Source organism: Chryseobacterium indologenes (assembly GCF_001295265.1).
Lineage (GTDB): Bacteria > Bacteroidota > Bacteroidia > Flavobacteriales > Weeksellaceae > Chryseobacterium > Chryseobacterium indologenes_A.
Genome location: NZ_LJOD01000013.1, coordinates 1 through 57,671, shown reverse-complemented (window position 1 = coordinate 57,671; position 57,671 = coordinate 1). Strand labels below are relative to the sequence as shown.

Annotated in this window: 51 protein-coding genes (2 of these 51 only partly in view); 29 read left to right on the top strand and 22 right to left on the bottom strand. The window is 37.9% G+C overall.

The window, feature by feature from the left end; genetic code table 11:
* On the top strand, positions 1 to 17 hold the 3' portion of the coding sequence (locus AOB46_RS17235) for a hypothetical protein (protein ID WP_062701660.1). It extends 634 nt beyond the left edge of the window; only the last 17 of its 651 coding nucleotides appear in the window; the start codon falls outside the window, past its left edge; it ends in the stop codon at positions 15 to 17.
* A protein-coding gene (locus tag AOB46_RS17230) for a sensor histidine kinase (protein WP_062701658.1) crosses the window boundary here: on the top strand, positions 1 to 778 show its 3' portion. It extends 8 nt beyond the left edge of the window; the window shows 778 of its 786 coding nt (coding positions 9-786); its start codon lies beyond the left edge, outside the window; it ends in the stop codon at positions 776 to 778. Before AOB46_RS17235 ends, AOB46_RS17230 begins: the two co-directional genes overlap by 25 nt.
* On the top strand, positions 775 to 1,416 hold the full coding sequence (locus AOB46_RS17225; protein WP_062701656.1) for a response regulator transcription factor: 642 nt from the start codon (positions 775 to 777) through the stop codon (positions 1,414 to 1,416). Before AOB46_RS17230 ends, AOB46_RS17225 begins: the two co-directional genes overlap by 4 nt.
* A gap of 257 nt (positions 1,417 to 1,673) precedes the next feature.
* Positions 1,674 to 2,672 carry a zinc metalloprotease gene (locus tag AOB46_RS17220; protein WP_062701654.1) on the top strand — a complete coding sequence of 333 codons (999 nt, stop codon included), beginning with the start codon at positions 1,674 to 1,676 and terminating at the stop codon, positions 2,670 to 2,672.
* A gap of 53 nt (positions 2,673 to 2,725) precedes the next feature.
* Here AOB46_RS17220 and AOB46_RS17215 read toward each other — a convergent pair whose 3' ends face one another.
* Positions 2,726 to 4,591, bottom strand: coding sequence for a M1 family metallopeptidase (locus tag AOB46_RS17215; protein ID WP_062701652.1), 1,866 nt, complete (start codon positions 4,589 to 4,591; stop codon positions 2,726 to 2,728).
* Positions 4,592 to 4,698: 107 nt separating this feature from the next.
* Positions 4,699 to 7,071 (bottom strand): outer membrane beta-barrel protein, encoded by a 2,373-nt coding sequence (locus tag AOB46_RS17210; RefSeq protein ID WP_062701650.1) that lies wholly within the window; start codon positions 7,069 to 7,071, stop codon positions 4,699 to 4,701.
* A 111-nt stretch (positions 7,072 to 7,182) separates the two neighbouring features.
* On the opposite strand from AOB46_RS17210, the gene AOB46_RS17205 reads away from it, so the two are divergent.
* Both AOB46_RS17205 and AOB46_RS17200 read left to right on the top strand, forming a co-directional pair.
* Entirely contained in the window at positions 7,183 to 8,499 is a 1,317-nt protein-coding gene (locus AOB46_RS17205; RefSeq protein ID WP_241489237.1) for a sensor histidine kinase, read from the top strand.
* The gene (locus tag AOB46_RS17200; protein ID WP_062701646.1) at positions 8,489 to 9,175 is read left to right on the top strand and encodes a response regulator transcription factor; all 687 of its coding nucleotides are present in this window, start codon (positions 8,489 to 8,491) and stop codon (positions 9,173 to 9,175) included. Before AOB46_RS17205 ends, AOB46_RS17200 begins: the two co-directional genes overlap by 11 nt.
* 6 nt (positions 9,176 to 9,181) lie before the next feature.
* Here AOB46_RS17200 and AOB46_RS17195 read toward each other — a convergent pair whose 3' ends face one another.
* The 8 genes from AOB46_RS17195 to AOB46_RS17155 all read right to left on the bottom strand — a co-directional run bounded on the left by AOB46_RS17195 (position 9,182) and on the right by AOB46_RS17155 (position 17,455).
* The gene (locus AOB46_RS17195) at positions 9,182 to 10,009 is read right to left on the bottom strand and encodes an endonuclease/exonuclease/phosphatase family protein (RefSeq protein ID WP_062701645.1); all 828 of its coding nucleotides are present in this window, start codon (positions 10,007 to 10,009) and stop codon (positions 9,182 to 9,184) included.
* 272 nt (positions 10,010 to 10,281) lie between these two features.
* Positions 10,282 to 11,538, bottom strand: a complete 1,257-nt coding sequence (locus AOB46_RS17185; protein ID WP_062701640.1) for a S8 family peptidase — start codon at positions 11,536 to 11,538, stop codon at positions 10,282 to 10,284.
* 10 nt (positions 11,539 to 11,548) lie between these two features.
* Positions 11,549 to 12,127 (bottom strand): hypothetical protein, encoded by a 579-nt coding sequence (locus tag AOB46_RS17180; RefSeq protein WP_062701637.1) that lies wholly within the window; start codon positions 12,125 to 12,127, stop codon positions 11,549 to 11,551.
* Positions 12,127 to 12,825, bottom strand: coding sequence for a hypothetical protein (locus AOB46_RS17175; RefSeq protein WP_062701636.1), 699 nt, complete (start codon positions 12,823 to 12,825; stop codon positions 12,127 to 12,129). Before AOB46_RS17175 ends, AOB46_RS17180 begins: the two co-directional genes overlap by 1 nt.
* 15 nt (positions 12,826 to 12,840) lie before the next feature.
* Positions 12,841 to 13,728 (bottom strand): DUF2589 domain-containing protein, encoded by an 888-nt coding sequence (locus AOB46_RS17170; RefSeq protein WP_062701634.1) that lies wholly within the window; start codon positions 13,726 to 13,728, stop codon positions 12,841 to 12,843.
* A 184-nt stretch (positions 13,729 to 13,912) separates the two neighbouring features.
* Positions 13,913 to 15,850: a M1 family metallopeptidase gene (locus AOB46_RS17165; RefSeq protein ID WP_062701631.1), complete on the bottom strand. Its 1,938-nt coding sequence runs from the start codon at positions 15,848 to 15,850 to the stop codon at positions 13,913 to 13,915.
* An 87-nt stretch (positions 15,851 to 15,937) separates the two neighbouring features.
* Positions 15,938 to 16,819: an SDR family oxidoreductase gene (locus AOB46_RS17160; protein WP_062701629.1), complete on the bottom strand. Its 882-nt coding sequence runs from the start codon at positions 16,817 to 16,819 to the stop codon at positions 15,938 to 15,940.
* 225 nt (positions 16,820 to 17,044) lie between these two features.
* Positions 17,045 to 17,455: a DUF1573 domain-containing protein gene (locus tag AOB46_RS17155; protein WP_062701627.1), complete on the bottom strand. Its 411-nt coding sequence runs from the start codon at positions 17,453 to 17,455 to the stop codon at positions 17,045 to 17,047.
* A 171-nt stretch (positions 17,456 to 17,626) separates the two neighbouring features.
* Between AOB46_RS17155 and AOB46_RS17150 the strand changes: the two genes are divergently transcribed.
* From AOB46_RS17150 to AOB46_RS17140, 3 genes are all read left to right on the top strand, one after another.
* On the top strand, positions 17,627 to 18,874 hold the full coding sequence (locus AOB46_RS17150) for a sensor histidine kinase (RefSeq protein ID WP_062701625.1): 1,248 nt from the start codon (positions 17,627 to 17,629) through the stop codon (positions 18,872 to 18,874).
* An 18-nt stretch (positions 18,875 to 18,892) separates the two neighbouring features.
* Complete coding sequence (locus AOB46_RS17145) at positions 18,893 to 19,576, top strand: response regulator transcription factor (RefSeq protein WP_062701623.1); 684 nt, start codon at positions 18,893 to 18,895, stop codon at positions 19,574 to 19,576.
* A 226-nt stretch (positions 19,577 to 19,802) separates the two neighbouring features.
* On the top strand, positions 19,803 to 22,106 hold the full coding sequence (locus tag AOB46_RS17140; RefSeq protein ID WP_082377208.1) for a GH92 family glycosyl hydrolase: 2,304 nt from the start codon (positions 19,803 to 19,805) through the stop codon (positions 22,104 to 22,106).
* Positions 22,107 to 22,178: 72 nt separating this feature from the next.
* Here the strand turns inward: AOB46_RS17140 and AOB46_RS17135 are convergent, their stop codons facing one another.
* On the bottom strand, positions 22,179 to 23,513 hold the full coding sequence (locus AOB46_RS17135; protein WP_062701621.1) for a dihydroorotase: 1,335 nt from the start codon (positions 23,511 to 23,513) through the stop codon (positions 22,179 to 22,181).
* A gap of 209 nt (positions 23,514 to 23,722) precedes the next feature.
* Between AOB46_RS17135 and AOB46_RS17130 the strand changes: the two genes are divergently transcribed.
* The 8 genes from AOB46_RS17130 to ribA all read left to right on the top strand — a co-directional run bounded on the left by AOB46_RS17130 (position 23,723) and on the right by ribA (position 30,761).
* Positions 23,723 to 25,183 (top strand): lipopolysaccharide biosynthesis protein, encoded by a 1,461-nt coding sequence (locus AOB46_RS17130; RefSeq protein WP_062701619.1) that lies wholly within the window; start codon positions 23,723 to 23,725, stop codon positions 25,181 to 25,183.
* 110 nt (positions 25,184 to 25,293) lie between these two features.
* Positions 25,294 to 26,310, top strand: coding sequence for a sugar phosphate nucleotidyltransferase (locus AOB46_RS17125; protein WP_062701617.1), 1,017 nt, complete (start codon positions 25,294 to 25,296; stop codon positions 26,308 to 26,310).
* Positions 26,311 to 26,414: 104 nt separating this feature from the next.
* Positions 26,415 to 27,260, top strand: a complete 846-nt coding sequence (locus AOB46_RS17120; RefSeq protein ID WP_062701614.1) for a DUF4292 domain-containing protein — start codon at positions 26,415 to 26,417, stop codon at positions 27,258 to 27,260.
* On the top strand, positions 27,257 to 28,822 hold the full coding sequence (locus AOB46_RS17115) for a murein hydrolase activator EnvC family protein (RefSeq protein WP_062701612.1): 1,566 nt from the start codon (positions 27,257 to 27,259) through the stop codon (positions 28,820 to 28,822). The genes AOB46_RS17120 and AOB46_RS17115 overlap by 4 nt, the downstream gene beginning before the upstream one ends.
* A 31-nt stretch (positions 28,823 to 28,853) precedes the next feature.
* Complete coding sequence (locus AOB46_RS17110) at positions 28,854 to 29,069, top strand: twin-arginine translocase TatA/TatE family subunit (protein ID WP_062701611.1); 216 nt, start codon at positions 28,854 to 28,856, stop codon at positions 29,067 to 29,069.
* 13 nt (positions 29,070 to 29,082) lie between these two features.
* On the top strand, positions 29,083 to 29,697 hold the full coding sequence (locus tag AOB46_RS17105; protein ID WP_062701609.1) for a DUF4254 domain-containing protein: 615 nt from the start codon (positions 29,083 to 29,085) through the stop codon (positions 29,695 to 29,697).
* Positions 29,694 to 30,146: a hypothetical protein gene (locus AOB46_RS17100; protein ID WP_062701606.1), complete on the top strand. Its 453-nt coding sequence runs from the start codon at positions 29,694 to 29,696 to the stop codon at positions 30,144 to 30,146. Before AOB46_RS17105 ends, AOB46_RS17100 begins: the two co-directional genes overlap by 4 nt.
* An 18-nt stretch (positions 30,147 to 30,164) precedes the next feature.
* On the top strand, positions 30,165 to 30,761 hold the full coding sequence (gene ribA / locus AOB46_RS17095; RefSeq protein ID WP_062701604.1) for a GTP cyclohydrolase II: 597 nt from the start codon (positions 30,165 to 30,167) through the stop codon (positions 30,759 to 30,761).
* Positions 30,762 to 31,364: 603 nt separating this feature from the next.
* Here ribA and AOB46_RS17090 read toward each other — a convergent pair.
* Positions 31,365 to 31,892: a hypothetical protein gene (locus tag AOB46_RS17090; RefSeq protein ID WP_131724408.1), complete on the bottom strand. Its 528-nt coding sequence runs from the start codon at positions 31,890 to 31,892 to the stop codon at positions 31,365 to 31,367.
* Between the two features lie 117 nt (positions 31,893 to 32,009).
* Between AOB46_RS17090 and AOB46_RS17085 the strand changes: the two genes are divergently transcribed.
* Both AOB46_RS17085 and bshA read left to right on the top strand, forming a co-directional pair.
* A complete protein-coding gene (locus AOB46_RS17085) occupies positions 32,010 to 33,731 on the top strand; it encodes a glycoside hydrolase family 3 protein (protein ID WP_062701600.1) in 1,722 nt (573 codons plus the stop codon).
* A gap of 4 nt (positions 33,732 to 33,735) precedes the next feature.
* On the top strand, positions 33,736 to 34,890 hold the full coding sequence (gene bshA / locus AOB46_RS17080) for an N-acetyl-alpha-D-glucosaminyl L-malate synthase BshA (RefSeq protein WP_062701598.1): 1,155 nt from the start codon (positions 33,736 to 33,738) through the stop codon (positions 34,888 to 34,890).
* Between the two features lie 285 nt (positions 34,891 to 35,175).
* Here the strand turns inward: bshA and AOB46_RS17075 are convergent, their stop codons facing one another.
* Positions 35,176 to 36,924, bottom strand: a complete 1,749-nt coding sequence (locus AOB46_RS17075; RefSeq protein WP_062701596.1) for a tetratricopeptide repeat protein — start codon at positions 36,922 to 36,924, stop codon at positions 35,176 to 35,178.
* A gap of 290 nt (positions 36,925 to 37,214) precedes the next feature.
* Between AOB46_RS17075 and AOB46_RS17070 the strand changes: the two genes are divergently transcribed.
* The 5 genes from AOB46_RS17070 (at position 37,215) to AOB46_RS17045 (ending at position 41,969) form a co-directional block, all read left to right on the top strand.
* Complete coding sequence (locus AOB46_RS17070) at positions 37,215 to 38,885, top strand: hypothetical protein (RefSeq protein WP_117590585.1); 1,671 nt, start codon at positions 37,215 to 37,217, stop codon at positions 38,883 to 38,885.
* A 75-nt stretch (positions 38,886 to 38,960) separates the two neighbouring features.
* Positions 38,961 to 39,497, top strand: a complete 537-nt coding sequence (locus AOB46_RS17065; RefSeq protein ID WP_062701593.1) for a hypothetical protein — start codon at positions 38,961 to 38,963, stop codon at positions 39,495 to 39,497.
* Positions 39,498 to 39,968: 471 nt separating this feature from the next.
* Positions 39,969 to 41,240, top strand: coding sequence for a DUF2851 family protein (locus tag AOB46_RS17055; protein WP_062701776.1), 1,272 nt, complete (start codon positions 39,969 to 39,971; stop codon positions 41,238 to 41,240).
* On the top strand, positions 41,233 to 41,454 hold the full coding sequence (locus AOB46_RS17050; protein ID WP_034725857.1) for a PspC family transcriptional regulator: 222 nt from the start codon (positions 41,233 to 41,235) through the stop codon (positions 41,452 to 41,454). Before AOB46_RS17055 ends, AOB46_RS17050 begins: the two co-directional genes overlap by 8 nt.
* A gap of 2 nt (positions 41,455 to 41,456) precedes the next feature.
* Positions 41,457 to 41,969 carry a GNAT family N-acetyltransferase gene (locus tag AOB46_RS17045; protein WP_062701589.1) on the top strand — a complete coding sequence of 171 codons (513 nt, stop codon included), beginning with the start codon at positions 41,457 to 41,459 and terminating at the stop codon, positions 41,967 to 41,969.
* Positions 41,970 to 42,047: 78 nt separating this feature from the next.
* Here AOB46_RS17045 and AOB46_RS17040 read toward each other — a convergent pair whose 3' ends face one another.
* The 4 genes from AOB46_RS17040 to AOB46_RS17025 all read right to left on the bottom strand — a co-directional run bounded on the left by AOB46_RS17040 (position 42,048) and on the right by AOB46_RS17025 (position 45,266).
* Positions 42,048 to 42,782, bottom strand: a complete 735-nt coding sequence (locus AOB46_RS17040; RefSeq protein WP_062701587.1) for an SIMPL domain-containing protein — start codon at positions 42,780 to 42,782, stop codon at positions 42,048 to 42,050.
* 72 nt (positions 42,783 to 42,854) lie between these two features.
* Positions 42,855 to 43,670: a carboxypeptidase-like regulatory domain-containing protein gene (locus AOB46_RS17035; RefSeq protein ID WP_241489236.1), complete on the bottom strand. Its 816-nt coding sequence runs from the start codon at positions 43,668 to 43,670 to the stop codon at positions 42,855 to 42,857.
* 35 nt (positions 43,671 to 43,705) lie between these two features.
* Positions 43,706 to 44,515, bottom strand: coding sequence for a hypothetical protein (locus tag AOB46_RS17030; RefSeq protein ID WP_241489235.1), 810 nt, complete (start codon positions 44,513 to 44,515; stop codon positions 43,706 to 43,708).
* A 4-nt stretch (positions 44,516 to 44,519) separates the two neighbouring features.
* On the bottom strand, positions 44,520 to 45,266 hold the full coding sequence (locus AOB46_RS17025) for a carboxypeptidase-like regulatory domain-containing protein (RefSeq protein ID WP_062701769.1): 747 nt from the start codon (positions 45,264 to 45,266) through the stop codon (positions 44,520 to 44,522).
* Between the two features lie 168 nt (positions 45,267 to 45,434).
* Between AOB46_RS17025 and AOB46_RS17020 the strand changes: the two genes are divergently transcribed.
* The 4 genes from AOB46_RS17020 (at position 45,435) to AOB46_RS17005 (ending at position 50,909) form a co-directional block, all read left to right on the top strand.
* Positions 45,435 to 48,590, top strand: a complete 3,156-nt coding sequence (locus tag AOB46_RS17020; protein ID WP_410470274.1) for a UvrD-helicase domain-containing protein — start codon at positions 45,435 to 45,437, stop codon at positions 48,588 to 48,590.
* Between the two features lie 162 nt (positions 48,591 to 48,752).
* Entirely contained in the window at positions 48,753 to 49,154 is a 402-nt protein-coding gene (tssD, locus tag AOB46_RS17015; RefSeq protein ID WP_082377205.1) for a type VI secretion system tube protein TssD, read from the top strand.
* A 129-nt stretch (positions 49,155 to 49,283) separates the two neighbouring features.
* Positions 49,284 to 49,523 carry a hypothetical protein gene (locus tag AOB46_RS17010; RefSeq protein ID WP_062701581.1) on the top strand — a complete coding sequence of 80 codons (240 nt, stop codon included), beginning with the start codon at positions 49,284 to 49,286 and terminating at the stop codon, positions 49,521 to 49,523.
* Between the two features lie 123 nt (positions 49,524 to 49,646).
* Complete coding sequence (locus AOB46_RS17005) at positions 49,647 to 50,909, top strand: erythromycin esterase family protein (RefSeq protein ID WP_062701579.1); 1,263 nt, start codon at positions 49,647 to 49,649, stop codon at positions 50,907 to 50,909.
* A 52-nt stretch (positions 50,910 to 50,961) separates the two neighbouring features.
* Here AOB46_RS17005 and AOB46_RS17000 read toward each other — a convergent pair whose 3' ends face one another.
* From AOB46_RS17000 to AOB46_RS16980, 5 genes are all read right to left on the bottom strand, one after another.
* Complete coding sequence (locus AOB46_RS17000; RefSeq protein WP_062701767.1) at positions 50,962 to 51,471, bottom strand: ferritin; 510 nt, start codon at positions 51,469 to 51,471, stop codon at positions 50,962 to 50,964.
* Positions 51,472 to 51,597: 126 nt separating this feature from the next.
* Positions 51,598 to 52,044: a hypothetical protein gene (locus AOB46_RS16995; RefSeq protein ID WP_062701577.1), complete on the bottom strand. Its 447-nt coding sequence runs from the start codon at positions 52,042 to 52,044 to the stop codon at positions 51,598 to 51,600.
* 177 nt (positions 52,045 to 52,221) lie between these two features.
* A complete protein-coding gene (locus AOB46_RS16990; protein WP_062701575.1) occupies positions 52,222 to 53,199 on the bottom strand; it encodes a hypothetical protein in 978 nt (325 codons plus the stop codon).
* Between the two features lie 139 nt (positions 53,200 to 53,338).
* Positions 53,339 to 55,993 (bottom strand): 4-alpha-glucanotransferase, encoded by a 2,655-nt coding sequence (locus AOB46_RS16985; RefSeq protein WP_062701573.1) that lies wholly within the window; start codon positions 55,991 to 55,993, stop codon positions 53,339 to 53,341.
* 151 nt (positions 55,994 to 56,144) lie between these two features.
* A complete protein-coding gene (locus AOB46_RS16980; protein ID WP_062701571.1) occupies positions 56,145 to 57,311 on the bottom strand; it encodes a T9SS type A sorting domain-containing protein in 1,167 nt (388 codons plus the stop codon).
* A gap of 126 nt (positions 57,312 to 57,437) precedes the next feature.
* On the opposite strand from AOB46_RS16980, the gene AOB46_RS23720 reads away from it, so the two are divergent.
* Positions 57,438 to 57,671 (top strand): hypothetical protein (locus tag AOB46_RS23720; RefSeq protein WP_206542264.1); only part of this gene is annotated, 234 nt, incomplete at its 3' end.

Genomic DNA, 57,671 nt, shown 5'->3' with positions numbered 1-57,671 from the left:
AACAGAGCTCATCATAACTATTATTCTCTTTAACATCTTTTTTGTGCTGTTTGTTGTAGCAGTAATTATCTACATCAGAAAATACAAGCAGCGCAAAAGAGAATATATCAATGAAATTGAAATAAAAAATGAAATCCACAAACGCGAACTTCTGGCTACCCAGCTGGAGATTCAGCAGGCTACCATGCAGCAGATCGGCCGTGAGCTTCATGATAATATCGGACAAAAGCTGACTCTTGTAAGCCTTTATACCCAACAGCTCCTTTATGAAAACAAAGTACCTGAAGTAAGTGAGAGAATTGACCAGGTTTCCCAGATCATCAACCAGTCACTTCAGGACCTCAGAAGCCTTTCAAAAACTCTGACTGATGATAACATAAACCAAAAGGAAATTGTAACTTTGATTCAGGAAGAGGTAGATAATACCAATGCTTTTCAAAGGTGCCACATCACATTTGATCACAATTTTGAACAGCTTGATCTGGGGTTTGTCCATAAAAATGTACTGCTGAGAATTACACAGGAATTCATTCAAAACAGCATCAAACACGCTAAGTGCAAAAATATTTTTATCAACCTGAATACTTCTGAAAATATTCTCTGGGAGCTCAATCTCAGGGATGATGGTATTGGATTTGACAGTACCCAGACGACATCCAATGGTATCGGGCTGACTAATATGAAAAACAGGGCAGCCATTATAGGAGCGGATTTCAAATTTGAAAGTAAGGAAAACACCGGTACCTCGCTCAATATTATTTTAAAGAAACAGCCATGAAAAAAACTATAGTGATTGTTGACGATCACATTCTTATTGCCAAAGCTCTGGAAGGCATCATAGGAAACTTCAGTGAATTTGAAGTTATTTATGTATGTGAAAATGGTAAAGACCTGATCCAGAAAATGGAAAACAACAGCCAGATTCCGGATATTATTCTTTTAGACATCAGTATGCCGATTATGAACGGTTTTGAAACGGCAGCGTGGCTTACCAAAAACCATCCGGACATCAAAGTGATGGCACTCAGCATGCAGGGGGACGATAACAGCGTTATCAAAATGATCAAAAACGGAGCAAAAGGATATTTATTAAAAAATACCCACCCTAAAGATCTGGAAACGGCATTGATCAAATTAAACTCCGAAGGCTTTTTCTATCCTGAATGGGCTTCAAAGATTATTTTTTCCAATATCGGAAAAGAGCCAGACACTGAAAATTCGGTAAGAATTTCAGACCGTGAAAAGGAATTCCTGAAATATACCGTAACTGAACTGAGCTATAAGGAAATCGCAGATAAAATGTGCTGCAGCCCGAGAACAGTGGAAAGCTATCGTGATCAGCTATGTGATAAACTAGATCTCAAAACGCGGGTAGGTCTTGCTGTTTTTGCCATCAAAAACGGTTTTGCCAACTGATCATGAAATATTCCGGAAAAATTCAATCGTTTTTTTATTTAATTCATAATATATCACTTTATAAAGATAAATTTTTAATTAAAATATTTGGTTATGTTTACCTGAAATACATTTAAATCAATAAAAACAACAATAAGGTAAATAAAATTCAATAATACAAAGGGTATTATGCGATATATATAAAATATTGTAAATTTATTTTGCATATTATTTTTTTATATTATAATTTAGCGGTACAAACCACTTAAAAAAATAATATGAAAAGAGTTCTATTAGGAGCCGGAATATTCTTTCTTGCCTCCTGCAGCAACGACACGAACCTAAACAACGAATCTTCAGAAACAGAGCCGCAATCAACACAGGTTTCCAATAAGAGAATCTGTCCTTCCGACAAAATGAGGGATGAGATTTTAAGCAAGGATCCCGAGGCCCGTGCAAGAGTTACCGCTATTGAAAAATATACTGAAGATCACATTAACAACATTAAGGTAGGTAAGGTATTAGCCGATGGAACTGTAGAAATACCTGTTGTATTCAATGTACTGTATAAAACAGCTTCCGAAAATGTTTCTGACACAAGGCTTCAGTCTCAGATTGATGTTCTGAACAGAGATTACGGAGCTACCAATTCGGATATTAACAATACTCCTGCGGAATTTGTCTCTGTAAAAGCCGGAGATACGAAAATTCGCTTCAGGCTGGCAAAAGTTGTCAGAAAGCAAAGCAACACTACCCTATGGAATCCGGATCTGAATAAGATGAAAACAGCAAGCACAGGAATTGCAGCCACTTCACCAGACAATTATTTGAATATCTGGATTGTTAATAAAATGACTAACAATATTCTTGGTTACGCTTATTATCCGGGAACCATTTCATCATCCCTGGATGGTGTTGTGATTGCAGCTCCTTACATCGGAACCGGATCAGGAACTTCAGCTCCTTTCAATCTGGGAAGAACTGCTACTCATGAGGTAGGCCATTACCTGAATCTTCCACATCTTTGGGGATCATCAGACGCAGGCTGCCAGACAGATTATTCTAATGACACTCCCCTTTCTCCCGGCCCTAATTACGGGGTTCCATCTTATCCTCTCAACCGGGCTTGCAGCGGGGTAAGCCGTTCTCAGATGTTCATGAATTACATGGATTATGTGGATGACAGAGCAATGCATATGTTTACCATCAATCAGAAGCAGAGAATGCAGGCTGTAGTAGCTGCTTCCGGTCCAAGATCTGGATTAAGACTTTATTAAAATCAGACCCAATATTGAGAAAAAACCTGAACTATTTGTTCAGGTTTTTCAGTTTATAAAGATCTCGTATTATCTTCCGGTGTATAATCCATAAAAAGATCTCCGTCCAAAGTAACAGCTTTTACTTTCTTTTTTATAGGAATAACAAGGTCTGTCTGTTTCTGATTTTTTTCCCATAAAGCAGGTGAAAAATGCAGTTTTTCCGTTGTTCCGTCTTCATAGTTCAGAAGAGCATCAAAAGGAATGGCAAATCCGCCTACATTATCAACATTTACCGTAAGAAGATCATTAAGCTGTGAAGCCTCTTTTACTTTTAAATCAATATAATTATTCGTATAAAACCAGTTATGAAAGAACCAGGTAAGGTTTTTACCGGATCCGGTGCTCATAGAATTAAAATAATCCCACGGAACAGGATGTTTTCCGTTCCAGTTATTCATATAATGATGTAAAGCTTTTTTAAACAGCTCGTCTCCCAGATAATCTTTCAGTGCCAGATAAGAAAGAGAAGCTTTTACATAGGAATTGTTTCCGTAGCCGGCACCGCTTACCTGTGTACTCATGGTAATGATCGGCTGGTCCTGTTCCGCGGATGGGTCTTTGATCCATTTCTTCACCCTAAAGTTCTTATAAAATTCTTTTGCGGCAGCCTCACCGTTCTCATCAATTCCGATAAGGTATTCCAGTGTCGTTGCCCAGCCTTCATCCATAAAGGCATACCGGGTTTCATTAATTCCCATATAAAAAGGGAAATAGGTATGCGCTATTTCATGATCTGCAGTGAGCCTTGCATCCTGAAAATCATCCGGAATGCTGGTATCATTAATCATCATTGGATATTCCATATCGGCATATCCCTGGATGGCCGTCATTACATTATAAGGATATTCCACGCCCGGCCAGTTTTTAGAGAACCAGTCCAGATTATAACGCATCCAGTCTACATAATGTTCAAAATCTTTAGCTCCTGCTTTATAACCAGCCTGCACACTTGCTCTTTTGGTTTTAAGCTGAACGCTTGCTGCATCCCAAACATAATGATTGCTTAATGCAAAACAGAAATCTGTGATATGGCTGGCTTTGAACTTCCAGACATTCCATTTGTTGGGTCTGGTTACTTTACCGGACCTCATTTCCTGTTCAGTGGCAATGTGTACGACTTTATCGCTTTTCAATGAACTTTTATACCTTTTCAGATATTCCGGCTGGAGAACAGCATCGGGATTAAGGAAATCTCCTGTTGCCCAGACCACAAAGTTCTTTGGAGCTGTTATGCTGAAGCTGTAATCATTAAAATCGTTATAAAACTCCTGTCTGTCTGAATGGGGCACCATATCCCATCCGTTGTAATCATCATAAACTGATATTCTCGGAAAAGAATACGCAACAAAAAACGTTTCAGGATCAATCTGTCCTTCTCTCCCACTCTGTACTGAAAGCGGATACTCCCATTCAATTTTTACTTCAGCTTTGGAACCTGCTTTAAGAGGTGAATTCAGCTTTACCTTTTCAACAGTACTCCAGTCATCACTATTGATGTTATATTTCTCACCATTCACTATGAATGATTTGATGTGAAGCCCTGAAGACAAAAAATCTTTTGAAACAAAACCGGACCTTGGAGACTGTGGTTTATGAAGATTATTCACAAATCTTATTGCCAGCTCATTAAGCTGATCCGGGCTGTTGTTGCTGTATACAATCGTTTCTTTTCCTGAAACTGTTTTTGTACCGGCATCTACCTTTACCTCTACATTATAAACTCCTTTATTCTGCCAGTAATTTTTTCCGGGTGCTCCGGAAATATCCCGGGTTCCTTTTTCATACGCCTTTTTAATATTTCGCGGCATATACAGTTCCTGAGCAGAGACCATTTGCATGGAAGCAGCAACAGTCAGGGCATAAAGAAGTCTTTTCATGTCTCCATTTTTTAAAAATTGGTATCAAAATTAGCGAAAATGTGACACAGAATGGTTATTTCTTTTATAATAATGTTTTATGGTTATTTGTTTTTTACTAAAATTATTTACAACCTGTTATGCTCTTCTGTTCTTTTTATATTTTTCACATTCTTTACGGACTGATTTCCAAAGTTATACTTTAAAGAAAATGTAACCCCCTGTGTGTCCGAATAATCCAGAAAATAGTTATCCTGATTCGCATATTTCGTACTGACCTTCTGACCCATGCTTCTGAAAATATCATTGAAAACAAAAGATGCTTCTAATTTTTTATTAAAAAATTTCCGGTTCATCACAAAATAGGCAGACCACATACCGGAAATCCTGAACGTTCCCTGTACACCGGGAGAATAATACTTATGACCAACTTCCATTTTCCAGTCGCTTCTCTTATCCAGTGTAAAACTCGTTGAAACATCAGAAACCCAGTTCCAGATTTCATTTTTGTACAGCTGTTCATCAATTCCTCTGAAATAGTTCTCATTGTGTTCCAGATTTTGGGACACCACAAAATTCCACCACGGCCTAACCTGAAAGTTCTTATAAAGACTAAGGCCATAGGCCTGACCTTTCTCAATATTGGTGAAATAATAGATCATCTGATTGGTGCTTGGTTCCTGAAAAGAGATTTCCATAGACGGATAGATTTCCTTCCGGTAATAAAGGTCTGCGTTCCAGCCTTTCCAGGAATAGGTGAAATTCAGATTATGAATAAGGGTTGCTTTCATTTTCGGATCTCCCTGATAATAAGAGAATAGATTATAATAGGATTTCGCAGGATTCAGCCATGAATAATAGGGTCTGCTGATCCTCTTTCCATAAGAAAACCCGAATTCATGTTTATTTTCAGTGGTATATTGGGCATAAAAAGTAGGAAACAGGCTCCAATAGTTATTTTTATTCTGTTCATAAGGCTCAGATACAACGCCTTCCAGATCAGTCATTTCAGCCCTAAGTCCTCCTTTAAAGTTCCATTTTCCAAGATTGTAAGCCAACGATGAGTAGACCGCGAAATTATGTTCTTTATAATCGAAAAGACTGCTTTTTTCCGGTCTGTGCATCAGAGTTCCACTTTCATTATCTGAAAAATCGAGACCGCTTTTTGTTTTCACAAAGCTATATTTAATGCCGGATTCCAGTTCTATTTTCTCTCCTTTCCACTGATAATCTGCCTGTGTGGAATATAGCCTGACATCTGTTTTATTCTGGGTTAAAAAATTATCATCCCGGGGCACCTGCCCTGCAAAGTTCAGCTCGGTGATTACGTTCTGATAGTTATCACCGTTGTTTCCGGTAAAATAACTTATCCAGGAAATACTGCTTTTCTTATTCAGCTTACGGTCTGCCTGGAAGCTCAGTGAATTATTGCTGGTACGGGAATGATGGTCATTGATTGTGGTATAATTGGATTCCACAACATTCTGAGCATTATAGATCAGGGTAGGCACGTAATAGGTACCAAAAGATTTCGGAGAAAAATATCCTGAATAATTCAGGCTGATATTGGTAAGGCTGTCTATTTCATATTCAGCATTAAAATTTACTGTGTTCTGCGCCTTGTTTTTATCCTTTCTGTTCATGATGCTTACCCAGCGGGTCTGGTTTTCCTGATAGTTGACATAATCTGTTCCTTCCCGGTAATAAGTGCCCATTCCCCTGTAATAACTTCCCATCAGGGAAAGTTTATCTTTTTTATAATATTGGGAAAGCCCCACGTTTCCTTTTGCATATTGGGTCTGAACGTATTTGGACGAAAGAATTCCCCGATAGCCTTCAATCTTGTTTTTCTTCATCACAATATTGAGGACGGCACTTCCGGAAGCTTCATACTTAGCGGGCGGATTGGTAATGACTTCAACGGATTTTATATCATTTCCCTGTGTATTTTCAAGAAGATTCTTCAGCTCATCTCCCGTCAGCATCACTTTTTTATCATTAATGGTCACCAGAATGGCTGTACTGCCTTTTACGGTAATCGCATCATTATTAACGGTTACGTTAGGCGTTTTTTTTAGAATTTCCCATGCATTAAGAGAAGAAATATTACTGTTTTCCACATTAAATTCCAGACGGTCTACTTTTCTTATCACCTGAGGTTTTTGTTTCGTCATTACAACCTCTTCTATTTCCTGAGTTTCTTTCTTCAGAATGATCTTCAGAATTTCGCTGCCTTCTTTTAAAACGACAATTTTCTCAAACGGAATATAATCTGCCTTTTTTACAGTCAGCTTTACAGAATCTCCGGAGATCCCTTCCAGCACAAAGAGACCTTTTACGTCAGATTTTACCGTTTTAATCAGCTCATTGTTCAGGTTATACACCTGTACCTCAGCAGCCTGTATCTTTCTATTCTCCGTATCTGTAATTGTACCTTCAGTCTTCTTCAGCTGCGCAGAAAACAGCAGCGGAAAAAACAATAAAAGAAAAGCTTTATACATATCATTAGTTTTACCGTACAAACTTCCGTATTCGTACAGAGAATATCGGTTAACAAAAGGTTAATGGCAGGTTAATGCCTGTTAGGGAAAGACTAAAGTTTTATCTTTGTTATGATGATATCTAAAAGTAAATACCTGATTGCTTTATTTGCAACCTTATTCCTGCTGTTATTGGGAATACAGGTTTACTTTATCTATAAGACCTATCAGGTAAAGGAACGTGAAATTTACAGAACTATTCAGGACGGACTTTCCGGATATACTGATAAGCTGGAGGATATCAGCAGCATTAAAGAGATGAAGGATGACTCCCTTCAGAAAACATTTATCCGGTATTATGACCAGGAGATCACCCAACAGGAATTTCTTGATTTTTTTGTTGAAAACAGAAGAGCGATCAAAGAAAGGCTTCTTCGGTATCTCGACTACCGTAAGAAAAAAAACGGCTATGATATTTCCGCAAAAATAGAATACACTTCTATTGTTCATATTCCGGACAGCACCCATTTGATTGACAAACCGGTTCTTCTTTTTGAAACAAAGAATAAAGTTGTCAATCCCAAAATCACCAATGAAGGAAGCTGGGAAACCTCATCTAAAAATGAATCAGGGAAAGGTAAATTTAAAAACAATTCTTTTCTTGTTAAAAGCAAAACTGAATTTGAAATTTCAAACATTAAAAGCATTGTCTTTAAAGAGCTTACTTTACTGATAATATGCTGTATTGCACTACTGGCAGGTGTTATGATGCTTTATATTTTTACGGTAAAAAATCTGGTCCGCCAGCAGAAGCAGGTGGAAGTTCTCCACACTGTTGTGGATAACATTTCCCATGAGTTCAAAACACCGATCGCCACACTGAAAATAGCGTCAAAAGCATTAAAGAAAGACTGGAATAAGGAAACCCTTCCCCTTATCGACCGGCAGATCAGCCGTCTGGAAAGCCTGATGATTCAGCTGCATCAAGATGAGACAGAAAACGAGCTTATCCGGATCCGGCCTGAAGACTGGAATTTTTTCATTCAGGATCTGGCCTTCACGTATCCCCAGGTGAATTTCGAACTGAAGAACCCTATTTCAGATACGCTTCCCTTCGATAAAAACCTGATGGAGACCGTTATTAAAAACCTCTGTGAAAACAGTGTAAAATACGGGTCTTCAGATGTAAAAATCAATATCAGCCGCCTTTCTGAACATATAGAAATAGAAGTAACAGATAACGGGAAGGGCATCGAGAAAACAGAGCTCAAAAATATTTTTGAAAAATTTTACCGGGTTCAGTCCAACAATATCCACAATAGCAAAGGTCTGGGATTAGGGCTTTACATCGTAAAAAATATTGTCACCGGATATCACGGACGGGTAGATGTTTCAAGCCGCCCTGCAGCCGGAACCACCTTTAAAATAATCCTTCCTTATGAAAACTAGAATCCTTTTGGCAGAAGACGATCCGGATTTCGGAATGATCCTGAAGCAGTATCTTGAACTGGAAGATTTTGAGGTTACCTGGTTTCAGAATCCTGAAGATATTATTCCTCTTTTACAATCAGGTTTCCCTTTTCATATGGGTATACTGGATATTATGATGCCGAATATTGACGGTTTTTCTCTGGCCAAAATGATATTAAAGGAGAAAAATGATTTTCCGCTTCTCTTTCTGTCTGCCAAAAACCAGAAAATAGACCGCCTTACAGGTCTGAAGATAGGCGCAGATGACTACATCGCCAAGCCCTGCGATCCGGAAGAACTTGTATTGCGGATCCGGAATATTCTCAAAAGAATTAAGCCGGCAGCATTTCAACAGACAATAAAAATCGGGACTTATTCCCTGGATACAGAGAAACTTCTGCTTTTCCACCATGAAGGAAACATTAGACTTACAGCCCGCGAACAGGAGCTTCTGCTGTATCTTCTGAAGCATAACCAAAGTACCATCAAAAGAGATGATATTCTGGATACCCTTTGGGAAACGAATGATTATTTTACAGGAAGAAGCCTTGATGTATTCATCAGCAGACTGAGAAAGTATTTCATCCATGATCCTGAAATAAAAATCCAATCCCTCAGAGGAATCGGATTTGAAATAGATTTTCCCCAAGACTGAATCAATTTACAGGGAAAGTTCCGTCAAAACAGGGAAGTGATCTGAAGGATACAACAGGTTTTCCCTTCTGTCATTGATATGTCTGTGAGATTTTATTCTGAATCCTTTTACAAAAATATAATCAATTCTGTCTTTAGGTATTTCATTCACATTGAATGCGGTGAAGGTTCCCACCGGACCGTAATGTTTCGTTTCCGAATGGTAAAAGCTATCTTTCAGATTCTGCGAAAGGATCTTTACAGGTTCTGTATCATCAGTAAGGTTGAAATCTCCGCTTAAGGTTACCGGAAGGTTTTTAGGATTAATTTCTTTGATTTTTTTAAGGATCAGGTCAGCAGACTTCACTCTCGCTACGTTACCAACATGATCAAAATGAAGATTCATTGCCAGGAATTCTTTTTTAGACTTTTTATCTTTAAAAACAGCATAAGTACAGATTCTGTTCAATGCGGCATCCCAACCTTTTGAAGGTTTCTCCGGAGTTTCAGACAGCCAGAAGGTTCCGGACTTTACAACTTCAAGCCTCTTTGTATCGTAAAAAATTGCAGAGAATTCTCCTTTTTCCTTTCCGTCATCTCTTCCCACACCAACATAATCATAATTCTTAAGTCCATTTTTAATATCTTTCATCTGCTCCGGAAGTGCTTCCTGTACTCCGAAATAATCAGGATGATAATAGGTCAGCAGATCTGCAACATCCTGCTTTCTTTTGGGCCATGCATTATCCTTGTCTGACTCTACGTTCAGCCTGATGTTGAAACTCATTACGGTAAGGTCCTGTGAGAATCCCAGTGCGAAAAGCATCAGGAAAACCATTGAAAATCTGAAATTCATAAGCTATTTTATCAATAAGAGACAAAAATAAAACTTCTCTGCGACAGGTAAGCTTTAATTGTGTGATTATATTGTTAAATTATCTTTTTCTTCTTCTATAGATATGAAATACTCCTGAAATTCAGTTTTCAACACCGGCTGCTCACTTTCAAGCTTTACAACCCCTATGATTTTATAATGAGCAGCCAGCCTGACGCTCTTACTTTTGAGAAAAACTTCAAGCTTTTTGAAATTTATCTCTTTCTTTAAAACGGCCAGATAAGTAATCATTTTTATATTTGTATTAAACCGTTTCCTATATCTCTGTATTTTATGCCTTCAATAGGCCTGGCTTTATTTTCTATAAGCTGCCAGATCTCTTTCGCTGATTTATCGGGGAACTGTTCCATATAAAGAGCAGCTAATCCGGAAACATGGGGAGCAGCCATGCTGGTTCCGCTCATAGCATAGTAAAAGTTACTTTTATTCTTAGAGTTTTTAGGATAAGCGCTTATGACATCTACTCCGGGAGCGCAGACATTGATATTACCACCTGTAGAGGGATTGAGACCCGCGTTTGAAAACCTTGCAATCTTCATTTGCCCGTCAATCGCTGCAACAGCCATTATAGATTTTGAGTTGGCCGGCATAGAAACGGGCTGCGGAATCTGAGGCCTGCTGCTGTCATTTCCTGCTGCCGCAATAATAAGGCAGTTATTTTCCAATGCCCTTTCCCCTATCGTTTCAAAAAGAACAGAAGGTGGATCATTAAGCTTTACAGGAGATGCCAGCGAAAGGGAAAGTATCCTGAATTTTTTTGTAATGGCCCAGTCTATGGCATCAATCACACTGCTTGTAGTGCCTCTTCCGCTATCTGAGAGTACTTTCGCAATCTTCAAATTGCTGTCTTTAGCAATTCCGTACCGTTTTCCGATATCACTGCGGATATTTCCTGCCGCCACGCCTGCACAATGTGTACCATGGCCGTTGGGATCCCTGTTCCAGTCTTCTCCGTCAATGAAGGACTTACCTTCAATTTCCCGGGATGAAAAATCGGGATGGGAAGTCTGAAGCCCTGTATCCAGGATGCAGATATCAATTCCTTTTCCTGAATATTGAGCATTTCCAAGTCCAATAGCTTTCAGCCCCCATTCCATCTCTATCAATGATTTTTGCGGCAGCGGTTTGTTGGCGATATATTTTTCAAGTTCTGAAATTTTTTCTACGATCCCTGCTGACTGCTTTTTAAGCTCACTAATCAGCTGTAATTCATCTGCCGGAAAAAACTCCCTTTCTTTTTCATAATAAATAATAGGATTCGATTCATTTTTCACGGCACTTTTCAACTGCTCTTCATCCATATTTTCAACGACAAGGACTCCCAGGTTTTTATACAGTACACTGTTGTCCTGATCAATAATATCATAAGCACGGTTTTCTTTAGAAAGAAGTTCTGAAGATGTAATACTTACTTCCAGTTCTTTCTCTATTTTTCTGAGTGCTGTTTTCTGCTGGTCTTTCAGCAGAACAATATATCTTCCGGTTTCCATACTATTTTTTTTAAATTAACTTCAGAAATATTTTTTCCAGAATAAGGTAGATATCTTCAGGAATGACAGTCAGTCTAAGCTTCTTATTAATGCCGGAAATAGCTGTATTCTGTGTCACCAGTGAAGTCCAGAAATTTTCAATCTTTGAAACAGAATCCATTTCCTTCAGCTTTTCATCATCCAGAATTCCGTTCTGGTATAATGAAACTATAATCCCGGAAATAAGCTCTTCCGCATCGTCCAGCTTTTTATTTTCTTTAGCATATATTTCCATCAGAATATCATAAATACTTTCCATTCCGTTGAATGAAAATCCCCACAGGAGATCACGTTTCCCAACCGTTATTTTCTCCATTTTTATAGGATTAAAGCTTCTTTTCACGGTTGCAACCATATTCATGATCTTCAAAACTTCAGATTCATGGCTGGTATTTCCTTTGGTACGGAAGTATTCCAGAACTTCGTTGAGAAAAACTTCCAGCCGGGCATCAAAGTCATATGATTTTGACAGGTATAAAGCCTGGACTTCATTGAAATGCTCCAGAAGTTCCTTGATTTTCTGTACCGTAAAATGAATCAGTTCCTGCATTACTCAAAAGTTATCTGTTCTATTTCGTTACCGTCTTTATCCTTGTATGACACAATCCTTATTCCTTCTTCCTCCATTTCCACATGAAGGTTGATGAATAATTTGTCTTTATCTTCTGCTGCTGATGTATTGGGGTCTATGTAAATGTTGTTCAGCTTTGCATTCACCAGTGTATATTTGTTCAGTAAAACCTTTGAAAAGATTTCTTTCAGCTCATCAATTTCTTCTTCACCTGTTCCGTCCTGAGGGCGGAAAATTCCGGAATTAAGAATTTTTATTCTGTTTCTGAGATCCAGTTTAAGCACTTCATTGGCCGGAAGCTTCCCGAATTTCTGGTCGCTTTTTTCCAGTTTGCTGAAGAGTGTTTTAAATTCCTCAGTCTGAATCTGTCTTTTGGTAATTTCGGGAATGTTCAGCTTCTTCTCTTTATTCACCAGTTGAATTCTTTCGTTCATTTCTGAAATAAACTGATCCTGATTCAGCTTAAAATTGTATTTGGGTGCCGAATCTATATCGGTAATCTTAATGGGAATATCCATCTTTACACTGGGCAGGGCATACCGCGGAACCTTAAAATACTTAAGGTACTCATGCCTGGCATATTCTTTTGCAATAAGAACAGCATTCTCGTCAGCTTTTTTACGAGCCTGAATTATCTCGTTGTTGAGATAATCCAGGTAATCTGATAATTTGATCATTTTCGTAAAAGTTAATTATTGTGAAAGAAGTCCGAGAACTTTTTCAAGCCCCGCCGGCATTTCATCATTGGTTGCTCTTACCTTTACCCCGAGAGAGTACTCTTTTTCCACTTTAATTCCTGTACTGGAAGTTCTTTTGTATGAAACATCCACTTTGAATTTTACAGGTCCCCATCCTCCGGAAACTCCGGCGTTGATTCCGAATTCATCGCTTACATCTTTAGTATAGGTGGAATTGAGTTTAACGTTGAAATCTACCTCACAGGTTTCGATTCTGAAGCTTGGAACATTCAGCAGCGCAATAAAAGGGACTGTGATTTCCACATCATCAGGAATTGTTTTGGGATTGTCTGCACTTACCGGCTTTTCAGGATCAAAATCCGGGTTGGGGATATTTTTTTTGTATTTAAATTCGGCCATTCTCAGTTTTTTCGGGCTGGCTGCATTGGCAGGATCTGTAAGCTCAAAACCTACTTCATTGATAAAGTTAACCGTGGCAATAGAAGCATTAGACTGCGCTTTTACGCAGGCATCCAGAGGTCCTCCGATAATGGTGGCAAAGTCTATACTTCCCAGTTCTGCGGCAAAATCTGCGCTGGCAGCATCTGAAGTTCTGAAGATCTCATCATCGGCAGCCATTTTACCGGCAATAAGTTTCATAATCTCTGAAGAAGCACCGGAAAAAGATTTCTCCCATTTTTCATCGTAATTCTTTTTTAAATCCTCTACAATACTTAAAAGCTCTTTATTGGTAAGGGTTCCCAATTCTGAAGTCTCAATTCCTGAAACTTTTTCGTAAACCGCAGGGGTAATAACTTTTTCAACTCCTGACAGAAGATCGATCAGCTCATTTTTTGTTTTCTTGGCGTGGCTTGCTTCAAGCACCGATTTTAATGTTTCCATGTTCTTTTGTTTTTAAATTAATACTGTGGAGCAAAATTATCCCACGAATAACCAAAATACCATAGGAAAACCCCTTGACCTGACCCGGAAAAACACCCTAAAAAATAAAAGCCTGAACTTACATGTGTAAGTTCAGGCTTTTTAGTAATATGCTTTTTGACTCCTGTTAACCTGCATTGTATTCTTATGCCGGTGTCCAGGTATTGTTTTTAGGATTAATATCCGGAACTACAGAATCCGGATCCAGCATTACTTCAGAAATTTCCTGAGTGGAATTAATTCTGAAAGTCCATTCTGTATTTCGTTTCCATATTTCAACAGGAATTTTTACGGTCTGCTTTGTTCCGTCTTTGAATTTTACCTGAACGGTCGTTGGCATTGGCAGCTGCCCAAGGTTTTCAACGGTAATCTGTGCTCCGCTTTTAAAATCACCATTTACATATTTTACTTCTTTCACCGACTGATCGATTTTCCATTTGTTGATAAACCATCCTCTCCAGAACCAGCTGAGTTCCTCTCCGGAAACGTTTTCCATGGTATGGAAAAAATCCCATGGCGTAGGATGCTTGAAAGCCCAGCGTTCAATATAGGTTTTAAAAGCCTTATCAAATTTTTCAGGTCCCAGGACAGCCTCTCTTAAAATTTCAAGTCCAAGCCCCGGTTTATAATATGCCAAAGCTCCAATGCTTCTTTCCTTCATGTTATCAGGTCCCACCATCACAGGCTCCAGATTATCTCCCATCATAAAACTGCCGGTTCTTGCCAGGTTTTTCTTTCTATAATATTCGCCATTATTGAAAGCTTTTGTGGACAACCCATTAATAAAGGTGTTGAAACCTTCATCCATCCAGGCAAAAAGTCTTTCATTGGAACCAACAATCATAGGAAACCAATTGTGCCCGAATTCATGGTCCGTTACTCCCCACAGGTCTTCTCCTGCAGAGTTCATATGGCAGAATACAATTCCCGGATATTCCATTCCGCCTTCATTTCCGGCAACATTAGTGGCTGCCGGATAGGTATATTCATACCATTTCTGTGAATAATGTTCGATAGCTGCCTTTGTATATTCTGTAGATCTGCCCCACGCTTTCTCACCTCCGCTTTCTGCCGGATACGCTGATATGGCCAGTGATTTTTTACCGCTCGGAAGATTTATTTTTGCTGCATCTAGAATAAATGCGGGTGAAGAAGCCCAGGCAAAATCACGGGTCTGTTCAATTTTGAACTTCCATGTTTTTGTTCCGGAAGCCTGATTTTTCCCGATCTCAGATTCTGTACGGATCATTACGGTTTTATCACTGTTCTTTGCCTGCTGCCAGCGGTTATTCTCTTCTTTGCTGTAAACATCCTTAGCGTTCAAAAGTTCTCCCGAAGCTACCACATAATGATTGGCGGGAACTGTTATATTGGCTGTAATATTACCGTATTCCAGATAAAACTCTGATGCTCCCAGGTAAGGCAGGGTATTCCATCCCATTACATCATCATATACACACATCCTTGGATACCATTGCGCCATGGTAAAGATTTTACCGTTTCTGGTTGTCTGAACTCCCATCCTGTCAGACCCGTATTCAGGAGATATAAATGAATATTCAATGGCAATTTTAGCTTTTCCTCCTTTAGCTTTAAGCTCCTTAGGGAGGTCAATCTGCATCCGGGTATCTGTAATGGTATATTTTACAGCTTTCCCGTCCAGCTTTACTGATTTTATTTTATATCCTCCATCCAGCTTTTCACCACGGGCTCCGTTTCTGCTTCCTGAAAGCGGAACTAAAGCATTTCCTCTGGAATCCTCTGCAAACAGGTTCTGATCCAGCTGGAGCCATAGAAATCCTAGTTTGTCAGGACTGTTGTTTGTATACGTAATTTCAGCGGTACCGGAAATTTCATTTTTCGCTTCATTCAGTGAAACATTCAGGGTATAATCTGCCGAATTCTGCCAATAGGCATACCCGGGTTGTCCGCTTGCAGACCTGGTTTCTGTTCCTGTCTGTGGATAAAAGAACGGTTTAAATGCCTCTACATAACTGTATTTTGGAGTTTCCTGTGCTAAGACTGTTCCTGATAAAAGAAAAACGGCAGCCGCAGCAACAAGACCTGGGAGCTTAAAATTCATTCGAAAAAATTTAGTAAATTCAGGGTATAAGTTATAAAAAATCCCGGAATCGTTACAATCCGGGATTTTTTTCATTTTATTTTTCGTTTAGTTAGACTTCTTTGCCTTAATCATGGCTTCAAGAGCATCCCACATTTCTTTAGGAATATCTTCAAGCATATTAAACTCTCCTGCTCCCTGCAGCCATTCTCCTCCGTCTATTGTCACTACTTCTCCGTTCATATAAGCCGAATAATCTGAAACCAGGTAAGCCGCAAGGTTGGCCAGTTCCTGATGTTCCCCTACTCTTCTTAAAGGAACTTTTTTCCTCATATCGAATTTTTCCTGAAGATTTCCCGGAAGCAGTCTGTCCCATGCTCCTTTGGTAGGAAAAGGTCCTGGTGCTATTGCATTGAAGCGGATTCCATATTTCGCCCACTCTACGGCAAGAGACCTCGTCATAGCCAGAACTCCTGCTTTGGCACATGCTGACGGAACAACATAGGCAGACCCGGTCCAGGCATATGTGGTCACAATATTCAGAACTGTTCCCGGAGTTTTAGTGTCAATCCAGTGTTTTCCTACAGATAGTGTACAGTTTTTAGTTCCTTTTAAAACAATATCAAGAATAGAATCAAAAGCGGAATGTGTAAGCCTTTCTGTTGGGGAAATAAAATTTCCGGCGGCATTATTCAATAAAATATCAATTTTTCCGAATTCTTTTAAAGCCGCTTCTTTCATTGCTTCTACCTCATCCCAGTTTCTGACATCACAAGCTACGGAAAGCACTTTTCCGCCTGTTTCTTCTTCTAACTCTTTAGCAGTCGCCTGAAGTTTTTCAAGGTTACGGGAAGTGATCACTACTTTAGCACCCAGCTCCAGAAAATATTTAGTCATTGCTTTTCCGAGCCCGCTTCCCCCTCCTGTTACAATGGCTACTTTATCTTTTAATGCGCCCTCACGCAGCATTGGTTGTGTATACATATTCATAAATGTTATTATTTTTAAATTCAAGTTATCACGTAAATTCTACAAGCTGCAGGCAGCTATACAATAAACGTACAATCGCTAAATGCTTACTATGTAAATTTAATACAATTATTCTTGCGGTTGATTTTAAAAATTATGCGGGAGATAACAACAAAGGTATAATTAAAAACAGAAAAGCCGTTTCCTGGTTATGAAACGGCTTTATGTATTGTTTTAAAAAACTAATTATGAAACAACTACTCCTTTAAATGTAAGTGTTTTGGGAGTTTTGCTGTCGCTTGTTGTTACATTTACGTTTTTGATAAATGGACCTGCTGCTGCTGCATTGTAGCTTGCTTCTACAAACCCTTTTTTTCCCGGAGCAATAGGTGTTTTAGTATAATCTGCTGTTGTACATCCGCATGAAGGTGCCACATTCTCAATAATGATTGGTTTTGAAGTGGTATTGGTAAATTCAAATCTGATAAGTTTTGGTTTTCCCTGAGGGATATTTCCTACATCAATAGATTCTGATTTCCATTTAATTGCATCTGCGATCATTTTCACCACAGCAGGGTTTTCTGCTGCTGATATATTAGCATAAAACGGGGAGAAGGCAAAAACAGCCAGAAGTGCAGAGATTGTTAATTTTTTCATGAATATAAATTTTATAGTTAAAAGATCAAAGGAACTCTTTATTTCCTCTTTGGTTAACAAATATAAAGCAGAAAACGGACAGAAGTTGTTAACTGCTATCAAACATTTGTTAACGAGTTGTTAATGATAAAAGAAATATAGATATTTTTAAATAATATTGTTTTCAGAAAAATGGAAATAAAAAGGCTCAATATTATTATAACACTCGGGTTTGTTGCTATTATCGGTATTTTGACAGCCCAGCTTCTCTGGACCCGCCAGGCTTATAACCTTGAAGATAAAAAATTCAACCAAAAAGTAAATATTGCCTTACTGGAAGTAGTGGAAAAATTATCCGGAGGTAAGACATCTTTCACTGAAAACCCGGTACAGAATATTGCCAACGATTATTATGTAGTTAATATTAACAATGAATTTCACCCTGTAGTTCTTGAGCATTATCTGAAAACAGAATTCACCCGCTTTCAGATCAATACAGATTATGTATATGCTTTATACAATTGTCATAGCGACAAAATGATTTATGGAAAATATATTCCTAAAAATCAGGAAAGCTCCAATAATAAAAGGATTAATTTTCCAAAGCATAAGAATCTGACCTATTATTTTTCCATACGGTTTCCCGATAAGACCACTTATCTGATCAGCTCGTTGAGGTTTTGGTATTTACTTACGTTTGCTCTCATCATCATTCTTCTGGTATATGTTTATTCCATTTATACCATTATTCAGCAGAAAAAATTCTCTGAGCTTCAGCGTGATTTTATTAACAATATGACCCACGAGTTCAAAACTCCGCTTTCATCCATTCTTCTGGCTTCAGAAGCACTTAATAAGCATGATACCATACAGGAAAATTCAAAGCTCCGGACGTATACTTCCATTATCATTAACCAAAGTTACAAGCTCAACAGCCATATTGAAAAAATATTGAATATTGCCAGAACTGATACTTCAGGATTGTCATTAAAGCTTCAGAAGATTATGCTGCTTCCGTTTATTCAGGAAATTGCAGCTACCCTGATGCAGAAAAATGAAAACCTCAGCATTCATATAGATATTGAAAGCAATGCCTCTGTGATGGCCGATGAATTTCACTTTACCAACATTCTATATAACCTTTTAGACAACTCAGTCAAGTATTGTGAAACACATCCTGAGATAATCATTTCATCTCATAAAGACTCAAAAGGTTTATATTTAAAGTTTAAAGATAACGGAATGGGCATCCCTGCTAAAAATATTCCTCATATTTTTGATAAGTTTTACAGGGTAAATACCCAAAAGAGTGATGAGGTTACTGGTTTCGGATTAGGATTATTTTATGTAAAGAAAATCGTCCAGCAGCATGGCTGGAAAATTTCAGTGGAAAACAATGCAGATCACGGGATTACCATCACAATCTTTTTCCCGTTTTAAATTAATAATGGAGAAGTAATGGAGAAATCTAAAATTTTATATGCCGAAGACGACAAAACAATAGCTTTTCTGATTCAGGACAGCCTGGAAGGCTATTATGACATCCATTGCTGCCCGGACGGCAAATCTGCACTTGAAGCATTTAACCGTCAGAGTTTTGATATCTGTCTTCTGGATATTATGATGCCTGAACTTAATGGATTCGAGCTTGCCCAGTATATCCGCAGCAAGAACTCTGATATTCCTATTATTTTTATTTCTGCAAAAGCTTTAAAGGAAGACAGGATCAAAGGTCTTAAGATTGGTGCTGATGATTACCTGGTTAAGCCATTCAGCATTGAGGAATTAATCCTGAAAATTGAAGTTTTCCTGAAACGTACCAAGAAAACTGATCATTTTCCCCTGAAATACAAGGTTGGAAAATTCGATTTTGACCCCAGAAACTATACTTTACAGAATCATGAAGAGAGTATTGCCCTTACCCAAAGGGAATCTGAACTGCTGCTGTATTTTATCCGCCACAAAAATACAGTTGTCAAGAGACAGGATATCCTGAAAGCTATCTGGGGAGACGATGATTATTTTATGGGGCGGAGCCTGGACGTATTTATTTCCAGATTGCGGAAGGTACTTGCCGGAGAACAAAATATCCTGATTGAAAACCTCCACGGAATAGGGTTCCGCTTTTCCGAAACAATATAAGAAAAGACGTACTGAAACATAGGTTAACCTCAACCCGGGATAAGAATTAAGCTGGGAAATTATGGAGACTACGTTTATATTTGATACAATGGCTTTCATCCGAAGTCAGGCAGATTATTAAGCTGTCGATCATTATCACACCTTCATTTCGAGCCATCTGCCCTAATATTAAAACAGTTATTCTCTGATTTTTTAATTAATTTTAATCTCAGAAAATTCAGCATTAATGAAAAATCACGGAACCACTCCATCTGTTTTTATATTTCTTATATTCTTCAGTGTAAGCCTTTCCGCTCAAAAATTTGAAAAATTAATCCAATATGTCAACCCGTTAATCGGTACTGAAAAAATGGGGCATACCTATCCCGGGGCTACCGTTCCTTTCGGAGCTGTACAGCTGAGCCCGGAAACAGATTCCATCTCTTATGAACTTAATGGTAAATACAACGGAGAGGTTTATAAATATTGTGCAGGATACCGTTATGAAGATAAAACCATTACGGGATTCAGCTCTACTCACTTCAGCGGAACAGGGCATTCCGATCTTGGAGATTTCCTGATTATGCCAACTGTCGGAAAGCTACAGCTAAACCCGGGTACTGCCACCCATCCTGAAAACGGATACAGAAGCAGATTTTCCCACCAGAATGAAAAAGCAGAGGCCGGATATTACAGAGTAAAACTGGATGATTATAATATTCTGGCAGAATTAACGGCATCTTCCAGAACCGGAGTTCACCGGTATACTTTCCCACAATCTGATCAGGCACATATCATCTTAGATCTTACCGCCGGAATTTATAATTATGAGGGTAAAAATATCTGGACCTATGTACGGATAGAAAATGACGGAACTGTGACTGGTTACCGCCAGACCAACGGCTGGGCAAGAACAAGAACGGTTTATTTTGCTATGAAGTTTTCTAAACCCTTCAAATCTTACGGACAGAAAAACTATGATGGACAGCAGTCTTACAGAGGATTCTGGAGAAAGTTTGACCAGACAAAGAATTTCCCGGAGATTGCAGGCAAAAATCTGAAAATATATTTTGATTTTGATACCAGAGAACAGGAAGCAATTGAAATAAAGCTGGCCATTTCACCCGTCAGCCAAAACAACGCTCTGGAAAATCTGGAAAAGGAAACAGGTACATTATCCTTCGATCAGGTAAAAGCAAAAGCCCAGGAAGAATGGAATAAAGAACTGAATAAAATAATTATCAAAGGCTCTGATACCGAAAAAGTTAACTTTTATACAGCCTTATATCATACTTTTATCAGTCCTACTACCTATATGGATATCAATGGAGAATACAAAGGACTGGATCAGAATATCCATAAAGCGGAAGATTTTATCCATTATACCACATTTTCAATCTGGGATACTTACCGGGCTCTTCATCCTTTATTCAATATTATCCAGCCCAAACGGAATAATGATATGGTTAAATCCATGATGGCCCATTATCAGCAGTTCTCCATGAAAATGCTTCCGATATGGTCACATTATGCCAATGACAACTGGTGTATGAGCGGATATCACAGCGTAAGCGTTGTTGCAGATGCCATTATCAAAGGAAATTATAACGGTGACCCCAAAGAAGCTTTGAAAGCCTGTGTTGCCACTGCCGGCAAAAGAGAGTATGAAGGAATAGGATATTATATTGACAGGGGATATATTCCTGACGAAAAGAACGGAACATCGGTTTCCAATACATTAGAGTATGCATATGATGACTGGGCCATTGCACAGCTGGCAAAACATTTGGGGGAAACAGAAATCTATAATGAGTTCATCAGGCGGTCTGAGAACTGGAAAAATAATTTTGATTCTAAGATCGGTTTTATGAGGCCCCGGCTGGCAGACGGAAGTTTTAAAAAAGATTTTGATGTATTAAGCACCCACGGACAGGGCTTTATTGAAGGAAATTCATGGAACTACAGTTTCTTTGTCCCGCAAAACCCTGATGAACTGATCAATGCGATGGGAGGAAAGAAAAAATTTGCATCCAAACTGGATGAATTGTTCACCATGCATCTTCCTGATGAGTTTTTTGCAGATACAGAAGATATTACCCGCGAAGGAATTATCGGCGGTTATGTTCACGGCAATGAGCCTGCTCACCATGTAGCTTACCTGTATAACCGGGCCGGGCAACCATGGAAAACGCAGGCTCAGATCAGGCGAATCCTTGAAATGCAGTACAAAGCTGCTCCGGACGGCCTTGGAGGGAATGATGATGCAGGGCAGATGAGCGCCTGGTATATTTTAAGTTCTCTTGGCTTTTATCCTGTAGCTCCGGGCTCTGAAGATTATTCAACAGGAAGTCCGGCAGTTGAACATGCAGTGCTTAATCTGGAAAATGGAAAGACTTTTGAAATTGAAGCCGTCAATCAAAGTCCAAAGAATGTATACGTACAGAAAATTCTTTTAAATGGTAAGGAGATCAAAGATTTTACGCTGAAACATTCTGAGATTATGAATGGTGGAAAGCTGATATTCCATATGAGTTCCAAACCCAGAAAGTAAATAGCCTGATAAAATGAAAAGGCAAATCTGCGTATTGTAGATTTGCCTTTTATATTTCTGTCCTTCCGAATTTTATTCCACTTCAAACAGCAGTCTTTCCCCGAATTTTCCTTCCGATATCTTCCCGTTTTCGTAAACAAGATGCCCATTTACAAAGGTATGGGTCACTTTAGAATGTAAATTCATTCCTTCCAGCGGGCTCCAGCCACATTTGTAAAGAAGATTGTCTTTAGCTACCGTCCAGTCTGCATTTAAATCTACCAAAACCAAATCTGCCTTATAACCTTCTTTAATAAATCCTCTTTTTTCAACTCTGAAAAGAATGGCCGGGTTATGGCACATTTTTTCAACGATTTTTTCGAGAGATATTCTGCCATTCCTGTAATTCTCCAGCATTACAGGTAACGAGTGCTGTACCAGAGGTGCTCCGGACGGGCATTTCAAATATTTATTTTGTTTTTCCTCAGCAGTGTGCGGCGCGTGGTCCGTTGCAATTACATCAATTCTTCCATCCAGAAGGGCTTCCCAAAGACCGTCTTTATCCTGTTGGGTCTTTACGGCCGGATTCCATTTGATTAGGCCGCCTTTGGTTTCATAATCTTCATTGGTAAATGTTAAATGATGGACACAGACCTCCGCTGTAATTTTTTTATCCTTTAACGGAATATCATTTCTGAAAAGTGCAGTTTCTTTTGCTGTTGAAAGATGGAAAACATGAAGTCTAGCTCCTGTTTTTTCTGCCAGTTCAATGGCCTTGGAAGATGATTTATAGCAGGCTTCTTCACTCCTGATCAGGTGATGGAATTTCACAGGAATGTCTTCTCCGTATTCATCAATATATTTTTGGGTATTGGCCTTGATGGTTGCTTCATCCTCACAGTGAACAGCAATCAGCATCTTTGTACTGCTGAAAATATTTTCAAGAGTTTCAGGATTATCAACCAGCATATTTCCTGTAGAAGAGCCCAAAAACAATTTAATTCCGGGAACATTTCTCGGGTTTGTTTTTAAAACTTCCTCAAGGTTATCATTGGTTCCTCCCATCATAAAACCGTAGTTGGCATATGCTTTCTGAGACGCAATCTCGTATTTATCTGCCAGTAATTCCTGCGTAACGGCATTAGGTACTGTATTGGGCTGATCGATAAAGCTGGTTACTCCCCCTGCTATCGCTGCTCTGGATTCACTTTCAATATCTCCCTTATGCGTCAGTCCCGGTTCTCTGAAGTGTACCTGATCATCAATAATGCCTGGCAGGAGATATTTTCCTGAGCCCTCAATAATCTGGTCTGCATCTTCTGAAATCTGAGAATCTATTTTGGAGATGAGGTCGTTTTCTATTAAAACATCGCCTTCGAAGATATTACCTTCGTTAACGATTTTTACATTTTTGATAAGGATTTTCATTATACTTTTTAGAAATTAGATGTTATTTTGAAGAGCCTGAAAAGTTTTGATGCTATTACTTCAGAATTATAATTAAAAAAGCAAATATAAATTCCGGCATCTGCTATTCTGTTTCTATAAAAAAACAAAATTAAGATTTATCAATGAATTTAAAGGCGGTCGGTAAAAATCAATTTCTAAATATTTACATTTGCATAAAAATTTCACATTTGTATAAGAAACTTCTTGGACAGACTGCGTTATACGGCTTGACAACAGTGGTCATCCGTTTATTCCCTTTTATCATCAATCCATATATCACAAAATCTTTCGGGCCTGAAGCTTATTCTCCATTTGCGGATTTTTATTCAGTAGCCGGAGTTATTGCTGTACTGTTAACCCACGGAATGGAAACTACGTTCTTCCGTTTTGCATTAGATGAAAAAGATGATAAAAAGCTCATTTCCACAACATTTTTCAGCGTTTTAACAGCTACGTTGGCTTTCCTTATTTTCTCTCTGGGCTTTAGGGAAGAGCTGGCCATTGCCTTTAAAACCCCAACACAGGTAAACCTGCTGACCATTCTGGTCATCGTCCTGTCTTTGGATGCCTTTTGTGCCATGCCTTTTGTATTGTTAAGAAAAAATGAAAGACCTATAAAATATGCTTCTGTAAAGATTGCGAACGGGATTGTTAATTTCCTGCTGGTGATCTTCTTTTTGCAGATATTACCAAGATTCCCCAACGGAATTTTAGGATTGAAATACAGCCCTGAATTTGGAATAGGCTATGTTTTTGTAGCCAACCTGGCAGCAAGTGCTTTAACGTTCATTCTTTTATTCAAAGAAATCTTTATTGCCAAAATCAGATATTTCTCCTGGGAATTATGGAAAAAAATGATGAAATACTCCTGGCCGATTACCATTGCCGGATTAGCAGGGATCATCAACGAGACTTTTGACCGCCAGTTTCTTAAATTCCTTCTTCCTGATGAAATCGGCAGACATGAACTTGGGGTATATGGTGCAGTTGCGAAGATTGTTACTTTTGTTGTTCTCTTCAGACAGGCCTATGTGCTCGGAATTGAGCCTTTCTTTTTCAGCCATTCCAAAAATGAGAATGCAAAAAAAACCTATGCTAAACTTTTAGATGTATTCATTACAGTAAACTGCCTGATTGTTCTTTTTCTTTGCGCCAATTTAGGCTGGATTTCCAAATTTTACCTGAAAAACCCTGAATATTATGAAGGTATTGCCATACTTCCGATATTATTTTTCGCAAGTTTATTTCTGGGAATTTACCTTAATCTTTCCATCTGGTATAAGCTTTCAGACAGGACTGTAGTCGGAGCCTACATTTCAGCAATCGGAGCCGTGATTACTATTGGGGTTAATTATTATTTCATTCCCCGATATGGGTATTGGGCATCTACCTGGGCTACAATAAGCTCTTATTTCGTAATGATGGTTGTTTCCTATATCTGGGGGCAGATAAAATATCCTATTCCTTATAATCTTTACAAAAACCTGGTTGTTATACTGGTTACTATCCTATTCTCGTTGCTAACCTATCAATATTTGGGTGAAAATTATATCCTATCCAACATCCTGTTTATTATTCTGGCCCTTATTTTGATTAAAACACAAAATATTATTCCTCAAGTCTTATTACAGAAATTAAAACTTAAATAAATAGCAAAAACAGGAGAAAGATATAAATCATATCCTGTGGTATATTTTAATTGCTATCTTTAACCATACAAATCAAACTAACTAACATAAAAAACATTCTTAAATAGTTTATGAAAATAATTGTTCCTATGGCTGGACGTGGTTCCAGATTACGTCCACATACCCTTACCGTTCCAAAACCTCTTATTCCTATTGCCGGAAAACCAATTGTTCAGAGATTGGTGGAAGATATTGCCAAAGTAGCAGGAGAACCTATTGAGGAGGTAGCATTTATCATCGGAGATTTCGGTCCCGAGATTGAAAAATCATTAATTCAGATTGCAGAAAAGCTGGGGGCAAAAGGAAGCATATACTATCAGAATGACCCTCTGGGCACTGCTCATGCCATCAAGTGTGCAGAAGCCTCTATGCAGGGAGATGTGGTCATTGCTTTTGCAGATACCCTTTTCCGTGCAGATTTCCAGCTGGATAAAAATTCGGACGGTGTGATCTGGGTGAAAAGTGTAGAAGATCCGTCTGCTTTTGGGGTGGTAAAACTGGACAACTACGGTTTTATTACCGATTTTGTAGAGAAGCCTCAGACTTTTGTTTCTGATCTTGCCATTATCGGAATCTATTATTTCAACAGTGCTGAAAAATTAATGGATGAGATCAACCATATCATTGATAATGATATTAAAAACGGCGGCGAATACCAATTAACCATGGCTTTGGAAAACCTAAGAGCCAAAGGAGCAAAATTCACTTTAGGAAAGGTAAACGACTGGATGGATTGCGGAAATAAAAACGCAACTGTAGAAACCAACAGTAAAATTCTTCAATACGAAAAAGAAGAAATGCTGAACTATCCTGCGTCGGCTGTCATTGAAAATTCTTTGATTATCCAGCCTTGCTTTATCGGAGAAAATGTAAAGATCTCCAACTCGAAAGTAGGTCCCGGTGTTTCGTTAGGAAATAACACCATAATTGTTAACTCCAATATTGAGAACTCCCTGATTCAGGAAAATACAAGAATCAATCACGGAAACCTGTCCAATTCCATGATCGGAAACTCTGCACAGTATTTCGGTGTTGCAAGAGAGATTTCTTTAGGTGATTATTCCGTACTGGATTTTTTATCTAAATAAAGCAAAATTTATTATTCCTCAACAAGATAATCAGGCCACACAAAAGATTTTGTGTGGTTTGGCGTTAATATTGCAAAGTATTCTTTAATTTGAAAGATAAACACATGAAAAACTGTATCCTGATACTTTTAGTACTTCTTACCTTATCATCGTGCAAAACAAGAAATGCCACAAAAAGCAGCAATGGCAACGTGCAGGACAGCACTGTAGTTTCAGAAGACGGCAGAAGATCCAAAGAAGACGGAGAGGCTGTGAGGGATAAATACACTTTTTTTGAGCATGTGATTATCCCCCCAAAATTTGAACAGATTAAAATAAACAGTAAAGTAAACGTGCAGACGGGAAGCTTTATCCCTACCCTTGATGCTACCATTTATATTGAAAATAATAAAAAGGTATGGATGAATCTTCAGGCTCTTTTATTTAATGTAGCCCGCGGAATTGCTACCCCGGAGGGAATTAAAGGCCAGGATAAGACCAGCAGAACTTATATCGATTCTGATTTCGACTATCTGAATAATTTACTGAATGTAAATTTCATTGACTATAAATCCCTGGAAAAAATTCTGATGGGAAGAACTTTTGTCAAAATCAATGATTCAAATTTTACATTAACCCAAAATTCACAAGGGTTTAAAATGGTGTCCAATGCTAATCAGAAAATTGTTACGGATGAAAAAACCAGGGAATATAAAATTGTCCTGCTCTATGATACCAATTATGATTTGCTGAGCGTTAATTTAAAAGATGTACTGTCTTCTGATGAGCTGGAAATTTCTTACAGCAACTGGAATGAATACAACGGAATTCGTCTTCCGAAAAATGTTAAAATAATTATAAAAGGATCAAAATCTAGTCAGATTTTACTGGAAAACACGAAATTTGACTTTTCGAGGATGGAAACACCATATTCTGTACCATCCAGTTACAAGAAAATTGAGATTAAATGATTAGAAAATTTAGCTTTTTAATAGGTATTTTAATGTTCGGACTGCATCAGGGGCAGCAGAACAAAGAACAGCTTCAGAAGCAGAATGCCGAACTTAAAAAACAAATTGCACAAATAAATACAGATTTAGCGAAAACAAGAAGCGAATCTAAACTTTCGGTAGCCTATCTTACCAACGTCAATAAAAAATTATCTTTAAGAGAAAAGGTGTATTCCAATACTCAGAAAGAAAAAAGATTTATTGAAGATGAGATTTATCTGCGCCAGCTGGAAATCAACCGTCAAAACAAAGCATTGGCTGTTCTTAGAAAGAACTACGCCGAGGTTCTTGTAAATGCCTATAAAAACAAAGGAGTACAGAACAAAGTAACCTTCATTCTTTCCGCTAAAAACCTGGGTGAAGCCATCCGAAGAGTACAGTACCTTAAACAGTACTCTGATTATCAGGATAAAAAAGCGGCCGAAATTACAGATGCAGCCAACCAAATCAAAAAATCCATTGCTCAGAAGCAGACCTCCGTTAAGGAAAAAGAAAATCTTCTTGTGAACCAGCAGAAAGACCTGACAACGATTAATGCAGAAAGAGCCCAGAAAGAGCAGCTGGTAGAAGAATTTAAGAAAAACGAATCAAAACTTACGGCTGAGCTTAAACAAAAGCAGGCTCAGAATAAAGTAATTGAAGGACAGATCAGAGCAATTATTGCTGAAGAAATAAGAATAGCAAAAGCTGAAGAAGAGGCCAGAAAGAAAGCTGAGGCTGAAAAAATACGTCTTGCCAAACTTGCTGCCGAAAGAGAAAAAGCAAGAATTGAGGCCGAAGCAAAAGCCAAAGCCGAGGCCCTTGAAAGGGAGAGAAAACTGGCTGAAGCTGAAGCTAAAAAAGCGGCTGATCTGGCTGCTAAAAGAGCTGAAGAAGAGAAAAAACGCAGTGAAGAAGCTGCAAAAGCAGAAGCCAATGCCAGAGATGAAGCCAGGAGGGTTGCTGCTAAAAAAGCCTATGACGAGGCCAATGCCAAAGCCAAAGAAGCAGCCGAAAAGCTAGCCGCTGCTAAAGCCGCTGAAACAGCCCTTGCCAAGAGAAAAGAAGAAGAGAAAAAAGCCGCAGAAACGAAAGCGATGACCAATTATGGTGTATCTGCAGCTCCTGCCGGAAGTAACTTCGCAGAGAGTAAAGGCAGATTAGGATATCCGGCGGACAGAGCCGGACAGATTACCCACCGATTTGGAAGACAACCTCACCCTGTTTTCAAAAATATTACGGAAGAAAACAACGGTGTGAAAATTTCAGTTCCTTCAGGAACACGTGCAAAGTCGGTATATCCGGGATCCGTTTCTTCGGTAATGGCTAACAGTGACGGAACCAAAACCGTTATTGTAAAACACGGAACCTATTTTACAATCTATTCCAACTTGAAAAGCGTAAGTGTGTCCAAAGGACAGCAGGTTTCTGCCGGTACACCAGTAGGTAGTGTTGCTCAGGATTTTGATGGTGCCTATACCCTTGATTTCCAGGTATGGAACGGAAGTACACCAGTTGATCCATTAGGTTGGATTTCATATTAAAAAAAGCGTAACTTTGCAAAAATTTTAAGAGATGAATACACTAACAATACTTGCCTTATCTTGGCAGCACGTTCTGATCGTAGCCATACTTCTGGTTTTACTTTTCGGAGGAAAGAAAATTCCGGAATTAATGAGAGGAGTAGGTTCAGGGATCAAAGAATTTAAAGATGCGGTAAAAGAAGAAGACAAACCTGGTTCGGAAAACAAGACATCTTCTAACCCAAACAATAATTCTTCCAGCAACTAAAAGCCCAGAATTAATGAATTTCACTGAAACTGCATGGAAAGTCTTCAATCAATCTATTGAAGACTATCACGTGTCTGATGACGTTAACACTCTAATTAATAACCCGTTTGAAAAAGACAGTTTGGAACGGATTTTGTATGCAAAGAACTGGATTGATACCGTTCAATGGCATTTAGAAGATATTATTAGAGATGAAAATATCGATCCCGCTGAAGCTCTTCAACTGAAGAGAACAATTGATGCTTCTAACCAGAAAAGAACAGATCTGGTAGAATATATCGACAGCTGGTTCCTTAGAAAGTTTGAAAATATAACTCCTGAACCTGATGCAAAAATCAATACAGAAACTCCCGCTTGGGCAGTAGACAGGCTATCAATTCTTGCATTAAAGGTTTATCACATGTCATTAGAAGCTAATAGAGACTCCGCTTCTGAAGAGCACCGTGCAAACTGCCAGGCTAAACTGGATGTACTGCTTACCCAGAAAGAAGATCTTTCCACTTCTATAGATCAGTTGCTTGCTGATATTGAAAACGGTAAAGTTAAGATGAAAGTATACAAACAAATGAAGATGTATAATGATGAAAGTCTTAACCCAATCCTTTATCAAAAGGGGCAACAGAAATGAAAAAACTATTTTTTTTTGGAGTACTAATCATCATCACTTCCTGTGCAACGGAAAAGCTTAATCTTTCTCCGCTGTCCAATAACTTTTATAGCGAAACTAAAGGCTCTGACTCAGACAGAGGCTCAAAAAAGGCTTTTGATATCAACATCAAAGAAAATGTTAATGCTTCTGAAATCTCAAACCTTATTTCTACTTTTCCAAAGTTTAAAAATGACGGTCTGAATGAAGAGATAACAAGCTTAAAATACAGCCTTCAGAATTATCTGTATGCTATTGACGCTAATAATTTAAACGGGAAAAACAGAGCGATTAAAAGCTTCGAAAAATCATATAAGAAAATTCAAAAACTCAGACAGAATATTGATAAAGATGACAATGAAGTCCTTAACAGGTATCTGGTTCGTCTGAAAACCAACATCTCTGTTATTGAAGATTCTTTGAAAAATTAATAATTAACTGCAGTATTAATGATTAAAATTCAGGCGGAAGCCAATGTTCCTACAGAGCACGGTACTTTCCGAATGATCGCTTTCTCTGAAAACGAAAATGACTGGATGCCTCACATGGCCATCGTAGCAGAAAATACAGATTTTACCCAACCGGTGAACGTACGTTTTCATTCAGAATGCATTACCGGAGAGGTTTTTCACTCAAAAAAATGCGAATGCGGGCAACAGCTGGATGCCGCAATGAAATATATCCACGAAAACGGAGGTATGATTATTTACCTTCGTCAGGAAGGAAGAAACATCGGAATCATCAATAAGCTGAAAGCCTACTCGCTTCAGGAAAAAGGTCTGGATACGGTTCAGGCTAATCTGGAACTGGGACTTCCTGCTGATGACCGAAATTTCGGAGTAGCCATTGAGATTCTTAACCTGTTAGATGTAAAAGATGTCAATCTGCTGACGAACAACCCGGAAAAGGTGAAATATGTAACAGAAAGCAATATACACCTTAATTCACGGATTCCTTTACAGATCCCGGCCAATGAGATAAGCAAAGGCTATCTGAAGACTAAAAAAGATTTCTTCGGACATCTGTTGGATGATAATGATAACTAAATTAAAAACAATATAAGCTTCAGGTTTCTGGAGCTTTTTTTGTGCCCAATCATTTAGAAGAAGAGTAAAGATAATATATTTCTGAATTAGGGTTAGGAGGCCGGAAGATGGAAGAGGGGAAGCTGGAAGTTACTTTTAGTTATAGATACTGAAAACCTCTGTAATCAAATTAGCTAAAAAAGATGCCCATCTATTATTGATGACCTTCAGAACCTCTCTTCATGAGCTTCAAATCAATCTAAGTCAGGGATTCAATTATTTCTGGATTTTTAGTCGTATTAAAGCTCTACAAGAATGACTATTAATCAATATAATTATCAGGTCGCTCCTACGGAGCTCCCCTTGAATAATATATTAAATTCTATGAACGGATTGCTCCTAGGGAGTATGTTGAAAAAAGTTTAAATAACTCCATTTTTTTTCACAAAAATAGAACTATAGCGTCGTTTACTATACTCTCAATCCGGGTTAAATGGTAAGCGATATTTCAAAGATAAATAACAGTATATGATTATATTTTTCTTTCCTGACTAAAAAAATCAAAAGCCTCAGGATTTCTCCTGAGGCTTTTTTAATTATAAAAAACTGAAAAGATATTCTTAATTAATTCACTTTGGTAGTTTTAACCTTAGTTTCGTCCAGATTATAATATTTTACTACAGCATTATAATCGCTTGTATCTACTGATGCTGCATTCTTGCTTGCTGCTGCCGGAACCAGGACAATTCTGAATTTCTGATTATTTAGATAATCTGTCTTTTCATCCGGAGTCATCTGCGTATTAAGATCAAAATTTGGATCATCAATTCGGATCTCTACATTCTGAGAATCAAAAACGAAATTATAATCAAATACTCTGTTGGCCGGCATACCGGTTGCACCTGGTAGATAAACAGATTTCGGAATCTGCTGCCATGCATTACCAGCTGCTCTGTATACTAATACTACATCTGTCTGTTCAATATTGATTCCCTGAGTAAATGCATAGCCATTTCCATTCGTGAATGATCCTGTGATATCTCTCATTCTGGAATAGGTATCCCCATCTCCCACTACATCATCATTATTATCACAACTGTAAACAAATAGCGTTACAAAAGCAAGAAGTAAAAATGGAAGTATTTTTTTCATTTTCATAAAAGTTTAGTTATTATTTATATAGCGTATTCAAATCATATACCAAAAATTTCAAAAACTTTGTTTTTCATCATTTTTTTAATTGTATTTTTGTTCTTAATAGAAAAGATCATGAAGAAATTACTATATACTTCCCTTTTTATTTGTGGATTCATAAGCCCTGCTGCCAAAGCACAGTATCAGCCTAAAAACCTTTCCAAGGACGATCTTAAAAAAGCCCATACCTGGGTAGACAAGACGTACAGATCCCTTTCTCAGGATGAAAAGCTCGGACAGCTGTTTATTGTAGCGTTGTACACCAATAAAGGCGAGGGCTATATTGAGCAGGTAAGAAACATTGTGGTTAATGATAAGATTGGTGGACTGATTCTGATGCAGGACGACGCTGCCAGAGAAATCAGCCTGGTGAATGAATTCCAGCAGAAATCCAAAGTTCCAATGATGATCGGAATGGATGCTGAATGGGGACTATTTCAAAGGATTGCCACGGCTCATAAATTTCCATGGGCAATGACTCTTGGGGCTATTCAGGATAAGAGCCTTATTTACCAGATGTCTGCCAAAATTGCAGAAGACTGCCACAGAATGGGGATCAACTGGGATTTTGCGCCGGTAGTTGATGTGAATACTAACCCTAATAATCCAATTATCGGGAACCGAAGCTTTGGATCGGAAGTAGATAATGTTATCAGCTCTGCCCTATCCTACTCCACTGGTCTTCAGGATAACACCATTCTCGCTGCAATCAAGCATTTTCCGGGGCATGGCGATACCAGCACGGATTCTCATCTTGATCTGCCTGTGGTTTCCCATAATTTAGAAAGACTCAATACGGTTGAACTGGCTCCTTTTAAAGCCTTGATGGATAAAGGAATCGGAGGGGTGATGGTAGCTCACCTGTATGTCCCTGGCTTAGAATCCGGAAAAGGTATTCCTGCCTCTGTTTCTAAAAATATCATTACCGGAGTACTGAAAGATAAATTAGGCTATAAAGGCCTGATCATTACCGATGCACTAAATATGGGCGCTGTTGCCAATAAATATAAACCCGGTGAACTTGATGCCTTAGCTTTTAAAGCAGGAAATGATATCATGTTATTCTCGCAGGGAGTCTCCGAAGGTAAAAAACTGATACAAAAAGCTATTGATAACCGCGAAATTCCGCAATCCAGAGTTGAAGAAAGTGTAAAGAAAATTTTATTGACGAAATATTTTCTCGGGCTCGATAAATACACTCCTAAAAATCCGGAAAATATCAACAGCGACCTGAATAATGATTCCCACAAAACCCTTGTACAGAATCTTTATGCCAATGCCCTGACTTTATTAAAAGACGACAAAAAATTACTTCCTGTTACAGGAAAACAGGTATATTACGTTCCTTTGGAAGAAGCCCCGTATCAGACTTTCGCCAATCAGCTTGGGTCTGATGTTGTGATCAAAAAAGCCAGTGAAATCAGTACGATTCCTGCTGGTTCAACAGTAATCGCTGGTTTTCATAAAGATAATTCAACGGCTTATAAACCTTATAAGATTTCAGCAGAATCAAAGAAAATACTTGCTGATCTTACCAAAAAACAAAACGTTATTTTAAATGTGTTCGGAAGTGCCTACGCTCTGAAAGACATTGATATTTCAAATGTATCTACCGTTCTTGTATCTTATGAAAACAATGACGATTCAATGACAGCTGCGGCCAATGCGCTGAATGGAAAAACAAAAATCTGGGGCAGACTACCTGTTCACGTTAACGATCAGCTTAAAGCGGGCATGGGTATAGATCTTAATGCCAGTGTGAACACAACCGTTTCATCAACATCAAAACAACAATAATCTAATGAAAATAGGCATACTTTGCTATCCCACCTACGGAGGAAGCGGAATTGTAGCAACAGAACTCGGAATGTCTCTTGCTAATAAAGGCTATGAAGTACATTTCATCAGCTCGGCGCTTCCTGCAAGATTAGACATTACCAATCCCAATATATTCTTTCACAGGGTAAATGTTCAGACCTATCCGCTTTTCCAGTATCAGCCTTATGATATTGCCTTAAGCTCAATGATCTACCGTGTTGTGAATCTTTATAAACTGGATCTCCTTCATGCTCATTATGCTATTCCTTATGCATATGCTGCCTTTACAGCCAAACAGATGCTGAAGGAAGACTGTAACGATATTCCTCTGGTGACCACTCTTCACGGAACAGATATTACACTGGTAGGGCAGCACCCGAGCTATAAACATGCAGTGGAATTCTCCATTAATCAGTCAGATGCCATTACTTCGGTTTCTGAAAGTCTGAAAAAAGACACCCTGCAGTTTTTCAATATTAAAAAAGAGATTCAGGTTATTACCAATTTTATTGATAATTCTGAATTTGATGACTGTTCGGAATGCCAGCGGACCCAATTTGCCAATCCTGATGAAAAAATCCTGATTCACGTTTCCAATTTACGTCCGGTAAAACGTGTGGAAGAGGTACTACAGATCTTCAAAAACGTAGAGAAAAAGGTAAAATCAAAGCTGATTATCATTGGTGAAGGTCCGGATATGGAAAAAGTAAATCAGTTCCTGGAAGAAAATCCGGAGTTGATTTCTAAGATCCGTCTTTTAGGCAAAGTGAACGATCTTTATAAAATTTTACAGCTTTCCGATGTCTTTCTTCTTCCTTCCGAGCAGGAAAGCTTCGGTCTTGCGGCCCTGGAAGCGATGGCAGCCTATACCCCTGTAATCAGTTCCAATGCCGGAGGAATTCCGGAAGTGAACATCCAGGGAGAAACCGGATTCCTTGCTGAAATTGGTAATGTGGAAGCAATGAGCAATTATACAATCAAGCTCCTGAGCAATGATGAACTTTTAACACAGATGAAGCAGAATGCCAAAGATCAGGCCATCAAGTTTGACCTGAAAAACATTCTTCCGATCTATGAGGAAATGTACAGAACAACCATAGAAAATTTTAAAAAGGAAACCGTTGCAGGAATAAACTGACCATACGGCCAACAATTATAAAATAATGAATATCTCCTGTGGAAACGGGAGATTTTTTTACATCCCAGCCCACAGCATTTGTATATTTTCATTCAAAACTGCCGCCAGTGAAACAGCAAACTGGAAAATAAGATTTGAAAAACTTTCTATACAGTCTTTTATACGCAGTCAGTAAACCCATACTATTCAGACCGGAAGAATACGATTTTGGAATGTTTTTTTTTGGAGTATTTAAAATTGATGACGATTGGTATACTTCTCTATTCCTACCCGTACTTTATATCTTTAAATTGTATTCAGAAAACTGTTTAAGTCCTGTCCTTTTTCTAAACCCATTTTCGATTTTATTTTGGTCTTATATACCCTTACACTTCCTGAGGTAATATTTTCAAGCAAAGAAACCTCTTTTGACGAAAGATTCAGTTTAAAATAAACACATAGTTTAAGTTCCTGTTCCGTAAGGGAGGGAAATTGATTAGAAAGCTTATTCATAAAAAGCTTGTTTTCTAATGTACTTTCATTAATGAGATTATCATTTTTCTTATCTATCTGAATTAAACTGTTTATTTTGAACTGCAGATCCTTTAAAGTTTCATCTATGTTGGTGTTTTTTGTTCTCCTGATTTTTTTAAGATTCTCAAGAAATGCTTTTTCGGTTTCTATTTTCAGATTAAGGTTAAGATTAAGATTTCTGTTTTTTTCTTTATGAAGCTGAACATCCTGTTCCAAAAGCTTTTTATTATCTTCCAGCTCGAGCTTTTGATTTTCCAGAAGCACTTTTTCTTCTTTATTTTTTTTCCTTATATCAATGATTTTCCAGATTGAAAACGCGACAGTGAGTAAGATCAGGATCAAAAGTATCCCGATTTTATTTTTATTATCGGAAATTTTATCATCATATTCCTGGCGTGTCTTTTTTAGCACATATTTGTATAACGAATTAGAGGACTTTTGCAGCCTTTCTTCCGAAATAGAATAATATTCATGCTGTAAAGATTCCAGCCTTTTTGAAATTAATTTTAAATTGTGAAGATCATTATTATCCGCATAGTAATCCCGGAAAACTTCATTGGTAACAATTTTATAGTCTATGGATTTTATTTGGGGCTCTAAGCTGATCAGGAAATTAATGATTGAGTCATATTGGTCTTTTTGTCCAGTAATGCTATAAATGCTAATCAAACGTTGAGAAGAAATCACAGCATCATTATAGCAATTATTTTTTTTACAATATTCCAATTCTGTGATTAGTAATTTTTCAGCCTTCGGGTAATCTTTTTTTTCTATAAGATAAGAGGCAAGATTACCGCTGAAAAATTGAATATGATATCTGTCTTCAGAATCAGGGTTTTTCTTTTTCTTTAGAATATCAATTCCTTTCTGCAGCTTTTCAATCGCTAAATCTATATTATTGGTCTCTTTATACACCATTCCCAAGTTGCTGTACATAGAGGCAATATACAGGGTATCACTTTCTTTTCCTCTCCTTATGTAATATTCCATAGCCTTATTAAAATATAGCCGGGCCTTATTATACTCTTTTTTGTCGTAATACAATTTCCCTTTCAGGTGGTACATATGGGGTAAAAAATACATTTTACCTGTCTTTTCATCATCCTCTATGGCGCTGTCCAGAAATTGCATGGACTGATCAGGTGAAGTATTCACAAATTTATAGGCCAGGCTAAAATTACAGGCTATTGTTATAAAATTGTATTTCCCATTATTTAAACCCAGGAGCTCGTAAGCCTTAGGAACCTGTTCTATTTCAATATCGCCCTGATAATTAAAAAGGTCGCAATATTTACTACTGATCAGGTAAAGACGATCACCACTCTTTTTATATTTTTCAAGTTCTCTGTTGACTATTTTCATGATTTTCTGAGGTTTATTCCCGGCAGCCGAAACCTCATCGTGAATTTTATAAAGGTAATTATCACCATCATGTCGGGATGTATTGCAGGAAGCCAGCAGAATAAAGAAAATTGCCAACAAAGCAATAAACTTGATTACAGGAGAATAATTTGAGTTCATATAATTTTCAAAAATACAAAGTAAAAGTTACGTTATTCTTTTCATATTCCATAATTAACACAATCATAAAAATAAAAACCTGATTATCAATTGTTTATAAATAAAAAAATTAACATTCCATCAAGATAAAATGCTTTTTAATTAACAACAATTAACACTTTAAAAGTCTTATCGCATAATTTCTATAAATATTTTTGGGCATCGGATGAATTGAAATGCATACCTGTTCTCAATAATAAGACGATATTTAGAATAAAGAAGAAACGCGAGAATTCTAAAAACACTAACGTATGATGAAGAATTTTATAACCCAGACACTACTTCTGCTTTGCAGTGCATATTCCTCATTGGCTTATGCCCAATGCTCTGTAAACGGACCTATTTACGCTACTAACAATAGCCAAAGGCTTCAGACCGTAAACCCCACCACCTCCTTTGTTACCGATACAGGCCAGATGATGGTGCAGGGTGCTGGTTTCTATACCAGCCCCTATAACGGTGTTACCTGGACGGGAGCGGCTAACGATATCCCAAGATCATTAGCATTTAGTGCTGCTACCAGTACACTTTGGTATAGCACCAATCAAGGTGGTCCCCGGTACATCTACTCTATGAAGGTTAATAATGATGGCACTTACACGCCAAATCGTGAGTGGGCGCTATTTAAAAATACGGATGGTACTAATGTTAGCTTTGGTGCCTGTCAGAGTGCAGCAGTAAACCCAATAGACGGCAGCGTTTGGTTTTATGTTACCGGACCAGCTGCCCCTTCCGTAGAGGGATTCTATCGTTTGGATCCTAATAACCTTGCTGCGGGTGCGAAACCGGTAATCACCGGACTTTCACCATTGGTACAAGGCGAGAGTGACTTTGTGTTTGATGCTCTGGGCAATATTATTGTTATTAAAAGCGTCAACCCTAATTCTAACACCTTAATTATGTACCCAGCCCAATACGACGCCAACGGGGTTTATCTCGGAGTGGGCACTACTGGTACCGTATTGGCCAATATTAATGCAGCAGGAGGAGCATCAGCCAGCAGCTCCCTTGTTTTCCTGCCTGATGGCAATTTAATGATTGGCGGAGGAGGCTATACTTCTCCTATACGCGGTGCTAGCAGTATTTACAATGTGAGCACGGGAGCTGTAACCAATTTGGGCGCAAACTTCGCACAGGCTCAACAGTCCAATACACTAGACATGGCATCCTGCTTCAGTGGAATTGCACCTAACCTGGTAGTGAAAAAAGCAGGTACCCGTAACTGTAATACCAATACCATTAGCTATACCATCACTGTACAAAATACTACTGCATCTATGGTTTCAGGTGCCATCCTAAAAGATGCCACCCCAGCCGGACTTACACTAACCAGCGGTACAAGAAACGGAACCGCCCTCACCACTGCACAGCTTACCTCACTGAGTACTACAGGATTGCCCATCCGTACCGCCCCTTCAAATACAGATTCTATCATGGACGGACAGAGTACCTGCACAATAGTGCTCAACTACACCTATCCCGCCGCGAGTATCGGACTTAGTTTTTCCAACCAGGCCTTTGTAAAATATAATGGAGTGGAAACACTTAATCTGCCTAACGATCAGATTCCTTCGGATAATCCTGCTACAACAACTGCAAACGATGCCACAGTACTCAATTCTTGTCTTGCCTGTTACAATCCTGCCAACACTTCAAGTGCCGGTACTGACACCAAATTTGGAATAACCCTATTACAAAGAGCCGGAACAGATAGTGGTAGCTGGCCTATGATCAGAAAATCTGCATATGCCGTTCTGGAATCCAATTCCAAAGGTTTTGTCATTACCAGAGTATCCACAGCTGAACTTGCGGGAATTACGAATCCTGTAGAGGGCATGATGGTTTACGATACCACAGCCAAATGTTTAAAAATTTATTCCGGAAACTCGTGGAGCTGTTTCTCAACAGCGTCATGCCCATAATTCATTGACGAGAGCTATAAAATTAAGAAAAACGGAACAGCAGACTGAATGCTGCCATAAAAAAACAAAAGGATAATGAAAAAAATAATCATAGCAAGCGTTTTAATGCTTTCAACACATCTGTTTTCACAGGTCATTATCGGTGATGCTACAGGCACAGCCACTAACAAGACCTCTGTTTTGCTGGAGTTTCCCAATACCGGTAATAAGGGACTTATACTTCCTTATGTAAAAACTCTTCCGGCATCTCCCACAGAAGGAACCATCCTGCTGGATGCTTCCGATCCTGCCAATGCACGGGTAAAATATTACAATGGAAGCTGGGTTGATCTCAGCGGTCAAAACGGTGATATTTCTGCTGCTTTAACGGCTCAACCTACAGTTACGGATAATGATCCTTCAAAAAAAACTATTATTGGGGCTAGCTCATCTGCCGCAGACGGTGTGCTGGTACTGGAATCTGTTACAAAAGCAATGGTACTTCCTATTGTAACGGATGTTAATAATATTCCCAGTCCGTCTCCGGGAATGATGGTGTATGTAAATGGGGCCACCAATAAACGCCTGGCAGTATATAATGGGAGTATGTGGTCTTTTTGGGCTCCTAATTAAAGCGAAACGGAAAGTCTGAAAAAATACCCTGGAGTTCTTAAGAGATTCAGGGTATTTCCATTTTATTGATCATTCTGAATTCGATGACTCTTCGGAATGCCAGCGTCCCAATTTGCCAATCCAGGTGAAAAATCCTGATTCACGTTTCCAATTTACGTGCGTAAAACATGTGGAAGAGCTATTTTTCAGATTTTCAAAAACGTAAAGAAAAAGGTAAATCAAAGCGGATTATCATCGGGAAAATCCGGATATGGAAAAAGTAAATCAGTTTCCGGAGGTTTTATATCACTTCCCGAAGAGCATTTGTATAATTTTCATTCAAAAACTAAAGGATAATGAAACAACAGGCTGAAAAATAAGATTTGAAAAACTTTCTTTCTCTCCATCAAAGAATATATAGAACACCTGCCGGAAATTTCAAAAACCTGTTATAAAGTATTTGTTATTTGGAGTATTTTTATGGTAACACTTATGACAGAAAAACTTCTTCAATACCTTTGGAACTATAAAATTTTCCGGCATTTTAACTTCAGAGACACTGAGGGTAATACTGTTGAGATCATCCATTTTGGAAAATGGAATACCAATGCAGGCCCGGATTTTCTCGATGCACAGATTAAGACAAAAGGACTTCTGATTGCCGGCAATATAGAGCTGCACGTAAGAACATCAGACTGGGTCTTTCACAATCATTCCACAGATCCCAATTACCGGAATATTATTCTTCATGTGGTATTTCTGAATGATACAGAAATTGATGACCTCAGCCACCGCAATATTCCTACTCTGGAATTGAAAGGCCATATTGATGAAAAGATTCTGTGGAAATATGAAAAGCTGGTAAGCGGCAAGACTTTTATTCCCTGTGAAAATATCTTCAACCCCGCTAAAATTCCGATTGTGTTCCATGAGGGAAATATTCTGAAAAAACTGGATGAAAAATCCCTGGAGCTGCAAAGAAGTCTGAATCTTCATAAAAATAATTTTGAAGCGGTACTTTTTCACAGTCTTGCCTACTCTTTCGGGTTAATGGTAAATGCTCATATCTTCAGACAGATTGCTGAAAGCATTGATTTTACTATTATCAATAAAATCCGACAGAATGAACTACAGCTTGAATCTCTTTTTTTCGGAATGGCAGGATGGCTTGATAAGCCTTTGGACGGGCAAATGATGATCTGGAAGCGGGAATTTGAATTCATAAGCAAAAAATTCAATATTACCAACCTTAAATTTCATCCGAAGTTTTTACGGCTGCGTCCATCTAATTTTCCAACCATCCGCCTCTCTCAGCTTGCTGATCTTTATTGTCAGCATCAGAATTTATTTTCAAAACTTATCAAAGCAAAAAATGCAGAAGAACTGTACCATGTATTTTCATCCATCAAAGCATCGGATTACTGGGATTGTCATTTTAACTTTGGAACGATCTCGAAGGTTCAGCCTAAAACTTTGAGCAGGGATTTTATTGAACTGGTTATCCTGAATACTGTTCTTCCTTTAAAATATACCTATCTCCAACATCATAAAGAAGAAATTGCTGATGAAGTTCTTGATGTTTACAGAAATATAAGCGCTGAAAAAAACACGATAATCTCCGGGTGGAAAAAAATAGGGTTAAACTGTAAAAATGCTTTGGAAAGTCAGAGTCTGATTTATCACTACAAACATTCGTGTACCGAAAAAAATTGCTTAAATTGCAGTATTGGATTTAAACTTTTAAAAGAATCTGCAAATGTTTGATAATATCCGCCATAAGATGGAAAGAGAATGGTTCGGTGTTCTTACGAGAACCGGAGCTAAACTGGGAATTCCTGTATCCAAGCTAAGAATATTTTTTATTTATTCTACTTTTGCCACTGCCGGCTTTTTCTTTCTGATCTATCTTGGATTGGCTTTCACTCTTTGGATCAAAGATATTTTTATTACCAGAAGACCGAGTGTTTTTGATTTATAATTATGGAATTTTTACCAATTACTACCGCTGAAGATTATAGAGTTCAGGAGATATATTCTTCTTATACCTCAACCTTTCCTGAAAATGAAAGAAGAGACTGGAACCAGTTTACGGCGCTTTTTTCCCATCCTCATGTAAAAGTAATAGCTGTACTTCATGAATCACAGGCGATAGGCTATCTGATCATCTGGGAGCTGAGTTCTTATGTTTTTGTGGAACATTTTGAAGTTTTTGAAGCCTTCAGAAGCCAAAAGCTGGGTTCACACATTACAGGATACCTGTTTAAGACTTACCCCAGAATTGTTTTAGAAATAGAACCGGATCATTTGGGAGAAGATGCTAAAAGACGCTATGCTTTTTATCAGAAAAACGGCTTTACCCTGATTGATGAAATGTATGTACAGCCCAGTTACGGGGAAGGCAAAAAACCACTAGATCTGTGGCTGCTCGCCAACTATACTCCCGAGCACCTGAAAGAAATCAAAGAGGAAATTTATGATGTAGTCTATCACTGAAAATATAAAAACGCCGGAGAATATTTCCGGCGTTTTGCTTTATGTTCTTTATCCCTTTGAGGATTAGAGAATTTCGTTTTAATTCACCTGATATTCCAGTTTGATGGTAATACTGGCTTCTTTTTCTTTGGAAGAGGTGTTAAAGGTTCCGCCATAAGAATAGTCTTCATTGGAATTAGGAGCCGTAATCTGAATGACTCCCATGGTTGCTTTTTTAAGATTTCCAAGGCTGCTTCCTGAGTTTTCGGCAATTTTTTCGGCTCTTTCTCTGGCATCTTTTGTAGCGCTTGCAATCATTTCCTGCTTTACCGTAGCCAGCTTAGTGTAAAAATAAGAAGGGGCGGATGAAGTGAATTCAATCCCGCGGTTGATGATCTCGGTAATGTTTCTGGAAAGGTTTTCAATCTTTGCCACATCTTTGCTTTCAATAGAGACTTTCTGTGTAAGATTATAGCCTGAAAATTCACCCTGCACATAGTTTCCGTTGGAATCGTTATAGCTTCTGAACTGTTTCTGAATGTCTACAGAAGAAAAGACAATCTCATTTTCTTTCACTCCTTTTGAGGTCAGATAATCATGAATCACCTTCCGGTCCAGCGCCAGTTCATCATAAGCCGATTTTAAATCCATGTTATTTTTAGAAAAGCTTCCGGACCATGTAATAAGATCGGATACGAACTGCTTCGTTCCAAGTCCCGTCACAGCAATTGTATTTTCGGATTTATTCCTGTTTTTAACAGCGTTGCCCAGAAAGGCAAGTCCGATAATAAACCCTAATGCCGCTATTGCTACCGCGATATTATTTTTGTTCATAAAATATTGATTTGATGTATTTTTAAAGAGTATTTACATCAATTTCCATTCCTTTTTTTAGAGTCTTTAACATTACCCCTGCTTTTTACGCTGCTTCAGACGTTCAACAAAAACAGGAATCAGATCTTCCATTTTCAGTAATGCACCGGATATATTTCGGGATCTTACATAGCTGCGAACCAAAGGCTGTTCAGCAAATGAAAATTCTATAAATTCAGAGAGTTTATCTGCAGGAATTCCTGCATCTGTAAAATAATTTTTATCTACTCTATCTGTTACCCAGGTAATATCCGTCTGAAGATCATCATATCTGTACTTTCTTTTCTGCCTCCTTGCCTTACCGCTGATCAGATCAAAAGCTCCCTGTACATCCAAAGATCCTAAAAGGATTGGCAGTAAAACTTTCTTAACTTCAGCCGGTCTTTCCCTCATTTTGCCTACGGGCTGAGGCAGACCTACCGCCTGTCGGACTTTTTCACCTTTATCTTCCCTGGCAGCCAATCTGGAATCTACGGCAAGATCTCCTGTTGGTTTTTTCACCACTTTTACTTCTCCAACATCTTTTGGTATCGGAATAAGAGTAATCTGGAGCTGTGAATTAATACCATCAACAAGCACTCTTTTAGATCCTCTATTGAAACCTTCTTTTACAAACCTCAGTTCATCATTGGGAAAAGCTTCAATAGCGAAAATGCCTTCTGCATCAGAATATATTTTCCGGTCGGTAGACATATTAATGACCATCACCGAACTTATACTTTCGCCATCGTTATCTGTGATACGGCCTGTAACGGTCTGCTGGGAAAAGAAAGTATTGAACAGGAAAATAAAGAAAAGAAAAATTTTCTTTCCTTTAAAAAATTCAATATTCCTGTATCTGTAATCCAATTCTTTTTATTTCAAATGTAATAAACTCACAACAGTTATTGGCTATCCAGTTTGTTCAATTTGCTGTATTCGGCAAAAGCTATCTGCAGCTCCATTACAATAACATCCTTTTTAAAATCTTTCCTGTATTTCTTTGCCATGGTTCGTGTCCCATTGGCGTAAATAAGAAACCGGTCGATCTGCTCATCTTCCATTCCGTATTTTCTAAGGAACCCCAGATCGATGTCTGTTTTAATTCTTCTGATAAAATCCTGTGTTTCCGTAAAATTGGCTTTGGTGATTTTAGGTTTCCTTGATTTTTTAATAAAGTTGGCAGCTACTTTAAGAACACCGAACACATTTACATATCCGGCTTTAAAATCGTGCCCTTTAAAGTTGCTGGAAATAGAATTATCCGGCAGCGGTTCATTCAAAGGGCTTCTCATGTATTCGCCTAATCCTGATTTCAAAGCAGCAACCCTTCCTGATTCACTGAGGTATTTGCTGTCTTTCTCCAGGTTTCCTGTAGGTGTATAAGTTATTTTTACTTCAGGGATTTCTATTTCCATCCTTTTAAGGCTTATATACAAAGGAGTATTGAAATCTTCTTTTGAAACCTTTTTATCAAAGCGGTAATATCCTTCTTTTACAAATCTGATCTCGTCGGCTTCTGAGGCATCAATGGTAAAATCTCCCGATGTACTGCTTAATACACTTTTCTGATTAGAGATATTGATCACCAGGACCGGATTGATATTGGCATTGCTGTTATCTGTAACTTTCCCCGTCACTTTTTGCTGTGAAAAAACCACGGCAGATAGGAGGACCAGAGTACCGCTGAGACAGTATTTACTATACATTTTCATAGGGTTATTTTTTCGTCTGTGGGGCTCTGTAAGAAGAAATTCTCATCATTACAAACCGTTTAAAACGATTCAGGTCACCATCACTGCAGAATCCGTATTTCAGAATTGTTTTTCTTTCGAAGCCTCCTGCTATAACATAGCTGATAAAATGGTCTACCTGGGCTGGTTCAATCTTAAGATCCGCAAAATATTGTTCACCGAGGGCTGTTTTCAGGTAGCTCTCCAAATCAATATCATCCCATTTGTTTTTCACTTTTCCAATGGAGAACCCAGCACCTTTAGGCTGTACAAATTCCCCCGGTTTTGCGGCAAGTATTCTCGGATCTGATTTCTGGGCAATATAACGGTCCATATCTTTGATCAGCTTTTCTACTTTTTGGGGCCTGTTAAGATTTTTGGAATCAATCTTCAGATCACCGGTGATGCCCTTCTTTACTTCCACTTCAGCAATCTGTATCGTTTCTCTTTCCAGAATTATATTGATGGAGGCTTCGATATTTTCTTTGGTTACTTTCTGTACAAGCCGCACATATCCGGGCTTTACGAAGCGTAATTCATCTCCTGCCCTTCCGGAAATCATGAAATGTCCGTCCTTATTGGTAAGCACTCTTTCGTCCGTTCTTATGTTGATAACCGTTACATCAGGCATTTCAGAAGCATCTTCAGAAGATACTTTACCAAAAATATAATTCTGGGCATAGGAACAGACGGAAAAGAAAGTGAATAAAATAAAGAATAGTTTAAGTTTCACGGGCAGTTTTTTATGCAACAAATCTAAAATTATTTTTAACGCAAACCACAAGTTTAACCACAGTTAACGTGTTTTAGGATTTCTTTTTGAGTTTTGGCTTTAAAAGTGTTAAAGAGCGCTTTACAATTGTTAAAATTTCACTTAAATTTTAGTTAACTTGCAGTCTCAATTCTAAATTCAGCAATGCACAATTCTTATACGGTTATCAATGCTTCTGCCGGCTCGGGAAAAACATATGCCCTTGTCCAGAGGCTTCTGATGATCTGTCTCCGTTATCCTAATCAGCAGCAGTCGATCAGGAATATTCTGGCCCTCACGTTTACCAACAAGGCTGCCAATGAGATGAAAGAAAGAATCCTGTCATGGCTGGGAAACTTCACTGCGGATCAATTCGCGGATAATGCGGATCTTAAAAATATCCAGCAGGCATTTGAAGCGGAAGGTCTGAAAATTACCATTGATGAGCTTCATGTGCGTTCCAAACGATTACTGGATTATGTGCTTCATAATTATTCAACCCTGAACATCGGAACCATTGACCGTTTCAATTCCAGACTGGTAAGAAGCTTTTCCTATGAATTGGGTTTAGCAAAAAACTTTAATCTGGAAATTGAGGCAGAACCGTTTCTGATTGAGGCTGTGGATAAAATGCTTGATCAGATCGGGGAAAATGACGCCATCTCCAGCTCTTTCATGGATTATGTGGATTACAGCCTTGAAAACAACGAAAGGATCAACCTGAATAAAAACCTTTACGATTCTGCTAAGGAGTTTGTAAAGGACATCCACTATGAACATCTGAAAAGCAACAAAAATTTTGATGATACAAATTATGAGAACATCAAAAACACGCTTCGGAAAGAGATTGTTCAGAATAAAAAAAGATCGGCGGAGCTGGCTGAAGAATCTGTAAAGTTATTCCGCTCCAGAAATATAGAAATTGAAGACTTTGCGCAGGGTAAAAACGGAATCGGAGGATTTTTCACGAAAGTTATTGATTTTTACCAGCAGAAAAGACCCGGCTTTCCTTTCCCTACAACCCAGGAAGAATCAGTTCTCAATAATTACAGAAAAGGGGCTTCTTCTAAATCTAAGAATAAGGAGACTGAAATTTTTGAGATTCTCGATCAGCTTCTTGATCACAGGATGCAGCTGATTCTTTTATATATTGAAACTCAAAAGAAAGAAAAGATACTGTCTGCCCTGCTGCCTTTAAAGGTTAATAAGGATATTCAGGATGAGCTGAGAAAGATTGAAGAGGAGAATGATCTGGTGCTGTTATCAAAATTCAATATTCTGATCAACGAAAATCTCAGGAATGAACCGTCTGCTTTTATTTATGAGAAGGTAGGTTCCCAGTTCCAGCATTATTTCTTTGATGAATTTCAGGATACCTCGGAACTTCAATGGCAGAATTTTGTTCCGCTTCGTGATCACAGTGTTTCTACAGAATATACTTCTTTTACACTGGTGGGAGATCCCAAGCAGAGTATTTACAGGTTCCGTGGCGGAGAGAGTAAGCTGATGCTGGATATTATCAATAAAAAGGAATTTGCTCCTAAACAGGCTGATCTTCTGGTACTGAAAGATAACTGGAGGAGCGCTAAAAATATTGTTCACTTCAACAATGAGCTTTATCGGTATCATTCTGCAGGACTGGAAGAGGAGCATCAGAATATTTTCGGGACAGATGCTGAGCAAAACCCGAAGTCGAAGATTGACGGCCGTGTAAAGGTGAGCCTCATTGAGAACCTTACCAATGAAGATTTTTACAACGACACTTCTGAAAGAATGCGAAAAGATATTCAGGAATGTCTTGACAACGGATTTAAGTTTTCTGATATCACGATCTTATGCCGTGGGAATTTTGATATCTTCAGTTATTCGCAGAAACTGGGAAACCTGAAAGTAAATTATCGGGGTGAAGAAACAAATATCAAAACAATTTCCGATAAAGGCCTTACTCTGGAACTTTCAAACACCCTGAAAGCAGTTATTGAATTCCTGAGATGGGAGATTAATCCCAAAAACCGGACTAATCTGATCATGCTTATGTATTATCTGAATACTTTAGGCAGGGTTCATATGGCAGATTTCACTCTGGAAATGAAAGAAATCTTGGAGATTGAAAAACATGAGGAAATTCTACAGTTCATCCAGACAAAATATGCACTAAAGCTAAAGCAGGATCATTTCCCAAGGTTCAACCTGTATAATTTTGTGGAATATTATATCAATGAATTTTCTGTTGAAAATAAAGAAACCGATTTTCTCCTGAACTTTCTTGAAATGCTTTTTAATTTTACCCAAAATGCGGGAGCCAGTACCAAAGAATTTTTGAAATACTGGGATGAAGAAGCTTCTGCCTACACCATTCAGGCTTCAGAAAATATTGATGCCGTACAGATCATGACCATCCATAAATCTAAAGGGCTGGAATTCCCGATTGTATTTATTCCGATGATGAATAAAAACCGTGATGGTGAGTTTACCAACTGGTTTGACACTCAGAATGATGATGCTTTAAAATCGGTTAACATCAGTCAGTTCAGCAAAACACTGGAAGTTTATGATGAAGAAATTGAAAAATTCAACAAAAAAAATTCCTATAAAAACCTTATTGACAGACTTTGCCTTCAGTATGTAGCCACAACCCGCCCTGTTGAGCAGCTGTTCTTTTATTTACAGAAAGCGAATAAAACATCCAACAACCTTGAACTCCTGGAATTTTTTAATGGAAAAAATACAGAACAGGCGGATGAGTTTGATCTGTACGAAACTTCTCCTGAAAGTCTCAGGAAACATTCAAAAGACAAAACGTCCTCTTTTAAAACCAAGGATATCCAGCAGCTGAAAAATGGTAATGAAAAGAGCACATCTATCAAAATTGCAACGCCGTCTAAAAACTACCAGGTCCGGAATGAAAAAGTAAGAATCGGGCTTTTTGTACATGAGCTTCTTTCAAAAATCAATACGAAGAAAGATATCGCCAAGGTATTGGAACGTTATGTAATGGAAGGACAAATCACTCTGGAAGAGAAAAACGAAATTGAAGAAACCCTGCTGTATATTATTGAAAAGTATGCCGAATTCTTTGATGAAAGCTGGCAGGTGATTAATGAAAAGGATATCATGATCTCTGAAAATGGGGAAAGCCATCTGTTCAGGCCCGATCGTATTTTAAAAAATGATGAAGGGTATATTATTGTAGATTTCAAAACCGGAGAACCCACAGAAAAAGACCAGCTCCAGATTGAAGGATACCGGAATATTCTGGAAAAGCTGGGAAGAAAAGTTTTGAAAATACAGCTGATCTATCTTTAAATTTTTTATATTAGCCATCATCGTAGAAGTACGACATCAAATCGTAGAAGTACTACAAAATCTGAAAGTTATGCGAAAAAATTTTCAGAATAATGTAAAGTAATATACTTTTGTTGTACAATCACTGATACAAATATTATTAACCATTAAAAATTTATTATCATGGCAGCAAACTCAAGAGGAATTTTAAAATTCAATGGCGGGGAAGGTCAGAAATTATTAAAACTGAACTACAGCGTATCAAGGTCTACAGACGTTTCAGGACGCGTAGCCTCAGATCCCTCTAATGCACTTATTAAAATTACGGTAGAAGCAACTGAAAAATCTGACATTCTGGAAAGCTTACTAAACGGAAAATATAAGCCAACCACTGGAGAAATTACATTCAACAAATCCCACGAAGAAGGTACCCTGATTACTTTAAGCTGGGAAAATGGCTATGTTATCCAGCATCAGGTGGAATTTGATGCGGTGGATGAAAACAGTATGCTGATCAGCTTTATTGTAAGTGCAGAAACTATTGATTACGGTAACTCTAAGTATGACGGTCTTTGGCCATCTTAATTTTTACTTAGCCTCCTATATAAAGACCATCTTAATTAAAGGTGGTTTTTTTATTTTTAAAGCGTCAATAATTCTTCATCCTATTTTTAGTTATAATCCCGATAACATTCTTATTTCTAAAGGATAAACATGAAAACACTTACCATGAAAATATACCTTGCTTCCTTTCTTATCAGCCTTATCACACTGATTATTGCAGTTGTTGCAGTTTATGAAGCCGCCGATTATATCAATCCGCCCATAACAACAGATGGCCATCGGTATATGCCTACGGGAAATGTTTTTATTGCTTTGATATATAGCATTCCCGCAGCTATTCTCTCTTTCTTTATTTCTATAAGGATACAGAGGCCAAGTCGGGAAAGATAAAATATTGTTCTTCATTAAAACTTCATTTTTTTAACTTTTTAAAACAAAATTTAATAAAATTTTATGGATAGTTTTTTTTCAAGAGCTGTTTTTTGGCTTTGCTTTGCGGAACAAAAATAACCCATGAAAAAACAATGTTATCCGATAATCTTTACGCTGTTCGTTTTTCTAATATCTTTCAATACCCAGGCACAGAAAAAAAACCTGACAGAAGAAGAGAAAGCTTATCTTAAAAAATTTATTTATCCTTTAAAATCTGTTGAACCGGAATATCCTGAAGTTTCTGATCTGAAGATATTTGACAACCTCATTGGAACCTCCAAAATTGTTGCATTGGGAGAAGTTTCCCACGGCTCCAGCGAGATTTACAAGATGAAAGACCGGCTCGTAAGATATCTGATTCCCAATAATAATTTCAGTATTTTTTCTCTTGAGGCTTCTATGCCTGAATCCTACATGATGAACGAATTTACGATGAATGGAGAAGGTGATCCTAAAGTTTTTCTGGAAGGAATGAAGTTCTGGATCTGGCAGACTGAAGAAATGCTATCGATAGTAAACTGGATTAAAAAGTATAATGAGACAGGTTCTCGTCAAGTACAATTTACAGGATTTGATATGTTATATACCGGCGGGGCAATAGAAGAAATAAAGAAAATCTGCACTGTAAACAGTTTTCCGCAGGACGATATCACACAGCTGTCTGAAGTTATCAAAGCAATTGATGAACAGAGTAATGGAAAATCTAAAAAAACCAATATTACCTCCGACCAGAAAGAAACTCTGAATATCCTTCTTGAAAATCTCAAACTATTTTCCCGGAAAATAAAAGATGAGAAAGAAAAGAACTGGTTTCTTCAGAATCTTCGTATCATTGAACAGAATACAGATAAATCAGCCATGAAGAGGGATCTGTACATGGCCCAAAATATCGGGTGGATTCATTCTCAGAATCCGGATGCCAGAATGATTGTTTCTGCCCATAACGGGCATATCAGCAACTATAAAGCAAAGATGGGAGAATATTTAAAACGTGACCTAAAAAATGATTATACCACTTTCGGGTTTACATTTTACAGTGGAAATTATACAGCTTTTGACCAAAAGTCCAGAACAGTCGGCTCTTTTCCTGCCCAAACAGCCTATGAAGGTACAGCAGAATACCTGCTGAACTCACTAGATATACCGATTTTTGTACTTGATCTTAAAAGCCTCCGACAAGAAAACAGTGAGGCAGCCCGATGGATAACCAGGGATGAAATAAGATTCAGAAGAACAGGTTCCACAGTTGTTTCCGAAGAATTTCAGAAAACCAATATTTCTGCTGATTTTGATTATCTTATCTTCATTAAAGAGTCTGCCCATTCCAGACTATTAGAAAAATAAAACATCCCCGCTGTTCTCCGAACAGCGGGGATGTTTCTTTAGTATATTGGTATTAAGCTGTAGTATCAGGAGTAAAAACTCTCTGAGCCAGCTCCTGGTCAAAAAGATATAATGCAGAAGGGTTATCACATACCATCTTGATCTTCGTCACATACTGCGAAGCGCTTGCTTCTTCTTCCACCTGCTCATTAATAAACCACTGCATGAAAGATGTTGTTGCAAAATCTCCTTCATCATTAGCGTTCTTTACAATATTGAAAATGCTTTTTGTTACTTTTTTCTCATGTTCCAGTGCTTTTTCGAAAATATCTGTTGCATTCTCGAACTGATGTGGTGGTTTTGCAATTTCCCCGATAATGATTTCTCCACCAACATCATTCAGATAATCAAACATTTTATCTGCGTGCATCAATTCTTCTTTGCTTTGAACTCTGAAATAATTGGCAATTCCGTCAAGGTCCTGTCCTGAGAACCAGGCAGACATTGAAAGATAATATTGTGCGGCATATTGTTCGTGAGCGATCTGCTCGTTAATTAATTTTGCAATTTTTTCGCTGACCATAAGTATAAATTTATAGTCAAAAATAGGGAATAAAAGCCCGAAATCAAAAGTTTTAATGAAATTTAATGCGAAAAGGACGGGAAAAATCCCATCCTTCACACATTAAAAAATCAAAATTATGAACGTTTATTTTGCATCAGGAACAGCTGTGTTCATCGGTTTTTTCATCATTTTTCTATCCTTCATGGCTACCCTTCTCTCTTCCATCCTTGCTTTTCTGTCAGCCTGCCATTTATCATATTGTTCAGGCGTCAGAATTTTTTTCATATCGGCATCCATTTGGGCTCTCCTAGCCTTCATTTCATCCATTTTAGCCATCCTTTCTGCTTTATTTTTTTCAAAATCGGCTTTCATTTCAGCTTTTCTCTGCTCGTGAAGCGCTTTGATCTGAGCTACCTGCGATTGGTTTAGATTAAGATCTTTCTGCATCTGCGCCATACGTTCCTGTTCCTTCTGCTGCATTTTCTGTTTCATTTCAGCAGCTCTTGCCTGTCTGTCCTGAGGAGTAGTCTGTTGTGCCATTGCTAAACCGCTCAATCCCATTATTGCTATCGCTAAAACTAATTTTTTCATCTTAAAAAATATTTAATTAATTATTCTACATCTTTTTGATTATAAGTTAAAACAGAAGTTAAATGATATTATTCATAAAAAATGTTAAATTATATTATAAAAACAATAATTAAAAACAAAAAAAAGGACAGATCCTGGAATCTGTCCTTCACACCACTTAAATATAATATATGAAAATTAATTATTCGCTAACCTGCTTCGGAAGCCTCCGGAGCTGTTGTTATTATTCTGCGGTCTCGGAGATGAGTTTTCAGATCTGAAACCATTATTATTTCCTCTGAATCCTCCGTTATTTTCTCTTCTAGGAGACTCTCTTTTTATATCACTGTTTCCTCTGAAACCTCCATTATTTCCAAATCCGCCTCTGGTTCCGTTATTGTTATCAGACTCTCTTCTGAATCCGCCATTACTTCTTGTCCCGTTATTATCATTTCGGAAACCATTGAAGTTATCAGATCTGTTTCTGTTATCTGTCTGATTACGGAAGCCTCCGCTATTACCTCCGTCTCTTACTCCCCCTCTGAATCCGTTGTTTGGTCTGTCACTTGATCTGAATGCATAGAAACTAGGGTTGTCCATTCTGCGGAATCTTGATCGGTCAACACGATAAATATTGATATTAACATTTCTGTATCTCGGCATTACCGCATATCTCGGAGCATAATAGGTTCTTCTGTAATTCTGAAAGTAAACAATCGGGCTTCTTCCATGGTAATAATTATTCTGAAATACAACAAATATTCTTGGACCTAAAATTCTTTCCAGGGCATAAAATCTGTCATAGTACCATCTGTCCGGATTATATCGGTAGAAATTATCCCACGCTGAAAAACTTGCGTACAGATTATTCAGTCTCAAAATCTGATCAATCTGCCAACGATTCAGTCCGTTTTGTCTGAAGAAAACATTCCAGTTGATATTTACAATACTATTCCGGTAGTCGTTATAATAATTCTGGTAATAATCACTTGGATAATAATCCTGAGGATAGTTATAGTAATAATCATCTGGGAAATAATTTCTGTCATCTTCATCAGTATAATAGCCATTCCCATTCTGATAATAATCATCGTCTCCCCATCCGTTATTTGGATATTGCTGGGCGGAAGACAAAGCTGCCAGTCCCAAAGCCAATCCCAAAAATATTTTTTTCATCTCAATAGTCGTTAATTGGTTAATATATAGCAGAATATCTCTATTCTACTTCTTTGATGTAAATAAAAAAAAGAAGTTAAATCCTAAGATAAAACTTCTTTCAATTTATTTTTAACCAACTGATAATCAATTGTTAATTTTACATTCTGCCACTATCATTTATCCAATGCTTTATCTTTTCATTGAAGTTGGTACTGTCTTTGAGCTCTTCCAGTTTCAGATGCATCCTGTAGCGCCAGTAATGTGGAAATACTGCAGGATCGTTAATCCTTTCATTATCTATATTTTTATTCGTCAGTTCCGGATCTGTTGCCAGAAACTCCTGAATCGGGAAAATAGCAAGCATAGCATCATTATAAAGATGCTGCTTCATGATAATTTCTGCCAGATATGCATCCATTTCCTCAGGCGCTTTTCCATACTGAATAAGCTGCTGATTAAAATATTTCTGTGTGAGCGCAGGGCTTTCCTTCCACCATTGCCGTAAAGTAGAGCTATCATGGGAAGAAGCTGTTACTACGTTCATATAACCTGCATTTTTAGGATTGTAAAAAGGAATATTTTCCGAAGGCATACGTTGTACTTTCAAAGCAATAATAGCCAGTTCATCCATGACAACAGGAACACAGGAAGGTACCATTCCCAGGTCTTCTCCACAGATCAGCATTTTGGTTGCATTTAAAATCACCGGAAGCTTTTCCATGGCTTTCTCATACCAGAGATGATCCTGTCTTCTGAAGAAATAGTCGTGATACAGGTCATAAATTGCTTTCTGATCCCATTCAGGCAGATATTTGTAAGATTCTGTGTTATAAACATTAAATCTCGGGTGATAAACCGTTTCTCCGTTTCTGTCTTCAGTAAGGAACAATACGTTGGCACACAGGGAAATCAGCTTCTCTTCTACTGAGCTTCCCGGGTTCTTTTTAAAGAAATCGGTTATTTTTCTCTGGGTATCAAATTCTTCCTTAAATGAATAGGTTCCGTCACTATTATGGTTAATATATTTTAATGCTTCAGGAGTATTTTCACCAAAATAATCCCACAGGATCCTGTCATTGATGTATGGCTTACAGTACCGGTCAAAATCAAATGAGATATTCCATGCTTTGAATTCTTCAGTAACAATAGGAACTGCCGGATAGAAATATCCTAAAATTCCCTGTACAGCGGAAACCGGCATTCTCCAGATTCTGAAAAAGCCTAATATATGGTCAATTCTCATTGCATCAAAGTACTGTTCCAATGCTTTGAAACGATTTTTCCACCATCTGTAATCATCGGCTTTCATAGCTTCCCAGTTGTACGTCGGAAATTCCCAGTTCTGTCCCAATTCTGTAAACTGATCCGGTGGTGCTCCTGCCTGAAAATCCATCCCGAACAATTCAGGCTCCGTCCATGCTTCTACAGAATACCGGTAAATACCAATTGGAAGGTCACCTTTTAAAGAAATCCCTAAACTATGAGCATAGTCAACAGCGTCTTTCAACTGCAAATGAAGCTGGTATTGTACCCATGCATGAAGCATTGAAGCATCGTAATCTTTGTTTTTGCTGGTAAAAAACGGAGCTATTTTCCCTGCAATGTATTTTTTATGGGTTTTCCACTCGTTGAAATTCGGAGTTTTATATTTATCCCGAAGTACGCAGAAGGCAGCATAAGGAACCAGCCAGTGATCGTTATCTTTTATAAATTTCTTAAAATTTCTGTCTTTATAAATCTTATCTTTCTCAGCATTGAAAACCGCTTTCAGATATTTCCATTTGCCTTCGATCATTTTCTCATAGTCAATGAGGTCAAGGGCATTCAGAGCCTCTTTTTCAGACTGATATTCTGAAACTAAAGATTCCGGTAAAGAAAAATCAAGATTTTCCAATGAAATATACTGCGGATGAAGTGCATAAACAGAAACAGCTGCGTAAGGATAAGAATCCGTCCAGGAATAATTAGCTGTAGTATCATTAATTGGCAGGATCTGGATAATTCCCAGACTGGTTTCCTTTGTCCAGTCCGCCAGCTCCTTAATATCAGAAAATTCACCTACTCCAAAACCGTTTTCGCTTCTCAGGGAAAATACAGGAACAGCTACTCCGGCATCATGATACATCTGATATCCTTTAAATCTGAAATAATGATTGGAAACTACCTGAAGAACATCCCCCAAAGGATTCGCCGGTGTAAATCTGTTCTCTCCTGTTTCTACATCAATTATTTTCCCTTCTCTGGTGTTATAAATACAGTATTTAAATTGAATAAATTCATTTTCAGGAATTTCAACAGAAGCTTCCCAAATTCCGAAATCAGTTTGTGAAAGATGAATTGCTTTGTCATAATTCCAGTTTCCGAGAGATGCTGTGCTTCCGAATAGTACAATTTTCCAGTCAGGATTATAGATAGGAGCCTCAATTCTGAAAAGATGGGTATGCTTTTTAAGAACAGTTACTTTCTCAGGAACAAAAGTATTAAGTTTATTATAAAGAATTTTGTTGTTCAGGTAATTTTCGGGAAAGTTTTTATTATTCCATTCATCAAAAATCACAAACTCTTTATAGTTGTGAGGGAAGTTAAGATGATGCTGTACAAATTCCTCTCTCAGAACATTTCCCTTCCCATCGGTAAGCCGGTATTTGTACGAAACAGTTCTTGAGAAATAATCTACTTCACATTTCCACAACCCGTTTTCAGCATAAAACATGCTATAGGATTGTACTGCGGTACTTTCCTCATCTACGGTTACCAGCTGAAGATTCTCTCCTGCTTTGGCGTTATATCCTACATTAAAGTATAGCTTCATCCTAGATTTTTTTATAAAAATACATTTTAATATCGAAAAATAAAACTTATTGAATATCAAATAATCATTAAAAACCCTTCTCAAAAACTAATTGAAAAGGGTCTTAATTTTCTGCAAAGTTAACGAGAATTCTGCGTATTATTTATGTGACTTATTCTGTCACAAGAATTTTTTTGTTTAACAATATTTTCCCGGATTCATTGGTTATATTAACCATATAGGCTCCACTAGCTATATTATTCAGATCAACCGCCTGATTCAGTGAACCGTCTTTTACAACAAGATCCTGTTTCATTACACTTTTACCCGAAAAATCAAATACAGTAAATCTAAGATTTCCTTTCACTGCTTTATCATTTATCCTAATATTGATAAGATGCTCATCCACTCTTGTCGGATAAACATCAATTCCTGCCAAGGCATTAGATGATGCAATCCTCTCGTTAGCAAAATATTTACTGGCCAGGTCATAAATGTGAAGTTTCTCTTCACCAGGAAGTGGTTTGGCCTGCAGGGATTTTAAATCTACTTCATATAATCCGGCCCCTTTAGCACTTGCAATGATAACTTTACCCTGGGCATTCACGGCAGAACCGTTTACAGAATAGTTTTCAGGAATACCTGTTATCTTACCGACAAATTTTGCCTTAAGTTCTTTGGTAACAATTTTAAAAACATTCCCGGAAGCTGAAAATACATAAAAATTATTGTCAGCATCCGCTATCATATCTCCACCAAAGCCTGTTTCCATTGCTGTAAATGAATTTTTACCGTTTGAGGAATCATCCTGAATAATTCCAAGATCACTTACTGTATATTGCCCGTTTTTTTTACTGATCTGAAGAAACTGTGTACCTGCATTGTTCATTGCATAGATATTTCCGTCATATCCCGCAGACATTCTTGTAATATGAGAATTTATATCACAGGAAGTCACTCGTACCGCTGTATTCTCTACCAAAGTAATCTCCTGGGTGTCAGGATTCAGAAAATAAATATTGGAAGAGAACATGGGCATATACACCAGATTATTATTGGATGCGTCGTAAGCTAAAGCCGCCATTGTAATCGCCTGTGAATGAGCATATGTATTTTTGTCCTCTGTTACCGGTCCTTTTCTCGATTGTGAAAATACTTTTGCGGGAGATTCATTAGTAAAAACTTTACTCCCGGAAGTTCCATTCGCAGCATCAATAGTTCGTAAATCACTGAAAATAATACTTGGAGTATCCTTTCCTGCAATGGCAAATATATCCTGCTGAGCCTGGGCATATACGCCTGATAACAACAAAAATAGAGGTAATAAATGTTTCTTCATACTTTGTAGAATTTAGATTCGTAATCATTTTAGTATGACTAAGTTACATAATTTATAAATTAAAATCATAAAAAATTCAATCCATTTTGACAATATTTTCAAAAAATCAACCCTAATGTTGATAGTATGATAATTAAAGTATATCTATTACCTTTTAGGCATCCTAATGAAAGTACATTTTCAGGAGTTTTTCCCGTTATCCTCTTTTCCTCCTCCTTCCATGGTGTATTTCCTTTTATGCTGCGGGGTAAGGCTGCTATGGGGGATAGGGAGGATCATTGGTGTATAAATCAAAAAAAAAGTCTCACACATTGCTGTATGAGACTTTCTAATAATATAAAAACTGGCGGCGGCCTACTC

Bases quoted from the DNA above. Each gene is read 5' to 3' on its own strand.
- AOB46_RS17105 (WP_062701609.1), top strand. From the start codon at position 29,083: ATGAATTTCACTGAAACTGCATGGAAAGTCTTCAATCAATCTATTGAA.
- AOB46_RS17180 (WP_062701637.1), bottom strand. From the start codon at position 12,127: ATGCAGGAACTGATTCATTTTACGGTACAGAAAATCAAGGAACTTCTG.
- AOB46_RS16990 (WP_062701575.1), bottom strand. From the start codon at position 53,199: ATGAAAAAAATATTTTTGGGATTGGCTTTGGGACTGGCAGCTTTGTCT.
- AOB46_RS17200 (WP_062701646.1), top strand. From the start codon at position 8,489: ATGAAAACTAGAATCCTTTTGGCAGAAGACGATCCGGATTTCGGAATG.
- AOB46_RS17050 (WP_034725857.1), top strand. From the start codon at position 41,233: ATGTTTGATAATATCCGCCATAAGATGGAAAGAGAATGGTTCGGTGTT.
- AOB46_RS16980 (WP_062701571.1), bottom strand. From the start codon at position 57,311: ATGAAGAAACATTTATTACCTCTATTTTTGTTGTTATCAGGCGTATAT.
- AOB46_RS17005 (WP_062701579.1), top strand. From the start codon at position 49,647: ATGAAAAAACAATGTTATCCGATAATCTTTACGCTGTTCGTTTTTCTA.
- AOB46_RS17135 (WP_062701621.1), bottom strand. From the start codon at position 23,513: ATGAAAATCCTTATCAAAAATGTAAAAATCGTTAACGAAGGTAATATC.
- AOB46_RS17175 (WP_062701636.1), bottom strand. From the start codon at position 12,825: ATGATCAAATTATCAGATTACCTGGATTATCTCAACAACGAGATAATT.
- AOB46_RS17045 (WP_062701589.1), top strand. From the start codon at position 41,457: ATGGAATTTTTACCAATTACTACCGCTGAAGATTATAGAGTTCAGGAG.
- bshA (WP_062701598.1), top strand. From the start codon at position 33,736: ATGAAAATAGGCATACTTTGCTATCCCACCTACGGAGGAAGCGGAATT.
- AOB46_RS17120 (WP_062701614.1), top strand. From the start codon at position 26,415: ATGAAAAACTGTATCCTGATACTTTTAGTACTTCTTACCTTATCATCG.
- AOB46_RS17170 (WP_062701634.1), bottom strand. From the start codon at position 13,728: ATGGAAACATTAAAATCGGTGCTTGAAGCAAGCCACGCCAAGAAAACA.
- AOB46_RS17065 (WP_062701593.1), top strand. From the start codon at position 38,961: ATGAAAAAAATAATCATAGCAAGCGTTTTAATGCTTTCAACACATCTG.
- AOB46_RS17100 (WP_062701606.1), top strand. From the start codon at position 29,694: ATGAAAAAACTATTTTTTTTTGGAGTACTAATCATCATCACTTCCTGT.
- AOB46_RS17145 (WP_062701623.1), top strand. From the start codon at position 18,893: ATGGAGAAATCTAAAATTTTATATGCCGAAGACGACAAAACAATAGCT.
- AOB46_RS17185 (WP_062701640.1), bottom strand. From the start codon at position 11,538: ATGGAAACCGGAAGATATATTGTTCTGCTGAAAGACCAGCAGAAAACA.
- AOB46_RS16985 (WP_062701573.1), bottom strand. From the start codon at position 55,993: ATGAAGCTATACTTTAATGTAGGATATAACGCCAAAGCAGGAGAGAAT.
- AOB46_RS17110 (WP_062701611.1), top strand. From the start codon at position 28,854: ATGAATACACTAACAATACTTGCCTTATCTTGGCAGCACGTTCTGATC.
- AOB46_RS17030 (WP_241489235.1), bottom strand. From the start codon at position 44,515: ATGAAAATGTATAGTAAATACTGTCTCAGCGGTACTCTGGTCCTCCTA.
- AOB46_RS17140 (WP_082377208.1), top strand. From the start codon at position 19,803: ATGAAAAATCACGGAACCACTCCATCTGTTTTTATATTTCTTATATTC.
- AOB46_RS17070 (WP_117590585.1), top strand. From the start codon at position 37,215: ATGATGAAGAATTTTATAACCCAGACACTACTTCTGCTTTGCAGTGCA.
- AOB46_RS17165 (WP_062701631.1), bottom strand. From the start codon at position 15,850: ATGAATTTTAAGCTCCCAGGTCTTGTTGCTGCGGCTGCCGTTTTTCTT.
- AOB46_RS17205 (WP_241489237.1), top strand. From the start codon at position 7,183: ATGATGATATCTAAAAGTAAATACCTGATTGCTTTATTTGCAACCTTA.
- AOB46_RS17160 (WP_062701629.1), bottom strand. From the start codon at position 16,819: ATGAATATGTATACACAACCAATGCTGCGTGAGGGCGCATTAAAAGAT.
- AOB46_RS17115 (WP_062701612.1), top strand. From the start codon at position 27,257: ATGATTAGAAAATTTAGCTTTTTAATAGGTATTTTAATGTTCGGACTG.
- AOB46_RS17195 (WP_062701645.1), bottom strand. From the start codon at position 10,009: ATGAATTTCAGATTTTCAATGGTTTTCCTGATGCTTTTCGCACTGGGA.
- AOB46_RS17000 (WP_062701767.1), bottom strand. From the start codon at position 51,471: ATGGTCAGCGAAAAAATTGCAAAATTAATTAACGAGCAGATCGCTCAC.
- AOB46_RS17085 (WP_062701600.1), top strand. From the start codon at position 32,010: ATGAAGAAATTACTATATACTTCCCTTTTTATTTGTGGATTCATAAGC.
- AOB46_RS17040 (WP_062701587.1), bottom strand. From the start codon at position 42,782: ATGAACAAAAATAATATCGCGGTAGCAATAGCGGCATTAGGGTTTATT.
- AOB46_RS17010 (WP_062701581.1), top strand. From the start codon at position 49,284: ATGAAAACACTTACCATGAAAATATACCTTGCTTCCTTTCTTATCAGC.
- AOB46_RS17075 (WP_062701596.1), bottom strand. From the start codon at position 36,924: ATGAACTCAAATTATTCTCCTGTAATCAAGTTTATTGCTTTGTTGGCA.
- AOB46_RS17210 (WP_062701650.1), bottom strand. From the start codon at position 7,071: ATGTATAAAGCTTTTCTTTTATTGTTTTTTCCGCTGCTGTTTTCTGCG.
- AOB46_RS17215 (WP_062701652.1), bottom strand. From the start codon at position 4,591: ATGAAAAGACTTCTTTATGCCCTGACTGTTGCTGCTTCCATGCAAATG.
- AOB46_RS16995 (WP_062701577.1), bottom strand. From the start codon at position 52,044: ATGAAAAAATTAGTTTTAGCGATAGCAATAATGGGATTGAGCGGTTTA.
- ribA (WP_062701604.1), top strand. From the start codon at position 30,165: ATGATTAAAATTCAGGCGGAAGCCAATGTTCCTACAGAGCACGGTACT.
- AOB46_RS17055 (WP_062701776.1), top strand. From the start codon at position 39,969: ATGACAGAAAAACTTCTTCAATACCTTTGGAACTATAAAATTTTCCGG.
- AOB46_RS17150 (WP_062701625.1), top strand. From the start codon at position 17,627: ATGGAAATAAAAAGGCTCAATATTATTATAACACTCGGGTTTGTTGCT.
- AOB46_RS17155 (WP_062701627.1), bottom strand. From the start codon at position 17,455: ATGAAAAAATTAACAATCTCTGCACTTCTGGCTGTTTTTGCCTTCTCC.
- AOB46_RS17220 (WP_062701654.1), top strand. From the start codon at position 1,674: ATGAAAAGAGTTCTATTAGGAGCCGGAATATTCTTTCTTGCCTCCTGC.
- AOB46_RS17225 (WP_062701656.1), top strand. From the start codon at position 775: ATGAAAAAAACTATAGTGATTGTTGACGATCACATTCTTATTGCCAAA.
- AOB46_RS17125 (WP_062701617.1), top strand. From the start codon at position 25,294: ATGAAAATAATTGTTCCTATGGCTGGACGTGGTTCCAGATTACGTCCA.
- AOB46_RS17090 (WP_131724408.1), bottom strand. From the start codon at position 31,892: ATGAAAAAAATACTTCCATTTTTACTTCTTGCTTTTGTAACGCTATTT.
- tssD (WP_082377205.1), top strand. From the start codon at position 48,753: ATGGCAGCAAACTCAAGAGGAATTTTAAAATTCAATGGCGGGGAAGGT.